Origin of the sequence: Curtobacterium sp. ISL-83 (assembly GCF_018613895.1) — a bacterium.
Classification (GTDB): Bacteria; Actinomycetota; Actinomycetes; order Actinomycetales; family Microbacteriaceae; genus Curtobacterium.
Window position 1 is genome coordinate 564330 of sequence record NZ_JAGGPH010000007.1, and the last position, 56693, is coordinate 621022.

Genomic DNA, 56693 nt, shown 5'->3' on the forward strand with positions numbered 1-56693 from the left:
GACTACCGGCTGGCACCTCGGTGGGGCTTCCGCGGCCCGGTGCGCCTCGCACCGTCCGCCAACCGCTACCCGGTCCCGGTCGATGACGTGGTCGACGCGTTCCGCGACTTCGCCGAGCGACAGCAGGATGTGCCGCTGCTCGGTGGGGCGAGCGCTGGCGCATGTCTCGCCGTGTCCGCCGCGCAAAGTCTCCGAGACAGCGGGGCCCTGCCCAAGAAGCTCCTCCTGGCGTACGGCACGTACCACGCAGCGTTGCCGCCGATCCCGGATGAGGTCCGGGCGCGTACCCGCGGGTGTACGGCCTCCTCCAGTTCAGGCCGGACACCGTCTACCGGATGAATGTGAACTACGCGGGCAGCGACGAGGTCATGTCGCAAATCGACACCTTCCCCGGCGGCGGGGATCTGGGACGGATGCCTCCGACGCTCGTGCTCGACGCGGACCGCGATGTGTTGCGGGCGTCGGGGGAAGCACTCGTCGCGGAGCTGGGTGCAGCTGGCGTCGACGTTCGCCACCAAATCGTCGGCGGGACCACACACGGGTTCCTCGACCGGCCGCGTCGAGCTGCGTTCGAGCGCGCCATCGACGCTCTGGACGCTTTCGCGTGATGCTGTCCTGAGAGGCCGGCATCCGACTCGGAATCGCCGGAGGATTCCGCTCTGCCAGCCAGGGTCTCCGACGAGACGGATATGGCAGACTTGCAGCGTGCCCGGGGTGAAGCGAACCAAGCCCGCGAGCAGCTTCGACGTCGCTGAACTCGCCGGAGTGTCACGGGCGACGGTCAGTCACGTTCTCAACGGGCGACGGGTGGACCGCTTCCCGAAGGAGACGCGTGATCGGGTGCACGACGCCGCCAAGCAGCTGGGCTATCGTCCGTCGCCAGCCGGTCGATCGCTCGTCAACGGCCGGAGCGACACGATCGTCGTGTTGGCGGCGAACACGACCTGGGGACGGAATCTCCAGGATGCCGTCGACCAGGTCACACGGGACACGGCCTACCTCGCAGCGAACGTGGTGACGCGGTTCGCAGGGGCCGACTCCCGGGCCACGATCGAGGCGGTACTCGATCTCCGGCCCTTCGCCGTGATCGATCTCGGGTTCCTGAGCGCGGAAGACCACGCGGCGCTCGCGTCCGACAACGTGATCGCTGTTCCCGACCGCACGTCGGCGGGCGGGGAGCCCGCGTTTGATGTCGACCGCACCATCGTCGGCATGCAGATCGACGCACTCACGACATCGGCACCGCGGCGACTCGCGTTCGCCGGCATCGCGGACGAACGACAGGACCCGTACGGGCCGCGGCGTTTCGCATTGCTCCGTGAGGTGTGCCTCGAGCGAGGCCTCGCGGAACCCGTCCTCACTCGCGTGCCAGCGCAACTGGACGACGCCCGGGCTGCGCTGGGCGGCCACTTCGCGGGCGGACCGGTCGGCTTCGCCTGCTACAACGACGACGTCGCCCTCACCGTCCTCGCGGCCGCCCGTGACAGCGGGCTGCGGACCCCCGACGACATCAGCGCGGTCGGTGTGGACGCCACGAACGTCGGCCAGCTGTGGTCGCCGAGGTTGACCACCATCGCGGTCGACATCCGGCGCCTGATCGGTGACGCCGTCGGGGAACTGCGGGCGATCATGGACGGGACTCCTGCGCCGTCCCGGGCGTCAGCCGCCGAGCTCGTGCAGCTCGTCCCCGGGCACTCCTCGTGACGTCCTGACGCTCGCCTAATTCAGCGGATCCCGGCCGTCACGGTCAGAGCGCTCGGGGTTTCTTCGGTGATGCGTCGGGATCGATGGCCATGCCAAGTCCCAGACGAGCGTCCTCGGCGTTCTCCCGCAACATGGGCCGCATCCAGTTGCGCTGCGCGACCGCCTGTGGCAGGTTGGTATCACGTGATACCGAGCCCGCCCGCAGCCGCTCGACAGCACGACCGACCACAACAACGGAGTTGACATGCCTGCACCCGACGAACACGCCCGGAACGCCCCGCCGGCGCTCACCGACATCCCCCTCGGCCCGGGGAGCGCCCTCGAGACCGGCGCGGAACTGATCGGCGCCGCGGTGGCGCCGGGTACCGAGGATCGCCCCCGCGTCGGGCGGGGCTACATCACGGCCCTGATCGTCGCGTTCATGGGTCTGTACGTCGCGTTCATCACCCCGATCGGCTACTCCCTGGCGATCCGCGTCGCTCAGATCGATCCCGCAGGCAAGAACGCGGCGATCGCCCTCGCGATCGCGATCCCTGGGATCATCGTGATCTTCACCAGTCCGATCGCCGGCGTCCTGAGCGACCGGACCATGTCGAAGTTCGGCCGCCGCCGCCCGTGGTTCCTCGCCGGTCTTCTCCTCGGACTGGCAGGTTCCCTCGTGGTCGGGCTCGCTCCGTCGGTCGCCGTGCTGATCGCGGGATGGTCGCTTGCCTACATCGGGTACTCGATCGCGGCGGCGATGATCTTGACCCACCTGAGCGACCTGCTGCCGGAAGGACAGCGTGGGAAGGTCGCGGGTTTGTCCGGCGCGGTGACCCAGATCGGCCCGATCATCGGCATCGTGTTCGCCGGTGCCTTCGTGAAGGTACCCGTCGCCATGTTCGGCGGGCCAGCGGTTCTGGCGCTGATCCTCGGTGCCGTGTTCGTGGCGATCATGCGCGACGAGCCGATCACCGTGCGGCCCGGAAAGGTGGACGTGAGGAGCCTCGCGAACGGCTTCTACTTCAACCCGCGCAAGTTCCCGAACCTCGGTTGGGTATGGATCAGTCGGGCGTTGATCTTCCTCGCGCTCTCGTTCTCCACGACCTACGGCATCTACCTTGTTTCCCAACGGCTGACCAGCGACCCGACCAAGGTCGCGGCCATCGTGGCCACCGCCGGTTTCATCGGACTCGTCACCGCGATCCTGGGAGCAGTGCTCAGCGGCTTCCTGTCAGACCGCCTGCACAGCCGAAAGCCCTTCCTCATCGGCAGCGCCGTCGTCCTCGCCGGCGGTCTGCTGTTGATCGCCTTCATGGACAGCCAGTTGCAGTACATCATCGGGAGCGCGGTCCTCACGTTCGCGGTCGGGGTCTACGGGGCCGTCGATCAGGCCATCCAGTTGGATGTGCTGCCGCAGGAGGAGAACCAGAACGGTCGTTTCATCACGATCATCGGGCTGGCGAGTCAGATCCCGCAGGCCGCGGGCCCCCTCGTTGCCGGGGGCATCATCGCGCTCGCGTCGGGTGAGTACACGGTCGTCTACATCATCGGAGCGATCGTCGCTGTGCTCGGGGCCGGAGCGATCGTGCCGATCTCCATCGGGCGGCGACGGGCCGAGTCGACCACCAGCATCAGGGTCGCGAACTGACGGCGTGTCCGAACGATCGCCCCGCAGCCTGCACTCGCCGCTCGTCTTCTCGAAGGAATCCCTGCATGACCACCACGCCATTCCACAAGGACTGGACGGTCCGCCCGAAAGCCAGCATCTTTGCCGAGCTGTCCGGACCGGGCGCTCCGCGCATCCCGGTCACCCTTCCGCATGACGCGATGATCGATCTGCCGCGCAACGCGTCGGACAACGAAGGTGCACGGAACGCCTACTTCCCCGGTGGCGCCGTGGAGTACACCAAGGTGTTCGACGTCCCTGAGGACTACCGGACGCGTCGGCTGTCGCTCGAGTTCCAAGGGGTCTACCGGGACGCCGTGGTCTTCGTGAACGGCGACTTCGCCGGTCAGCGCCCCTCGGGATACGCGACCTTCCGGATCCGGCTCGATCCGTTCCTCCGGTACGGCGAGTCGAACGTGGTCCGCGTCGAGAGCCGCGCTCATGACGACTCCCGGTGGTACACGGGTCTCGGCATCCACCGCGATGTGCTCCTGCACGTCGACGAATTGGTCCACCTCGCCGCGGACGGCGTGCAGATCACCACCCCCGACGTCGATCATCGTCGCGCTGTTGTCCTGGCGAGCAGCTGGGTCCTGAACGAGGGTCTGCATTCCTCGACGGTGACGGTGACGACGGAGGTCCGCGACGCTGATGATGTCATCGTGTCATCAGACACGGTGCCGGTCACCACCACACCTGGGACGGCGGAGGTGTCTCGCCAGCGGCTCTACGTCGTGGCGCCACATCTGTGGTCACCGGATTCGCCGTACCTCTACACCGCGACGACGACCGTCCGGCAGCAACACGATGTGCTCGACCAGCAGGTGACGCGGTTCGGTGTGAGGACGCTGCAGCTGGATCCGTACGAGGGCCTCCGCATCAACGGCACACCACTGAAGCTCCGAGGCGCGTGCATCCACCACGACAACGGCATCCTCGGCGCGGCGACGATCGGTCGTGCCGAAGAGCGCCGGATCGAAGTGCTGAAGGCCGCGGGATTCAACGCGATCCGGAGTAGTCACAACCCGATCAGCCAACCGATGCTGGATGCCTGTGATCGTCTCGGCATGCTCGTGATGGACGAGACGTTCGACATGTGGTCCGAGGCCAAGAACGCCTTCGACTACTCCCTCGCATTCCCGGAATGGTGGGAGCGAGATGTCGAGGCGATGGTCGCCAAGGACTTCAACCACCCGAGTGTCATCATCTACTCGATCGGGAACGAGGTCCCGGAAACGGGACGCGCCCTCGGGTCGGGCTGGGGTCGTCGTCTTGCTGAGAAGGTCCGGTCACTCGACCCGTCACGGTTCATCACGAACGGCATCAACGGTCTCGTCTCCGTGATGCCGGACGTCATCGAGATGATGAGCACCCATCAAGCAGATGCGGACCCGCAGGGGGTCAACACTCTCATGGGGAACGCCGGCGAGTTCATGAACCAGGTCAGCTCCTCACCACTGGTGACCGAGAAGACCGCGGAATCGCAGGGTGTGCTCGACATCGCAGGCATCAACTACGGCGAGGCACGGTACGAGATCGACAAGGAACTGTTCCCGCACCGAGTGATCGTCGGCACCGAGACCTTCCCCACGCGCATCGACGCGAACTGGAAGCTCGTCACCGAGAACCCTCATGTGATCGGCGACTTCACCTGGACCGGCTGGGACTACCTCGGTGAGGTCGGCATCGGGCGCGTGAGCTACCCGGAGCCTGGGCAGACCCCGGCGTTCGCCGCTCCGTTCCCGTGGCTGACGGCGTGGTGCGGTGACATCGACATCACCGGCCACCGGCGTCCCGCCTCCTACTACCGCGAGACGGTGTTCGGCCTCCGTCGCGAGCCCTACATCGCTGTCCACCGGCCCGAGTTCCACGGCCGGGCGGTGCAAGCCGGTCAATGGGCGTGGTCCGACTCGATCGCGTCCTGGACCTGGACCACACCACCCGGAGCACCAGTGACGATCGACGTCTACAGCGATGCCGATGAGGTCGAGCTGTTCGTGAACGGGACGAGCTGCGGCAGGCGATCAGCAGGACAGCCGAACGGCTTCACGGCGACGTTCGAGACGACCTACGAACCTGGCCAACTCGTCGCACGGGCCTACATCGACGGGGCCGAAGTCGGCCGCACTGTGCTCACGAGTGCACGGGGACCGTTCCGACTCTCGGCACGCGCGGACAGCGCCGTGATCACCGACGGCATGTCGGCCTTGAGCTTCATCGAGATCGAAGTGGTTGATGATCGCGGGGTCGTCGCCACCCACGAAGAGCACGTGGTCTCCGTCCAGGTCGATGGTGCCGGCATCCTCCAGGGTCTCGGGAGCGCTCGACCGGCCACAGAGGAGCGGTACGGCGACTCGCAGTGCACGACATTCGACGGACGCCTGCTCGCAGCGGTCCGCCCCACGGCTCCTGGGGAGATCACCGTCGTGGTGAGTGCTGACGGGTTCGACGACGTTTCCCTGTCGATCCACGTCGTGCCCGAACGCGTACCCCCAGTCGTGGCCGGGCACCTGACCGACCTCAACCCGCAACCGACAGACAAGGCTTCAGTATGAGCACGTTCACCGGCAAGACCGTCCTCGTGACGGGGGCAGGATCCGGAATAGGGAGAGCCACCGCGATCCGGCTGATCCACGAGGGCGCGCGGGTCATCGCGACCGACCTGGTCCCTGATCGCCTCGATGAACTGGAGACGGAACTCCTCGGCAAGAGCATCACGACCGTTGCTGGTGACGTCTCCGATGACGACACCGTCCAGGCACTCGTCGAAGCCTGCGGAGGGACGCTCGACGGACTCGCGAACGTCGCCGGGATCATGGACTCGTTCCTCCCGCTCGGCGAGGTCGACGACACCACGTGGGAGCGCGTCCTCCGGATCAACCTCACCGCGCCGATGAGGGTCACCCGTGCAGTCCTGCCGATGCTGCTCGCCAGCGGTCACGGGTCGGTCGTGAACGTCGCATCGGAGGCGGCATTCCGTGGTTCCGCCGCGGGTGCGGCGTACACCGCGTCGAAGCACGCGATCGCTGGCCTGACCAGGAGCACCGCGTTCATGTACGGCCCGCAGGGCCTGCGGGTGAACGCGGTCGCGCCGGGGGCGACGATGACGAACATGGCCGCGGATGTGCGGTCCGACCTCGGTGCCGGGCGGGTGTTCCCCTTGATGGCGGCAATCGCCATCGTACCTGCGGAAGCAGCGGCCATCGCTGCGTCCATCGTGTGGTTGCTCAGCGAGGAAGCGTCGAACGTCAACGGTGTGATCCTGCCGAGCGATGGCGGTTGGTCCGTTGTCTAGCGTCCCGCCCCTTGAGTCTCCGGGGGGAGCGGTGCCGGCACGCATCGATCGTGAAGCCGTCGTCAGTCGCCACACGATCGTCGTCCACGAGCCGAACCCGGAGCACGTCGTCTCCGTCGGCAACGGCGACTTCGCGTACACCGCGGACATCACGGGGATGCAGACGTTCGCGGCCTACCACGATCCGCTCCGCAACATGCTCTCGGGAACGACCGCCATCAACACGGCGACGATGAGCACCTGGGGATGGCACGAGATGCCCAATCCCGAGGGCTTCAGCCTTTCCGATGCCATGTCCGAGTACGCCACGCCGAGGGGCCCGGTCGCGTACCCCGACAAGTACGACATGCAAGCTGCGATGCAGGGAGCACTCCCGGACGAGCACCGTCCCGGCGCGTGGTTGCACGCCAACCCGCAACGGCTCGATCTCGGTCGCGTCGGCCTCGCCCTGCGGCGAACGCCCGGGAAGGAACCGATCACCAGCCCCGAGGGTTTGTCCGACACCACACTGACCAACGACCTGTGGCGCGGACGAGTGGAGAGCTCGTTCCACTTCGAGGGGGTTCCCGTCCACGTCCGCACCGTTGCCTCACCACACGATTCCGTTGTCGCATTCCGGATCGAGTCCGCGCTCCTGCGAGAAGGGCGACTCGCTGTTTCCCTCGCCTTCCCCTACGCCCACGACGGCTTCTTCCAAACCGACGACTGGGAACGTCCTGCGCAACACGCATCGACGCTGCAACAGGCGGCCGAGGGGACGTTCGCGATCATTCGAGAGGTCGATGCCACGACCTACCGCGTCGACGTCCGCCACTCGTCCGGACAGGTCACGGCCGGCACGGAACCGCACCGTTTCGAGATCACATCGGACCAGGCCCAGGTAGACGTCGTCATCCGGTTCTCACCGGACGACAACTCAGAGGTCCCGAGCTTCGACGAGGTTCTCCGTGACGCGGAGCAGCGGTGGTCCCGGTTCTGGAACGACGGCGCGAGCATCGACTTCACGGGCAGCAGTGACCCGAGGGCACACGAGCTCGAACGCCGGGTAGTTCTCTCGCAGTACCTCACCGCAGTCCATGGATCGGGCGTGAACCCGCCAGCGGAGACCGGGCTGCTCACGAATTCGTGGCAGGGGAAGTTCCATCTCGAGATGCACTTCTGGCATGCCGCGCACTTTGCCGCCTGGGGCAGGCCCGAGCTCCTGCGCCCGAGTCTCGACTGGTACCTATCGATCCTCGTCGAAGCCAAGGCAACAGCCCAGCGGCAGCACTACCGGGGAGCCCGCTGGCCGAAGCAGGTCGGCCCCGAGGGCCGGGAGAGCCCCGAGCCGACGGGCTCCCTCCTCGTCTGGCAGCAACCACACCTGTTGTTCCTGCTCGAGTTGACCTGGCGCGCCAGTTCTGCAGACGAGCGGACGGCGCTGGTGGAGGTGTTCGCCGATGCGGTCGACGCAACCGTGGAGTTCATGGTCGACTTCGTCGAACTCCGAGACGGAGAATTCCACCTTCCCGCACCCCTGATGCCGGCACAGGAGTTCTACGACAGCCGTACCACGGAAGATCCGACCTTCGAACTGGCGTACTGGTGGTGGGGTATCGAGATCGGTCAGCGCTGGCGCGAGCGCCGAGGACTCGATCGTGACCCGGGCACCAACCAGGTGCAGACCCATCTCGTCACGCCCCGCCGGAACGAAACGGGCTACGCGGCGGTGGGTACGACCGATGAGATCCGGCGCGACGATCACCCGTCGCTGCTCGGAGCCTTGGGGTTCGTTCCACTGACGCCGTTGATCGACACGGTGGTGATGCGGAACACGCTCGAGGACGTACTGGCCCGTTGGGATTGGGATTCCGCTTGGGGATGGGACTTCCCGCTGATGGCGATGACAGCGCACCGCCTCGGGGACAAGAACCTGGCGGTCGACGTCCTGCTTCGTCCCGAACGCAAGAACCACCACACCGTCGTGGGCCACAACCCGCAGATGGGCGCGCTCCTGCCAGCGTACCTCCCGGGAAACGGGGCCCTGCTCGCTGCCGTGTCCCTGCTCGCCGGACCATCGGACGACGGGGCACCACACAGCTTCCCGGCGGACGGCTGGGTTGTGGCGACCGAGGGCTTCGTCTCCTGGCCGGACACCTGAGGGCACCTGCGGCAGCGACCACCAGCCAGGTGGTCGCTGCCCCACCGGACACCCGGTGTCCGTAGAACATCGAAACGACCACGAAGGAACCAGGGACCCCTGATGTCAGACCAGCTCTATCGCAATGCCTCCCTCAGCGTCGCTGAGCGCGTCGAAGACCTGCTCGGTCGACTTTCGCTCGGCGAGAAGGCCGGCCAGCTCAGCCAGTTCTTCTACCTCGGCGGCCTCGGCGAGTTGCCCGCCGACTTCGACGTCGACTCGCTTCCCCCCGAACATCAGGCTTACCTCCGTCAGCCCCAGATCGTCGAAGACGCGATCGCTGCCGGTGGCGCCGGATCGGTCCTCTTCGTGACGGATCCCGAACTGGCGAACCGTCTCCAGCGGTTGGCAGTTGAGCAGTCCGAGCACGGCATCCCGCTGATCTTCGGATTCGACGTCATCCACGGTCTGCGGACCATCTTCCCCGCACCGATCGGGATGGCAGCGTCCTGGGACATGGACACGGTCTCAGCGTCGCAGGCGGTCGCGGCTCGCGAGGCGAGAGCCGTCGGCGTCCACTGGACTTTTGCGCCGATGGTCGACATCGCTCGGGACCCGCGGTGGGGCCGCATCTACGAAGGAGCTGGGGAGGACCCCTACCTCGGGTCGGCGGTCGCCGCGGCACAGGTTCGAGGCTTCCAAGGAGACTTGGGCGCGGAGAACGTCCTGGCCGGCCCGAAGCACTTCGCCGGGTACGGGGCTGCTCGCGGCGGGCGTGACTACGACGATGTCGAACTGTCCGATTCGGAACTGCACAACGTCTACTTGCCACCGTTCAAGGCCGCAATCAATGCCGGTGCCCGCAACGTGATGAGCGCTTACATGGACTTCAACGGTGTGCCGGCGAGCGGCAACTCCCGTCTGCTCACCGAGATCCTCCGCAACGAACTCGGGTTCACTGGGTTCGTCGTGTCGGACGCGAACGCCGTCAAGTCCCTGGAGACCCAGCACTTCGCCGAGTCAGCCACCGACGCGGGGGCGCGGGCGCTGTCTGCCGGTCTCGACATGGAGATGTGCACGTTCGACCCGGCGTTCGGGTCCTTGCCCGACGCCGTCGCACAGGGACTCGTCGACGAGGAATCGATCGACGCCGCAGTGCGCCGAGTGTTGTCCGCGAAGTTCGAGCTCGGTCTTTTCGAAGCTCCGTTCGTCGACGCGTCTGCGGCACCGGGTGTCCTCGCCGAGCGAGGAAGCCGGGAGCTCGCACGCGGTGCAGCGGAGCGCAGTGTCGTTCTCCTGAAGAACGACGGCATCCTGCCGCTCGGTCCCTCGACCTCCGCCACGATCGCGGTCGTCGGGCAGCTCGCGGACAGCAAGCGAGACACCCTCGGACCCTGGGTATTCGCACACCACACCGACGACACGATCACCATCCTGGAGGGGATCACTTCGCGCGTGGGGGCAGCCGCGGAGGTCTCGTTCGCACCCGGCGCCGGCATCCCCGCTCGGGAGTACCCGTCGATGTTCGACCAGTCGGATCCCACGGTGGTGAACACCCCCATCGACTACGACGACGATCGCGCGATCGAGGAAGCCGTCGCCGTCGCCGGTCGCGCAGACGTCGCGATCGTTGTCGTGGGGGAGCGGCAGAACCAGATCGGGGAGAACGCGTCCCGGTCGACGTTGGAGCTCCCGGGGCGGCAGCTCGAGCAGCTGCAGCGCATCGTCGCAACCGGTACGCCCGTCGTTGTGGTGGTGATGTCCGGGAGGCCGCTCGACCTCAGGTGGGTCGATGCGCACGCCGGGGCGATCCTCCAGGGGTGGTACCCCGGAAGCGAAGGCGGCTCCGCCGTCGCACGCGTGCTCTTCGGTGACGTCTCGCCCGGCGGACGGTTGCCCTTCACGTGGCCGAGGCACGTCGGCCATGTTCCGATGGTGTACTCGCACCTCCGTACGTTCCAGCCGGAGGCGCAGTCCAAACGGTACTGGGACGAGGAGTCCACTCCGCTCTACCCTTTCGGTCACGGGCTCAGCTACGGCTCGTTCAGGTACGAGGGGCTCCGCACCGATCGAGACGAGATCACGGTCGGAGAGTCCGTGCAAGTCACCGTCGACGTCACGAACACATCGAACCGAGCAGCCGACGAGGTCGTCCAGCTCTACATCCACCAGCGGCACGGCGCTGCGTCGCGTCCGGTGCGGGAATTGAAGGGCTTCCAGCGAATTCCCTTCGCCGTCGGGCAGACACGGACGGTGGACTTCGCGCTCGGACCGGACGAGCTCGCCTACTGGAGCGCCGCAACCGGGGGATGGGGTCAGGATGCGACGGTGCTCGACATCTGGGTGGGAGGCAGTTCGACCTGCAGCACGACCACCGTCCTGCGCATCAACTCCCTCGCGTGAGGAACGTCGCGATCGGCATCAGCAGGCCGGTCAGAATCGCACCCCGGAGACGGGTCGCTCGTTCACGCCCGTTGATCGTCGGTGCCTCGCTCGTCGCCGCGTGCTGGGCGGCGGCGGTGATCTCCGCCGTGTCGGCGGCGGGTGGAGACAGGCCAGCACGGTTCGAGCGACGGGTGGCAGCACTGGAAGCCGTCAACCCTGGGCGCAGTCGGGGGGCGGTGGTGCTCACCGGGAGTTCGTTCTTCGAGCGCTGGCTGACGTCCGAGAAGGACCTTGCACCGTTCACGGCGGTGAACATCGGCATCGGCGGAACGAAGGTCGGGGATCACCTGTTCTACTTCCATCGGATGGTCCCGCCGCTCGCCCCGACCGCGCTCGTGGCGTACATCGGCTCCAACGACCTCAACGGCATCCCGTTCATGAGCAAGAAACCGCTGCATGTCACGGCCCTCGTCCTCGAGTACGTCGAGCTCGCTCGCAGGGAGTTGCCGATGGTGCCGATCTTCATCGTCGCGATCACCGTAACGCCGAGCCGGAAACGGGTCCGCGCGGACATCGTCGAGACCAACCGGCGTTTGCGAGACGCCTCTCAGTCCGGTGCCTTCACCTTCATCGACGCAGCGCCGGCACTCCTGACACCCACAGGAGACATCGACTTGTCCCTGTTCGGGCGTGATCGATTGCACCTCAACCGTCTGGGCTACGAACGGTTCGCCCAAGCGATTCGAAGCGAACTCGTCCGCACGCTCACGGGTACTGGGTGAGCGCTGGCGGATTCCTGTCGTTCGCGGTAGCTGTAGATGAAAGTGTTTCCCGAGCGCCAATTGGAGAAACCCATGCTCCGGCATGCGCGGGCATCCCCGCCGACGAGCCAACCAATGACAAGACATGCCCGAGGCCGTCGGAGTGGGCGACCGCCGTCAGCGCGGGTGGAAGGACGGGGCGGCGTCAGCCCGCGGCGGACCCGACCTCGACCTCCAGTGCCGGGTCGGGACCGATCGCGGACCCGACGCGTGCGCTGACGGACCGCAGCGTGTCCGCGTCCGTGCCCACGGGCCTCCAGAACAGGTCCTCGAGCGCACCAGTGTGCGCACGGATGCCGGCGAGGACCGACCGCCGCCCCTCGGGCGTCATCACCACCCAGCTGCCGCGCCCGTCGGTGGGGCAGTCGGCTCGTTCGACCAGCCCGCGGGCGACCATGCGGGTGACCTGGTGACTGACGCGCGACTTCTCCCACCCGATGCCGGCGGCGATGTCACGGACGCGAAGGCGGTGGTCCGGATCGCGCTGCAGGCCGATCAGGATCTCGAACTCCGGGATCGAGATGCCGGCGCCGTCCTGCACCGCCTGGTCCAAGGCGCGATCGAGACGCCGCCAGGTGTCGTGGTACGCGTCCCACGTCGCCCAGTCGTGTTCGTCGCCCCGTTGCTCCGCCATGCGGCCCAGGGTAACCAGCGGTCGGTCCGGACGGGCCAGGATCATCCGCTCGGGTGACTCCTGGCCGGCGTGCGGCGCGCTCCGAGGTCGGGTCGACGCCGCAGCATACGATCGATCCATGCCGAGCGCGCGACTGCAGGACTGCACCGACGACGCCGTCGCCCTGGTGCGTCGGTGGTTGGCGGCGTCCGCCGGTGCGAAGCCCGACCAGGGGGCCGTCCGGCTCGCCGAGGCGCTGCGGGACGAGCGCGGCCTCGACTTCACCAGGGGGTTCGTCGACAAGGTCATTCGCCCTGCCGACCCGCGGGTGGCGGCCCGGAACCTCGAGAAGGTGAGCGAGGACGTCCCCGACTTCCTCGCCTGGTACCTGCGCGGTGCCGTGACCCTCGGCGGTGGGTTCGCGACGATGGCGCCGTGGGCCGTGATCCCCACGGCACGGAAGATCCTCCGCCGCATGACCGGGCACCTGGTCATCGACGCCACCCCGGGGAAGCTCGGGCCCGCCCTGGCGAAGGTCGGGGGCCCCGGCGTCCGGCTCAACGTGAACCTGCTCGGCGAAGCCGTCCTCGGCAGCGCCCAGAGCGACCGCCGGTTGCAGGGCACGATGGACCTGCTCGCCCGCGACGACGTCCAGCACGTGTCGATCAAGGTGAGCGCGGTCGTGCCGCAGACGTCCCTGTGGGCGTTCGACCAGACCGTCGAGCGCGTGGTGGACCGGCTCGTGCCGCTGTACCGACTCGCGCTCGCCCCGACGCTGTCCGGGCGTCCGCCGAAGTTCATCAACCTCGACGTCGAGGACCACCGTGACCTCGACGTCACCCTCGCCGTGTTCCGCGCGCTGCTCGACCGCGACGAGTTCCTCGGGCTCCCGGCCGGCATCGTGCTGCAGGCGTACCTGCCCGACGCCGCCGGGGCACTCGACGCACTGACCGACTGGGCCCGCGCACGCCGCGCCCGCGGTGGCGCACCCGTGACGGTCCGGCTCGTCAAGGGCGCGAACCTGCCGATGGAGCGCGTCGACGCGATCGTGCGCGGGTGGCCGCTCGCGACCTGGGGCAGCAAGCGGGAGACCGACTCCGCGTACCTACGACTGCTCGACGCCGCGCTCACCCCCGAGCGGACCGACGCCGTGCGGATCGGTGTCGCCGGGCACAACCTGTTCGACCTCGCCACCGCGTGGGTGCTCGCCGAGCGCCGGGGCGTCACCGGCGCGATCGACGTCGAGATGCTGCTCGGGATGGCCACCACCGACGCCGAGGCCGTCCGCGCCGACGTCGGCCAGATCGTGCTGTACACGCCCGTCGTGCAGCCGGACGAGTTCGACTCCGCGATCGCGTACCTCGCACGGCGCCTGCAGGAGACCGCGAACCCCGACAACTTCATCTCCGCGGCCTCCGAGATCGACACGGACGAGAGCGTCTTCGAGCGCGAGCACGACCGGTACCTGGCGTCGGTCGCCGCGTTGGACGAGCCGGTGCCCGCGACCCACCGCACGCAGGACCGTCGACGCCCGATCGGTGAACCCGTCCTGCGCGACGGCTTCCGGAACGCCCCCGACACCGACCCCTCGATCGCCGCCAACCGCGAGTGGGCGCTCGAGGTGCTCCGCCGCGTCCCGAGGTCGCAGCTCGGCGTCCAGACCATCCGCGGCGCCAAGGTCACGGACCGCACCCGACTCGAGCGCATCGTCGCCCGCACTGCCCAGGCGGGGGTGAACTGGGGGCGCCAGGACCCGGACGACCGCGCCGAGCTCCTCGAGCTCATCGGGCACGAGCTCGAGGCCCGGCGCGCGGATCTGATCGAGGTCATGGTGGCCGAGACGGGCAAGACCTTCGCCGACGCCGACACCGAGGTCTCCGAGGCGATCGACTCGGCCCACCTCTCCGCGGACAGCGCCAGGGCCCTCGCCGAGATCGACGGTGTCGGAGCCCGGTACGTGCCGCCGCGGCTCACCGTCGTGGTGCCGGCGTGGAGTGCTCCCGTCGCGATCCCCGCGACCGGCGTGCTGGCGGCGCTCGCCGCGGGGAGCGGCGTCGTGCTCAAGCCCGCGCCGGAGGCCCGGCGGACCGGGGCGCTCCTGGCGGACGTCCTGTGGGACGCCGGCGTGCCGCACTCCCTGCTGCAGCTCGTCGACCTCGACGCGGACCACCTGGGCCGTGAACTCGTGGCACACCCCGCGGTCGACCGGATCATCCTCACCGGCTCGACGGACACCGCCCGGTCCTTCCGGTGGTGGCGGGCCGGCCTGCCGTTGTCCGCGGACACGAGCGGCAAGAACGCGATCGTCGTCACACCGAGCGCGGACCTCGACCTGGCCGTGCAGGACATCGTCCGGTCGGCGTTCGGGAACGCCGGGCAGAAGAGCTCTGCCGCCTCGCTGGTGATCCTGGTCGGGTCGGTCGGCGAGAGCGAGCGGTTCGAGCGGCAGCTCGTCGACGCGACCCGGACGCTGCGGGTCGCCTGGCCGGACGACCCCAGCGCCCAGATGGGCCCGCTGATCGCCGCGCCGACCGGCACCCTCCGCGCCGGTCTCACCGAGCTCGGACCGGGGGAGTCGTGGCTCGTACAGCCGGCGCCGCTCGACGACTCCGGGCGCCTCTGGTCGCCGGGCATCCGCGACGGTGTGCGCCCCGGCAGCGACTTCCACCGGACCGAGTACTCCGGGCCGGTGCTCGGCATCATGCGTGCGGAGACCCTCGCGCAGGCGATCGCGATCCAGAACGGCACCGAGTACGGCCTCACCGCGGGCATCCACTCGCTCGACGCCGACGAGGTCGCCGAGTGGATCCGCCGCGTGCAGGCCGGCAACCTCTTCGTCAACCGCGGCATCACCGGTGCCGTCGTCGGACGCCAACCGTTCGGCGGCTGGAAGGGATCGGCGGTCGGCACGGGCACCAAGGTGGGCGGGCCGCTGTACGTGGCGACGCTCGGCCGCTGGGAGCCCCTGCCGCGCACCGTGCACCGCAGCATCCAGCTCAGCGGGCTGTCGGCCCGGGTCACCGCCATGATCGAGGCGGCACGCAGCGGTCTGTCCTTCGAGGAGTTCGACCAGGTGCGGTCCGGCGCGCTCAGCGACGTCGAGGCCCGCTCGGCCCGGTTCGGCCGATCCCGCGACACGGCGGGACTCGTCGTCGAGCGGAACGTCCTGCGGTACCGGCCGCAGTCCGTCATCGTGCGGCACGCCGAGGGTGCCCCGACCGGCGACCTCGTCCGCGTGCTCGTCGCGGCGACGGCCGCGCGGGCCCACCTGCTGCTCAGCACCGCGCGCCCGTTGCCCGGTCCCCTGACGCAGCTGTTCGCCTCGGCGCGGTCCCCGCTCGACGTGGTGGACCACCTCGTCGAGTCCGACGACGAGTTCCTCCGCCGTGCCGCGTCCGGCGCCGTGTTCCAGCAGGACTGGTCCTCCGGCGAGGAACCACCCCAGGACGCGATCGAGATGATGCTGTCCCAGGGGCAGGAGCACCCGGCGCACACGGCCTTCGGCGGTCCGGGCGCCCGGATCCGACTGATCGGCGGCGATCCCCTCGCGCTCGAGGAGGCGCTCGGGCTGAGCGTCGAGGTGGCGATCCACGATGCACCGGTCGTCGAGGCCGGACTCATCGAGATGCTGCCGTTCCTCCGCGAACAGACCGTCTCGATCACCGCGCACCGGTTCGGCGACCTGGACCCGGACTTCACGGAGCTCCGTGTCTGACGCCCGGACCCTGCACGCCGAGGGGCTGTTCAACGGCCGGGACCTCGGCCGACTGCCGCGTCTGACCGGGGGCAGCACGCCCACGGGCCGGGTCTTCCGGTCCGAGAACCTCGACCGCCTGACCCCCGCCGGGTGGCAGGAACTGCACGACCTCGGCATCCGGACGGTCGTCGACCTCCGCGCGCCGTCGGAACTGGAGAAGGACACGGGCCACCGGCCGGACTGGCTGACCACGGTGGTCGTCGACCACGACGGCCTCGACGCGGCACCGGCGTTCTGGGAGGCCTACTGGGAGACCGGGCTCGTCGGCACACCCCTCTACTACGGGCCGCACCTGGAGCAGTTGCCCGAGCGCACCAGCGACGCACTGCGGGCCATCGCGCGGGCCGAACCCGGGGGCGTGCTGTTCCACTGCGCCGGCGGTCGGGACCGCACCGGGATCGTCGCCCTCGCGCTCCTCACCATCGCCGGGGTGGACCCCGAGGCGATCGTCGACGACTACCTGGAGACAGTCGACAACGCCCCGGCGCTCCTCGCGTCGATCGGCGTGCCTGCCAACGAGGACAAGATCGAGGCGCTGTGCGCCGCGTACGGCACCACCGTCGCCGACGCGTTCCGCGCGGCGGTGGACGCGTTCGACATCGACGAGTTCGTCGCGCGTTCCGGACTCGACGCCTCCGACCTGGAGGCCCTGCGCACGTTCCGCGCGCGCGTCGCCTGAGCCGTGCCTCCCGTCCCGCGCCGCTGGCTGGCGAGCCGGCGGCGCGGGCCGTGTCAGTCCTCGGTGTCGCCGGCGTCCTCGTCCACGACGCCGGTCTCGTCCATGCGGTCGCGCAGGTGATCGGCCATCGCAGCGGAGCCCTCGGCGTGGTGGTCGTGGTCGACCTGCTCGATGAGGCCGCGGAGCTTCTCGTGGTTCGTGGCGTCGGTCGCGCCGTCCATGACGGGTTCGGTCTGTTCCTTGTCGCTCATGGTCGAGACGCTACGCCCCGCTCCCGTGGGGTCAGCGAGGGAGCCGGCTCCGGGCGCTGGCGGGTGCCCGGGTGGCGGGAGGCCGGCGCGGGCTCAGCGTGCTGCGCGGTAGTGCAGCTCGACCGCACCGCCGTCGAACGTGGTCGTCCCGACCAGGTCGAACACCGGTGTGGGCGCCGCGACCGGGAGCAACGGCGCGCCCGCACCGAGTGCGATCGGCATCACCGTGACGCGGAGGTCGTCGAGCAGCCCGGCGTGCTGGTACTGCGCGGCGAGGAGCCCGCCGCCGACCACCCAGACGTCCCGCTCGCCGGCGGCCCGCTCGAGTGCCGCCTGGTGGTCCGACACCGCGCCGGAGACGAAGTGGACCGCAGCTCCGTCGGGCACCGGCAACGCCCGTGAGGTGAACACCCACGTCGGCAGGTCCGGGTACGGCCACGTGTCCTCGTGCGCGAGCAGCCACTCGTACGTCGTCGAGCCCATCGCGATCGCACCCACCCCGGCGAAGAACGCGTCGTAGTGCTGCTGGAACGGCGCGAACCCGAACTGCAGCAACCAGTCGAGGTCGTCCCCCGGGGCCGCGACGAAACCGTCGAGTGAGGATGCGACGAAGTAGGTCGTGCTCATGTCCGGGGACGCTACCGACCACCCCCGACAGCCGTCAGCGGTGGTCGCCCCGGCCGACGAGTGCGATCTCGGCCACCGTCAACGCGAGCGCGATGAGGACCTGGGCGGCAGCGAAGCGCCGGAACCTGCCGCCGAACAGCGCGAACGGCACCATCGAGGCGCCGTGCGCCGCATCGACGAGGGCGCTGATGGTGTGGGCGTCACCGCTGCCCGCCCGGGTGACCAGACCGGCCTGCGTGACCTGTCGGATCCCGAGCACCCGATCGACCGCGGCGGAACGGTTCATCGGACGGCCCACGCGGGCGAGGTGCCACGCGCCGAGGGCGGCCCGAGCGAGCTCCACCGCGACGGTGGGCTGCACGCGCCCCGGAGCGCCGGGGCCGGTCATCGCCGACGTCCGGCGGCGAGGACGGCGGCACCCGTCGCACCGAGCACGGCACCGATGATGCCGTTCCCGAGGCGACGGTGCTCGACCCACCAGGTCTGCGGCGACCACTCGTGTGCGGTGTCGTCGAAGATGCCGTGCGCGCCGTGGTCGCCCGCGACGGGCTCGTACAGGTTGGTCGGCAGCATCGGCTCGGTCTTCTGCGGCGCCTGCTGTCCGTCCACCAGGGTCTTCGCCGCATACCAGTCGGCGAACCGTCCGCTGATCCGGTTGCCCAGGATCGTGTACACGGTCGACTCGCCGACCCAGGTGCGGCGTCGGGGCCGCTCGGCCGTGACGGCGATCGCCCGGGCGCCGACCTCGGGCTGGTAGATCGGTGCGACCGGCTGCGGGTGGTGCGGCAGTTTCGACTTGACCCAGTTGAACTGGATGGTGTTGAGCGCCGGCATGTCGACGCGGGACACCTGCACGTGGCTGCCCTGCTCGAGGAGCTCGGACACCACCGACTCAGTGAGCCCGACGATCGCGTGCTTCGCGCTGCAGTACGCCGCCTGCAGGGGGATGCCGCGGAAGCCGAGCGCCGAGCCGACCTGGATGACGTGGCCGCGGTCGCGGGGCACCATGCGCGACAGCGCCGCGCGGGTGCCGTTCACGAAGCCCCGGAAGTTGACGTCCAGCGCCCGTTCGAAGTCCTCCGGCGCGGTGTCCAGGAACTTCCCGAACACCCCGACCATCACGCCGTTCACCCACAGGTCGATCGGCCCGAGCTCCTGCTCGATCCGGTCAGTAGCGGCCTCGACGGCATCGCGGTCGGCCACGTCCACCGAGATCCCGAGGCCCCGTCGACCGGCGGCCTCGACCTCGGCGACGGTCGCGTCCACGCCGTCCTGTCCGCGGGCGAGCACCGCGACGTCCCACCCGCGCCCGGCGAGTTCCCGCACCGTCGCCCGCCCGAGCCCTGCCGAACCACCGGTCACCACTGCCACTCGTGTCATGGATCCCGTTGTACCGATCGGCTGCCGGGGGTCACCCAGCGGACGTCCCCCGGTGGGCGGTCGCCAGGTGGGAGCGCACGTGGATGAGGGACGGTTCCTCGTCCGCGGCCTGGGGGAGCGCCTTCAGGGCGAAGGACTCGACGACGCCGGGCCCGAACAGCACGCAGCAGGTCGAGCCGCCGAACTGGAAGTACCCGAGGTCGTCGCCCTTCGCCACGTGGACGCCCGGTTCGATGCCGTCGCCGATCACGCACGACGACACCTCGGACATCCCGATGAACACGACCGCGACGAGTCCGATGGCGGGGTCGTCGGCCTCGATCAGGATGATCACGCGCGTGGCGACGTGGGCCATGTAACCCTGTGACAGCGTCGGCTGCGCGGCGGCGGCCCCCTGGGCGTCCGCCTCGGCGTAGTACGTGCCCGGCTGCCGCCACGCGCGCACGATGCGCCCGCCGACCGGGCTGTGCCAGCGGTGGTACTCGATCGCGCTCAGGAAGGCCTGGAACACGGTGCCGTCGACGAACGCGTCGACCGACGGGTCACCGGCGAGCAATTCGTCGATCGAGTACGGTTCGGCCTTCGCCCAGAACTCGTCGCGGCGCTGGACCCGGCTCGCGATCCGGTACGGGGTCGCCTCGATCGGGCTGACGATCACGGCGTCGTCGTCCGGGTCGGCGACCGGGCGGGCACCCTCGCGGAGTCGACGGGTGAAGAAGTCGTTCCAGGACCGGAAGCCCCAGTGCTCGGCGTCCGGGTCGTGCTCGAACCGCTCCATGCCGACCTTCTGCTGCGCGCTCTCGCTCATCCACCCCGAGGGCGAGTCGTTCAGGACGTCGAGCGATGCCGGGCTCGACAGGTACTCGCACCACTCGTCGAGGATGCCGCGCAGCGCCTCGTTCACCCGCGGGTCGCGGTAGAAGGCAAATCCCGCGGGCGTCGCCTTCGTCCAGTCCAGCACGCCGTCGAGCGGGGTCATGACCATCTGCTCGTCGCTGTACTCCGGAGCGGTGCGGATCACCTCGTCGACGAGCAGGATCAGCTCGTCCAGGCTCTCGACGTGGCGGTCGGAGTACTCGCGGTTCGCGGGCACCTGCTCGACCATCTGGTTCGCCTGCATGCGCAGCAGTGGGTCCGACTCGATCAGGTCGCGGAAGGCCGCGACCGAGGGGCGCAGCGGGCGATCGGGGTCACGGCTCCCGGCGCGTTCACGGTGGCCGTGGAGCCACGCCTCGAGCTGACCCTGATCGTCGGGGAGCCACCCTGCTCGGCGGCGGACGTCCTGTTGCTTCTCACCAGTCACGCCCCGGGACGCTACTCAGCAGGGTCCTCGCGCCGTCCCAGCGTGCGCGCGCTGCGGCCGAGCGGAACCGGCCGCCGCGGACGAGGGGAGCAGCGGCCGCTCGGAGCGATGTGGATCGGATGGGGCGTGGTCATCGTCCCCGTCACGGCGTTCCGACGTGCTCGGCGTGGTCGGGTGTGATCCCGATCAACCGTGCGTCCGCGTCGACCACCGTGGCGTGGCCGACTGGTACAGCACGACGTTCCCGTCGGACTGGACCACCAGCCGCATCCCGGTCCCGTGGAACCGGCTCGTGCCCGACGCCCACAGCGGCTTCCCGGCCGCGTCCGTCACGACCAGGTTGCCGTCCGCCTGCAGGGTGACCCGGGAACCGCGGTGCCCGGAGGTGTGCGACGACCAGGCCGCCGCCCCGCTGATGTACTCGACGAGGTTGCCGTCGGCCTGCAGCACGAACTGCCGCTTGCCGCCCCGGTCCCACAGGGACTGGCCCGCGGTGAGGGTGCTCGTCGGGGTCATCGTGTCCGCTCCCGGTGCGCCGTCGTGCCACCGGACCGTCGACCCGGTGCGGACCTGGGCGTCGCCGCGGTCGGTGATGACGACGGTGTTCGTCGATCCGGTGTGACTCGTCCTGGTCGCCCAGAGCGCCGTGCCGCTGCGGTCGTACACGACGAGGTTGCCGTCCGGCTGCAGTCGGAGCGTCGACCCGGCGTGCCCGGACGTGCCGGACGCCCAGAGTGCCCGGCCGTTGCCGTACTCCACGAGGTTCCCGTCGGTCTGCATGTCGAGGCGGAACTGCTTCGACGGGGAGTGCACGGAGGTCCCGCCGGGCAACGAGACGGTGCCGGCGGTGATCGTCGTGCCGTCGGCGGAGACCCCTCCCGTCGGTGTCAGGGCAGGAGGGGGAGTGGGTGCCGCGACGGGCGTCGGCGTGGGTGTCGGCGTTGCGACCGGCGTGGGTGCGGGCGTCGGCGTTGCGACCGGCGTGGGCGTGGGGGTCGGTGTCGGTGTCGGTGTCGGCGTCGGTGCCCCCGCGGCCACCGGGCAGTCCGACGCCACCGGGAGCACCCCCGACAACGCCGTCCAGTTCGGACTCCCGAGCCCGGTCACCAGGTCGTAGCCCGGACCGGCAGCGTCCGTCCCGTTGTCGCCCGACAGGATGTCCCGGAACGCCTCGGGGTGCGCGTACAGCGCGGCGTGCACGTCGCCGATCCCGGAGGTGCACCCCCGCGCCGCGAGCGTCGTCGCCAGCTCGGCCGCGAGCACCGGGGTCGCCAGGCTGGTCCCGCCGCCCAGGACCCATCCGCCGAGTGTCGTGGAGGTGATCCCGATGCCCGTGTTCGGGTCCGCGATCGCCGCGACGTCCGGAACCAGCCGCCCGCTCCCGGGCATGCCCGTCGCCGCCTGGTACGCGGGCCGAGCGGCCGCCGACGTGCCACCGCCCGACGAGCCGAGCGAGTTGCCCCAGGCGGTCTCGGTCACCGCGGAGCCGTCCTGCTGCAAGGAGGTCCCGCCGACCCCGACGACTGCCGGTGAGGACGCCGGGTAGCTGACGCTCGTGGTCCCGTCGCACGTCGTCCCGGTGTCCCCGGACGACGCGAACATCGTCGCTCCCGCTGCGACGATCCGGTCGACACCGTCCTCGAGCACCGCGCGCACCTGGTCGGGCAACGTCGATTCGCACGTGCCCCACGACGTACTGACGGCGGTGATCCGGCGCGCGGCGACGTCGGCGGCGATGCGCGTGTAGGCGTCGTACATCCCCTGGACCGTCGAGGGGACGAAGTAGATCCGCTGTGCGGCCGCCGGCGCGAGGGCGAGGAGCGTCTCCTGGTCGAGCGCGACCTCGACGTCGCCGTGCGTCGCATCCGTCGCGGTCGCGGACGCGCCGTCGATCGGCACCTCGGTCACCGACGGCAGGGCCAGGCCGGCGGCGTCGGCGTAGGTCGACAGGTCGGAGGATTCCCACCCGGAGAACTGCACCGTGGCGATCGTCGCGCCGGCGCCGGCGGTCGGGTCGGCCGGGACGGAGTACGCCGAGGCGAGGTCGCTCACCGGACGCCCGGGCACGACACGGGGCGTCACGACGGGCCGTCGGTCGAGGCCGAGCACCGTCGAGACCGCGCCGTCGAACGCGGCGGGCATGACGGGTTGGGCCGTGGGGTGCATCGAGTCGCCGGTGCCGACGACCTGCACGCCGAACAGGGACTCGGCGGCTCCCACGGTGCCCGTCGCGGTGAGGTCCCATCCGTGCACCCGGTCCACGCTGAAGCCGGCAGCGGACAGTGCGTCGCGGACGGTCTGTCGACGGTTCGGTTCCGGGGCGGTCCGCCCGACGCGGGCTCCGCGGTCGCTGCTGCTCCCGGTGGTGGTCGTCGTCGCGATCCGCCGCAGGGTGGACCGGTCCCGGGGCGTCAGGACCACCGTGAGCGTCACGGGGGTGGTCGCGGGCGTCCGGGGGAGTGCCGAAGCCGTGCCCCCCGGCACGATGGTCCCGGGCGCCGAGGACCCGGGACCGCCCGAGGCCGGGCCGCCGTCGGACGGCACCACCCGCTGCAGGCGCGCGGTGGCGACCGTGTGGGCCTGCGCGGAACCGGGCACGGCGAGCACCGGCACGGCGACGACGGGCACCCCGACGACGGCCACGGCGACGGCGACCGTCAGGACGCGGGCGTGCACGGACCACGAGGCGGAGCGGGGGGAGGTCACCCGCCCGACCCTAGGAGCCGTGCCGACGGCGGGCCACGCCCAGACCAGGGGGTCTCCGCGCCCAGCGGACGAACGGCGACCCCGACCCGCCGCCCCCTACTGCCCCAGCCCGAACCGCGTCGTGACCCCCGGCGAGTACAGCACCGAGTCCGGCGGCAGCTCCGTGAGCGCGAACGGCAGCCCGGCCGTGCGGATCAGGTCGTCGTGCAACACGTCGAGCGTCGCCCGGTACAGCGGCCACGGCTCGTGTTCGTTCGGCCAGAAGCGGGTCTGCCCGAGACGCCGCACGTGCATGCCCCACCGTGCCGTCAGGAAGGTCTCCAGCGTGCTCGGTTCCGCGACCGGTTCCCCGACGGTCACGTCGAGCCGGGAACGCACGTGGGTCCCGTGCCGCCGCATCGCGTACGCCACCCTGCCGTCGTGCTTCCGCCGTTCGGCGACAGCCCAGCGGTACGGCAGGCCCGTGGCGACCCGTGCGGCGAGGGTGGGTGCGAGCTTCCCGGCGTCGAGCGACAGGAACACGACCCCGCGCCGCCCCTGCTCGTCGACGGAGTAGACGCGGACGTTCAGTTCGACGAAGTCGCCCACGGACCCGACGGACACCGGCGGGAACCGGGTGTCCTCGAAGCTGAACGCGATGAGGCCGACCCAGGTGGTGACCCCGTCGTCGGTCCCGTCCGGGCCGAGCGTGTCCGGGCGCACCCCGGACGGCAGCAGCGGTGCAACCGCGGACGCGTCGACGCGCCAGTGCACGAAGACCACGTCCCGCCACGCCTGCTCGATCCACGGTCGTCCGGTCAGGCCGGGGGCCACGGGCTGGAGGGCCGGGGGGACGCCCGGCAGGTCGGTCGCGGTCATCGTGTGGTCTCCTCCGGTGCGATGTGGCCCGCCACCGGCGCGTCGTCCCACCCCTGCTGCGGGGTGTCGCAGGTGCCACGGAACACGTACTGGGACGGCCGCTTCCGCTCGCTCGACGTCCAGTCGATCGCGGGGCGTCGGCGCTCGGGCGGCAGGTAGCCGATCCGGTAGACGGCCATCAACTCGAGCGAGTCGGGGACGTGCAGCAGGCCCTCGATCTGCTCCCACGCGCCCGGCGTCTCCATCGGGAACGAGACGAACTGGATGCCGAGCCCGAGTTCGGTCGTGGCGAGCCAGATGTTCTCCATGGCCGCGCCCATGCTGAACACCGAGTAGAAGCCGGACAGCTCCTCCTTCCGGTACTCGTGCCGGTCGAGCATCACGCCGAGCAGCAGCGGCGACCCGGCGACGAGCTTCCGGTTCTCCTCGCCGAGCGTGTGCGGCACCCGGAGCGTGTTCATCAGCAGTTGCCCGCGCTTCGTGAACACCTGCTTCGTGAACGGCTTGAGCGGCCCGGGGAGCTTGTCGAACAGCATCCCGTCGCGCCGGGTGTCCATCTCGGCCTGCGAGAACCGGAAGTACGGCTTGTACCGCTCGAAGAACGTGCCCTCGGCCATGGTCCTGGTCATGGAGCTGCCGCTGATCTCGGCGACGCGGTCGATCGTGGCACGTTCCTCGATCAGCACGAACCGCCACGGCTGGCTGTTCAGCTGCGACGGTGCCCGTCCCGCGAGCTCCATGAGCAGCCGCTGGTGTTCCTCGGACACGGGGTCGGGCAGGAACGGGCCGTTGGTGGTGCGGCGACGTCGGATGGCTTCGAAGAGCTCCACTGCAGTCCTCTTTGTTCGTGATCGCGGTCAGCGGCGGCTGAGCAGCGCCCCCAGGTAGGACGGTGCGGCGGCGACCGCGACTCTCCAGTGTGCTCCGGCGTGCGGGTCCGTGCGGGGGACGACGACCAGCGGCACGAGGGCGGGCAGCAGGAACAGCGCCGAGCGATCGCGGGTCCACACCGGGGTGGTGGCGGCGATGCCGGTCAGGGTGGCGGTGACGACGAAGAGGCCGTGGTGGACGACCCGGAGCTTCTTCGTCCGGATCAGGCGCACGGCCACGGCCGTGCCCCACAGGCAGTTGGTCGCGTAGGCGACGCTGGCGGCGGTGACCAGACGGCGGGCCGTCACGGACCGCCCTGGAGGCGCGCCGCGCCTCCCGTCTGCCGTCTTCCGTCCCATGCGTGGGACGCTACGCGGTCTCGCGACTGACCAGCTTGGAGAGCACGATCGCCGATCGTGTGTGGTCCACCTGCGGCGCCAACCGGACCTTGTCGAGCGCTTCCTCGAGTGCGGACAGGTCCTTCGAGCGCATGTGCACGACGGCGTCCGCGCTCCCGGTGACGGTCCCCGCGTCGATGACCTCGGGCACGGTCTCGAGCAGCGAGCGGAGTTCCTCGGGGGAGACGGTCCCGCGGCAGTAGAGCTCCACCCAGGCCTCGGTCCCACGGTCCTCGACCGCGGGGTCGACCTTGATCGTGAAGCCCTGGATGACCCCGTCGCCGACGAGCCGGTCGACCCGACGCTTCACGGCCGAGGCCGAGAGTCCGACCACCGACCCGATGTCGCCGTAGCCGGCACGGGCGTTGTCCCGGAGCTGGTCCAGGATGCGGTGATCGAGCGAATCCATTGCCCCAACCCTACGCGCGCTTCTTGCGAGGCAGGTGCGCCGGACGCAGGATTCGTGCGCCACCACAACGGGGGTCCGCCTGATCGCCCCCGACTCCTGCACCGGGAGGACGGTTCGTGCCAGACTGCCGACTGGCGTCGACCTGGTCCGCTACGACGAGTGAGCCTGCATCTCGTCGGAGCTCTTCTCCCAGTGGTGGTTCCTGGCAGGCTCGGGCCCCGGTCCCCCAGGAGGACTGATGTCGAACACCGCACCCGAATCCCTCGCCACCCCGGAACGTGTTGCCACCAAGCGGACGATCCTCATGTGCAAGCCCACCCACTACACGGTGAGCTACCGGATCAACCCGTGGATGCACCCGGAGGAGCCCACCGACACCTCGAAGGCCGTCGCGCAGTGGCAGTCGCTCGTCGACGTGTACGAGCAGCTCGGCTTCGACATCTCGTACATCGAGCCCATCGAGGGCCTGCCGGACATGGTCTACGCGGCCAACGGTGGCTTCGTGCTCGACGGCGTCGCGTACGGCGCGAAGTTCCAGTACCCGGAGCGTCAGCCCGAGGGTCCGGCCTACATGGACTGGTTCCGGAGCGCCGGCCTGACCGTCGCCGACCCGGAGGAGACCAACGAGGGCGAGGGCGACTTCCTGCTCATCGGCGACACGATCTACGCCGGCACCGGGTTCCGCTCCGACAGCACCTCGCACGAGGAACTCGCCCGCATCTACGGCCGCGAGGTCGTCACGCTCAAGCTCATCAACCCGAGCTTCTACCACCTGGACACCGCGATCGCCGTGCTCGACCCCGAGCCCGCCGTCGACGGCACCAGCAACATCGCGTACCTCGAGAGCGCCTTCGACGAGCCGTCGCTGGCGATCCTGCGCGAGCGCTTCCCGGACGCGATCATCGCGACGGAAGAGGACGCCGCGATCCTCGGCCTCAACTCGTACTCCGACGGCTACAACGTCGTGATCGCCGCCCGCGCGACGACCTTCGCCGAGCAGCTCAAGGAGAAGGGCTACAACCCGATCGGCGTCGACTTGTCCGAGCTCCTGCTCGGCGGTGGCGGCGTCAAGTGCTGCACGCTCGACCTGCACCCGGTCGGCACCGGCACGTCCGTCGCCCGCTCGCACGGGATCGCGTGATGACGGCGTCGCTCGGTTCCCGGACCGCGGCGGCGCTCGCCGTCGAGGACCGTGCCCTCGCGCACAACTACAGCCCGCTGCCGGTGGTCATCGCCTCCGGTGACGGTGCCTGGGTGACCGACGTCGACGGCAAGCGCTACCTGGACGGACTCGCGGCGTACTCGGCCGTGAACTTCGGCCACGGCAACGCCCGACTGGTGGACGCGGCCAAGGCGCAGCTCGACCGCGTCACGCTGACGTCGCGTGCGTTCGTGAACGACCAGCTCGGTCCGTTCGCCGGGGCGCTCGCCGAACTCACCGGCACCGACATGGTCCTGCCGATGAACACCGGCGCCGAGGCGGTCGAGTCCGCGATCAAGGTCTCGCGTGCCTGGGGCTACCGGGTCAAGGGCGTCCCGGCGGGGCAGGCGACGATCATCGTGGCGTCCGGGAACTTCCACGGCCGCACGACGACGATCATCTCGTTCTCGGACGACCCCGACGGGAAGAACGACTTCGGGCCGTACACGCCGGGCTTCCGGACCGTTCCCTACGGTGACGCGGCCGCCCTGCGCGAGGCGATGGACGAGACCGTCGTCGCCGTCCTGCTCGAGCCGATCCAGGGCGAGGGCGGCGTGGTCATCCCGCCGGCGTCCTACCTGCCTGCGGTGCGCGAGATCTGCGACGAGTTCGGCGCGCTGTTCGTCGCCGACGAGATCCAGTCCGGCCTCGGGCGCACGGGGCACACGCTCGCGGTGTCGCGGGTCGGGGTCCGGCCGGACCTGATCACCCTCGGCAAGGCGCTCGGCGGCGGCATCGTCCCGGTGTCCGCGGTCGTCGGGTCGCGCGACGTCCTGGGCGTCCTCCGCCCGGGCGAGCACGGCTCGACCTTCGGTGGGAACCCGCTCGCGGCCGCCGTCGGGGCCGAGGTCGTGGCGATGCTCGGCGAGGGCACGTTCCAGCAGCGTGCGCTCGACGGGGAACCGCTCCTGCGCTCGCTGCTCGACGACCTGGTCGGCTCGGGCGTGGTGTCGCACCGCGTCGCCGGACTCTGGGCCGGGATCGACATCGACCCCGCGCTCGGCACGGGGAAGGCGATCTCGAAGGACCTCGCCGACCGCGGGGTCCTCGTGAAGGACACGCACGGGTCCACGATCCGGTTCGCGCCGCCGCTCGTCGTGACCGACGACGAGCTGCGCCTGGCGATCGGCACGCTCGCCGAGGTGCTCGCCGCGCGCTGACACGGGACCGACCGTCGGACGGGAGGCGCGGGGCGGAACCGCACCGCGCCTCCCGTCCGCCCTGGCCTACGACGGGCTGAAGCGCTCCGCCAGCTCGTCCATCAGCGCGTCGAGGTGCTCGTCCACGACCTGCCGCGACGGATCCGCGTCGAACCACGCGACGATCTCACGCGCACCCTGCCGGATCGTGGTGGTCTGCGTGAACCCGGGCACGAGCGTCTTGATCTTCGTGTTGTCGAAGACCGAGGTGTTCGCCTTGTCGCCGATCAACCCGGCGCCCCATTCCGGGTCGGCCGCTGCGATCACGTCCGCGGGCACGTGCACGATCCGCAGGTCGTCGACCCCGGCCGCAGCAGCGAACTCGTGGGCGATCCGGTCCCACGAGGGAGCCTCGTCGCCGGTGATGTGGAACGCCTCGCCGATGGCCTCCGCCTGGTCGAGCAGTCCGACGAACCCGACCGCGAAGTCCCGGGCGTGCGTGATGGTCCACAGCGAGCTGCCGTCGCCCGTGATCACGATCGGCTTGCCCGCGCGCATCCGGCCGAGCACCGTCCACCCGCCCGAGAACGGCACGAGCGTCTCGTCGTAGGTGTGCGACGGACGCACGATGGTCATCGGGAAGTCGTCCTCCCGGTACGCCTTCACGAGCAGGTCCTCGCACGCGATCTTGTCCCGCGAGTACTGCCAGTACGGGTTCTTCAGCGGCGTCGACTCGGTGATCGGCAGCCGCGTCGCGGGCGTCTGGTACGCCGAGGCCGACGAGATGAACACGTACTGGTTGGTCCTGCCGGTGAACACGTCGATGTCCCGCTGGACCTGGTCCGGCGTGAACGCCACGAAGTCGATGACGACGTCCCATCGCTGGTCGCCAATCGCCGCCTCGAGCGCGTCGCGGTCCGCGACGTCGGCCTGGAGGCGCGTCACGGCATCCGGGATCGCCCGCTTGTCCGTCGTGCCCCGGTTGAGCACCGTCACGTCGAAGCCCTGGTCGACGGCTTCGCGGACACAGGACGTGCTGATGATCCCGCTCCCGCCGATGAATAACACGCTCGGACTGGCCATGGGTACTCCCTCGTTCCCGGCGGCGCACGCGCGCACCGCACTGCCCTCGATCCTGCACCTCAGGCGCTGGGCCGCGCATCCAGCACGGCCGGCAGGTTCGTCACCTCGCTCGCCCACGCCGCAGCGACCGGACTCACCCAGCCTGTAGACTCGTGTGCGAAGACCCCGGAACGATCCCTGGCCACGGCCAAATCGCCGGGGTTCCGTCGTTTCACGGCCCTTCGGCAGGAGGGGACTACCGTCACGGGTCGAGCCGCATCGGAGCGGCCACGACAGGAGTGACACGCACATGGAGTACCGCTACCTCGGCAACTCGGGCCTCAAGGTCTCCGAGATCACCTACGGCAACTGGCTGACCCACGCCTCCCAGGTCGAGAACGACGCGGCCATCGCCTGCGTCCGCGCCGCGCTCGACGTCGGCATCTCGACGTTCGACACCGCCGACGTCTACGCGAACACCGGCGCCGAGACGGTCCTCGGTGAGGCCCTCAAGGGCGAGCGCCGCCAGTCGCTCGAGATCGCCACGAAGGTCTTCGGACCGACCGGCCCGAAGGGGCACAACGACACCGGGCTGTCCCGGAAGCACATCCTCGAGTCCATCGACGGGTCGCTCGGTCGTCTGCAGACCGACTACGTCGACCTGTACCAGGCGCACCGGTTCGACCACGAGACCCCGCTCGAGGAGACGATGCAGGCGTTCGCCGACGTCGTCCGCCAGGGCAAGGTCCTGTACGTCGGCGTGTCCGAGTGGACCGCCGACCAGCTCCGTGCGGGTGCGGCACTCGCGAAGGAGCTCGGCTTCCAGCTCATCTCGAACCAGCCGCAGTACTCCGCGCTGTGGCGTGTCATCGAGGCCGAGGTCGTCCCGGCGTCGGAGGAGCTCGGCATCTCGCAGATCGTCTGGTCTCCGATCGCCCAGGGTGTCCTGACCGGCAAGTACCAGCCGGGTCAGCCGTTGCCGGAGGGCTCGCGCGCCACCGACGACAAGGGCGGCGCGAAGATGATCCAGCGCTTCATGAACGACGAGGTCCTGACCGCGGTGCAGGCGCTCAAGCCGATCGCCGACGAGCTCAGCCTGTCGATGGCCCAGCTCGCCGTCGCGTGGGTGCTGCAGAACGAGAACGTGGCGTCCGCGATCATCGGGGCCTCGCGTCCGGAGCAGGTGCAGGACAACGCCGGCGCGGCCGGTGTCTCGATCCCCGCCGAGCTGATGTCACGGATCGACGACGCCCTCGGCTCGGTCGTCGAGCGCGACTCCGCGAAGACGAACGACAGCAGCCCGAAGACCCGCGAGGCCTAGACCCGCGCGACGCCCCCGGGGGACGTCGGCGGGGTATCGCGCCACGAAACCGACGTCGAACCAGCCCGCGCGGCTGGTTCGACGTCGGGAACGTGGTTCGACGCCGTGGCGGACGTGGCGGACGTGGCGGACGTGGCGGACGTGGCGGACGTGGCGGACGTGGCCGACGCCGACGCCGGGCCGACGCCGTGGCCGCCGACGCGGCGTCCGATGGGCGCTGACGGCCCCGCCGTATGCCCCCGGGACCAGAAAAGGCCCCCTGCCGAAGCAGGGGGCCTTTCACCGGTGGCTGGACACGGCATCGATCCGTGGACCTTTCGATTTTCAGTCGAACGCTCTACCAACTGAGCTATCCAGCCGTGGCGACCCTGACGGGACTTGAACCCGCGACCTCCGCCGTGACAGGGCGGCACGCTAACCAGCTGCGCTACAGGGCCATATTTTGTTGTCTGGTGTTGCTCTGCTTGCTTGCTCACTCCGAAGAGTGACCCCAACGGGATTCGAACCCGTGCTGCCGCCGTGAAAGGGCGGTGTCCTAGGCCACTAAACGATAGGGCCGCAAGCGGTGCAGTGCGCTACCGATGGACAAGCATACGGATGCTCTGCGGGTTTCACAAATCGGGCCCGTCCACCGCGCCAAGTCCGGCGTGTCGCGGGTGCCGGCCGCGTCCAGCACCGCTTCACTCACGGTGGAGCAGAAGGCTCTGATTCGTGCTGTCGATGACCGGATGCGACCATCGTCGTCGTCTCCCGCCCCTCACAAGGGGGTGTCGGGGGTGCGACACCTGTTGTTACTGTTGCGCTTGTTAACAGTGTTACGTGCGTGAGCCATGCCGCGCTGTTACGAAATCGAGATACATGATGCCCTCCTCTTCGCTGTCACTCCGCTCCCGCCGCCGCGTCATCGCCGCCGCGGTCGCCGTCGTGCTCTCCGTGAGCGCTCTCGCGGCTGTGACGCCGAGCGGGGCCGCGCACGCCGAGAGCTACCCGAGCTGGTCGGACGTCCAGCAGGCAAAGGCCTCGGCGTCGGCCCAGCAGGCGAAGGTCACCGAGATCCAGGCCCTGATCGCGGACCTCCAGACCAAGGCCGTCGCGGCACAGAAGGCGGCGGAGGCGGCCGGCGCTGCGTACCAGACGGCGCAGACCAAGTACGACGAAGCGACGCTCACGCAGCAGACCCTGCAGGCGCAGGCGGACACCGCGAAGAAGACCGCCGCCCAGTCCGAGGCGCAGGCCGGCCAGCTCGCCGCGCAGCTCGGTCGTGCCAGTGCGAACAACGTGACCACCGACCTCCTGACGCACCCGAGCGGCTCCGGGGACCTGCTGTACGAACTCGGCGCGATGTCGAAGCTCAGCGAGCAGGCGGACGGCATCTACTCGCAGGCGTCGCAGGACCGGGGCATCGCCCAGGGTCTCGCCGACAAGGCCGACCTGGCGAAGAAGGCCCTCGGGTCGCTCGCCGCCGCAGCACAGCAGAAGATGCAGCTGGCGCAGGACTCGGCCGTCGCGGCACAGTCCGCGGTGACGGCGCAGAACGACAACCAGGCCCGGCTCGAAGCCCAGCTCACGCTCCTCACGTCGAACGCGAAGGACGTCGAGTCCAAGTACAACAAGGGCGTCCAGGTCGAGAAGGCGCGGCAGGCCGCGATCGCCGCCGCCGCGGCCAGGGCCGCCGCGAAGGCCGCCGCCACGACCCAGGGCGGCTCCGGTGGCGGTGCCCCGAACTCCTCCGGGTGGGTCCGGCCGGCCGGTGGCTACCAGACGAGCCCCTTCGGCTACCGCATCGACCCGTACACGCACGCCCACGCGCTGCACGCCGGCGTCGACCTCGCTCCGGCCTGCTACGCGCCGATCTACGCGGCGCACGACGGCACGGTGACCTTCGCGGCGAACGGCGGCGGCTACGGCAACGAGGTCGTGCTCGACAACGGCGGCGGGATCTCCACCGCGTACGGGCACGTCGTCGACGGCGGCATCCTCGTGTCCGTCGGCCAGCACGTCTCCGCCGGGCAGCAGATCGCGAAGATCGGGTCGACCGGCTGGTCGACCGGATGCCACCTCCACTTCGAGACCCGGATCAACGGCGCCGCCGTCGATCCCGTCCCCTTCATGGCAGCGCGGGGGATCTCGGTATGAGTTCAAGCGCCGTCGAGAGGCCCTGACCACGTCATGAAGCAGTCTGCTCGCACCCTCACCTGCGGAACCGCGCTCGTCGCCGTCCTGGGCATCGGCCTCTCGGTCGCGATCGCCATGCCGGCGCAAGCGTCCCCCGCGGCGCCGAGCTGGAACGACGTCCGCGCGGCGAAGTCGCACGCGGCCGATGCGCAGCAGACCGTCGACGAACTCACCAAGCGGCTCGGCACGCTGCAGGACAGCGCCGACGCGGCCGCGATCGCCGAGCAGCAGGCCGGACAGACGTACTCACTCGCCGCGTCGCAGCAGCAGGAGGCGCAGGCGACCCTCGACGACCTCACCGCGCAGGCGAAGCGCGCCAAGACCCGGGCCCGCGCATCGGCCCAGCAGGTCGCCGGTCTGGTCGTCGAACTCTCCCGCACCGGCGGCGGTGACCTGTCGACGACGATGCTCATCGACGCGAAGAGCTCCAAGGACCTGCTCTACCGGGTCGGCACGATGTCGCACCTGTCCGAGCGCTCCGCGACCGTCCTCGCCCGGGCCCAGAACGACCAGAACACGGTGGACTCGATCACCGCGCAGCAGTCCGCGGCGACGAAGGCGCTGACGAAGGCGACGGACCAGACGAAGTCCGCGCTCGACCACGCGAACGGCATCGCCGCCGACGCGCAAGCCCGCGTCCAGCAGGAGCAGGCCCAGCAGGACCAGGTGCTGCAGCAGCTCGCGTTCCTCAAGGGCACGAGCGTCGCCACGGAGAGCGCCTACTGGAGCGCGCAGCGTGCCAAGCAGGTGGAGGCGCAGCTCGCGGCCCAGGCAGCGAGCGGCAGCGGCGCGAGCAGCACCGGTGGGAGCGGCAGCGGCGGGAGCGGCAGCCACTCCGGCACGTCGACCGCGCCGAGCGGGAGCACCAAGCCGAGCGGCAACGGCTCGGGCAGCAACACGCCCAGCACCCCGAACCAGCCCGTCACGCCGAACCAGCCCGTCACCCCGAACCAGCCCAGCACGCCGAACCAGCCCGTCACCCCGGCCAAGCCGAGCACGCCGAGCGTCCCGTCCCGACCGGCACCCCCTGCCCCGTCGAAGCCGGCACCGCCGGCACCGACGCCGCCCGCTCCCACGGCACCGAGCACCCCGTCCGTCGCGGCCGGCGCCATCGCGTTCGCCCGCGCCCAGATCGGTGACGCCTACGTCTTCGGCGGTGCTGGCCCGAACCAGTGGGACTGCTCCGGCCTCGTGATGATGGCCTACGGATCGCAGGGGATCGCCACCGGCGGTCACAACGTGGTGTGGCAGTACGAGCACTTCCAGTCGATCGGGCGGCTCGTCCCGCTGTCGCAGCGCCAGCCCGGCGACATCCTGTTCTACTCGTCGAACGGCGCGGCCAGTGGTGGCTACCACGACTCCATCTACACCGGCGGCGGGATGATGGTCGAGGCTGCGAACCCCCAGCGCGGCGTGCTCGAACGGGCGATCTGGACCCCGAGCCAGCTCCTGCCGTACGTCGCTCGTCCGAGCGGCTCGCTGTAGTCCCGAACACCTCGGTACGACAACGGCCACCCCAGTACGACAACGGCCGTCCCCAGTACGACAACGGCGCCCGCCCTCCGTCAGGAGTGCGGGCGCCGTTCGCGGCAGTGTCAGCGTCAGTGCCCAGCAGGCACGTACGCAGCCTGGCCGGCCGTGACGATGGCCTCGGCCTCGGCGGCGTCGCCCCAGCCCTCGGCCTTGACCCACTTGTTCGGCTCGAGGTCCTTGTAGCGCTCGAAGAAGTGCGCGATCTCGGCCTTCGTCTGCTCGTCGACGTCCGAGATGTCCTGGATGTGGGTCCAGCGGGGGTCCTTCGCGGGGACGACGAGGACCTTCGCGTCGACGCCGGCCTCGTCGCTCATCTTGAACACGCCGACGGGACGGACCTTGACGCCCACGCCCGGGAAGGTCGGGTACTCGAGCAGCAGCAGCGCGTCCACGGGGTCACCGTCGTCGGCCAGCGTGTTCTCGAAGAACCCGTAGTCGGTCGGGTAGACGAACGACGTGAACAGCACGCGGTCGAGGTAGACGCGACCGGTCTCGTGGTCCACCTCGTACTTGTTGCGGCTGCCCTTGGGGATCTCGACGACGACGTCGTACGCGGCCATGTCTGCACTCCTGGTTGGTCGATCGGGCTGTCGGGGATTCCGAGAGCGCGGCTAACGTTACCGGGTGAACTCTCCGCGTCCCCGGCTGGATCCCGCCGTCGCCGAGACCCGACGATCGGTCCGCGACCTGCTCGCCCGCGCGCTCCTGGAGGGCGTGCTCGCCGAGGGCGACCTCGTCCTCGTGGCGCTGAGCGGCGGGCCCGATTCGCTCGCGCTCGCGGCCGCGACCGCCTTCGAGGCGCCGAAGGGCGGCCTGCGGGCCGGCGCGGTGGTCGTCGACCACGCTCTCCAGGCGGGCTCCGAGGCGGTGGCGACCCGTGCCTCCCGGCAGGCCGCCGAACTCGGACTCGCACCGGTGACGGTCCGTCGGGTCGCCGTCGGTTCCGACGGTGGTCCGGAAGGCGCCGCACGGGAGGCCCGGCACGCGTCGATCGCGCTCGTCGCGTCCGACACGGGGTCACCCCTGGTGCTGTTCGGGCACACCCTGGACGACCAGGCCGAGACGGTCCTGCTCGGGCTGCTCCGGGGGAGCGGACCGGACAGCCTGTCCGGGATGTCCCCCCTGGTGCGACGGTCGGCGGGTCCCGCGTACGGGCGGCCGTTCCTCGGCGTCCGGCGGCACACGACCCGCCAGGCGTGCGTCGCCGCGGGGATCGCCCCGTGGCACGACCCGCAGAACGACGACCCGGCGTACGCCAGGGTGCGCGTGCGCCACACGCTGCTGCCGGTGCTCGAACGCGAGCTCGGGGTCGGCGTCCCCGAAGCGCTCGCGCGGACGGCCGACCAGCTGCGCGAGGACTCGGCGGCACTCGACCACTTCGCCGAGGAACTGGCCGAGGACGTCGCCGAGCACTCCGAGGCCGGCATCTCCCTGTCCGTCCCCGCGCTCGCGGCGAACCCGCCCGCGCTCCGGCAGCGGCTCGTGCGCCTGGCCGTCGAGAGCGAGTTCGGTGTGACACTGTCCCGCGTGCAGACGCTCGAGGTGTGCCGGCTCGTCACGGACTGGAGCGGGCAGGGGCCCATCGACCTGCCGGGTGTCCGGGCATCGCGGGACGGCGACCGGGTGGCGTTCACCGCGGCGTCCTGACGGTTACCCTGGACCGGTGGAACTCTCCGACGTCCAGGCCGACCTGTCCGAAGTGCTCTTCACCCCCGAGCAGATCGACGACAAGCTCGCCGAACTCGCCGCGGCGGTCGACGCCGACTACGCGGGCCGCGACCCCTTGCTCGTCGGTGTCCTGAAGGGTGCCGTCATGGTCATGGCGGACTTCTCCCGGCACCTGAAGATGCAGGCGCGGATGGACTGGATGGCGGTGTCGTCGTACGGCTCGGGCACGAAGTCGTCCGGTGTGGTGCGGATCCTGAAGGACCTCGACACCGACCTGCACGGGCGTGACGTGCTCATCGTCGAGGACATCATCGACTCCGGTCTGACCCTGTCGTGGTTGAAGCAGAACCTGGCGTCCCGGGGGGCGGCGAGCGTCGAGATCGTCGCGCTCCTGCGCAAGCCGGAAGCCGCCAAGGTCGAGGTCGACGTCCGCTACGTCGGCTTCGACATCCCGGACGCCTTCGTGGTGGGGTACGGCCTCGACTACGACGAGCGCTACCGGAACCTGCGCGGCGTGGGCGTCCTGGCCCCGCACGTCTACTCGTAGGGCGCTCGGCCGGCGCGGGACGGACGCGGAGTTCGCCCGCAGAGGACACCCATTCTCGCCACAGAATCGCGGCCGTATGCTGATCAGCACGCAACTTCGGCAGAGAAAGGTGTCGGGCTCCCTGCCCGGATCACATGGACTTCAAGCGCATCCTCCGCGGGCCGTACCTCTACGTGCTCATCGCGCTGGTGGGGATCTTCGTCGGGTGGCAGTTCATCGCCGCCACCGGCACCCAGCAGATCAGCACCCAGAAGGGCCTCGAGCAGCTCCGGGACGACAAGGTCTCCGCGGTCGTGGTCAACTCCACCGAGCAGCGCGTCGACCTCACCCTGAAGGACGGCAACGCCCACGAGCAGTTCTACTACGCGACGCCGCGTGGTGAAGAGGTCGTCAAGGCCGTCAGCGACGCCAAGCTGCCCGACGGGTGGAACGACACCGTCCAGCAGTCGAACTGGTTCCTGTCGCTCCTCGGCATCATCCTGCCGTTCCTGATCATCGGTGGCCTGTTCTGGTTCCTGATGTCGAGCGCCCAGGGCGGCGGCTCGAAGGTCATGCAGTTCGGCAAGTCCCGCGCGAAGATGAACAACAAGGAGAACCCGCAGGTCTCCTTCACGGACGTCGCCGGCGCTGACGAGGCGATCGAGGAGCTCCAGGAGATCAAGGAGTTCCTGAAGGAGCCGGCGAAGTTCCAGGCCGTCGGCGCCAAGATCCCGAAGGGCGTGTTGCTGTACGGCCCTCCCGGAACCGGCAAGACCCTGCTCGCACGCGCCGTGGCCGGCGAAGCGGGAGTGCCGTTCTACTCGATCTCCGGTTCGGACTTCGTCGAGATGTTCGTCGGTGTCGGTGCGAGCCGCGTCCGTGACCTCTTCGAGCAGGCCAAGGCGAACTCGCCGGCCATCGTGTTCATCGACGAGATCGACGCCGTCGGTCGGCACCGCGGCGCCGGCATCGGTGGCGGCAACGACGAGCGCGAGCAAACGCTCAACCAGCTCCTCGTCGAGATGGACGGCTTCGACGGCAAGACGAACGTCATCCTCATCGCGGCGACCAACCGCCCCGACGTGCTCGACCCCGCACTGCTCCGCCCGGGCCGCTTCGACCGCCAGATCGGCGTCGACGCGCCGGGCCTGCAGGGCCGCAAGCAGATCCTCGAGGTGCACGCGAAGGGCAAGCCGCTCGCCGCGAGCGTCGACCTCGAGCTCCTCGCCCGGAAGACCCCCGGGTTCACCGGTGCCGACCTGGCGAACGTGCTGAACGAGGCCGCGCTCCTGACGGCCCGCTCGAACGCGCAGCTCATCGACAACCGTGCCCTGGACGAAGCAGTCGACCGCGTGATGGCCGGCCCGCAGCGTCGTACGCGCATCATGTCCGACCAGGAACGCCTGATCACGGCCTACCACGAGGGCGGCCACGCCCTGGCGGCGGCAGCGATGCGGCACACGGACCCCGTCACGAAGATCACGATCCTTCCGCGTGGCCGTGCCCTCGGGTACACGATGGTGCTCCCGCTCGAGGACAAGTACTCCGTCACCCGCAACGAGCTGCTCGACCAGCTCGCGTACGCCATGGGTGGTCGCGTGGCCGAGGAGATCGTCTTCCACGACCCGACCACGGGCGCGTCGAACGACATCGAGAAGGCCACGGGCACCGCGCGCAAGATGGTGACCGAGTACGGCATGAGCCAGGCCGTCGGTTCCGTGAAGCTCGGCTCCGGGTCCACCGAGCCGTTCGTCGGTCGCGACATGAGCGGTGGCACTGGACGCGACTACTCGGAGAACATCGCCGAGACGGTCGACGCCGAGACCCGCGCCCTGCTCGAGGCCGCGCACGACGAGGCCTACCAGGTGCTCAACGCGAACCGCGACATCCTGGACCGCCTGGCCGGAGAGCTGCTCGAGAAGGAGACGCTGGACGCTCCCGAGCTCGTCGAGATCTTCAAGGACGTCCGGAAGCTGCCCGAGCGCCCGCAGTGGCTCTCGAGCGACAAGCGGCCCGTGTCGAACCTCCCCGCGATCGAGGTCCCCGGCAAGGCGGCCTCCACCGCGGCGGACGCCAGCGATGCCGAGTCGCCGTCGAAGACCCGGCGCCGTCCGTTCGGCAACCCGGGTATCGCCCCCGCGTAGGCCGGCATGACGGACCTGCCGACGAGACGATCACGTCGGCTCGCCGAGGTGAGCCGCGCACGAGAAGAAGCCTCGCAGCCGGCGACGGTCGCGATCGACCTCCGAGCACCCGCCCCGGTGCCGGAGATCGTGACCGGCCGTCGTCGAGACCGCTCCACGGCGGACCGGACGCGGGTGATGGGGATCCTCAACGTCACCCCCGACTCGTTCAGTGACGGTGGGCTGCACCACGCGTACGACGCCGCGGTGCAGCACGCTCGCGACCTGGTGGCCGCCGGCGCCGACCTGGTCGACGTCGGTGGTGAATCGACACGACCGGGTGCCGAGCGCGTCCCGGTGCCCGTCGAGCAGGAACGTGTCCTGCCGGTCGTGCAGCAGCTCGTCGCCGAGGGCATCCCGGTCAGCGTCGACACGATGAACGCCTCGACCGCCGAACGCGCGGTGGAGTTCGGCGCCGCGATCGTCAACGACGTCTCCGGCGGCCTGGCGGACCCGGACATGGCGCGTGTGATCGCGTCGACGGGCGCCGGCTTCGTCGTGATGCACTGGCGCGGCCACAGCGACCGGATGTTCCGGAACGCCGAGTACCGGCACGCGGTGGAAGAAGTGCGGCGCGAGGTCGAACTCCGCGTCGCCGAGCTCATCGTCCTCGGCGTCCGGCAGGAGCAGGTCGTCATCGACCCGGGCCTCGGGTTCGCCAAGCACGGGGTGCAGAACTGGGAGATCCTCGCCGGGTACGAGCGCTTCGCCTCGATCGGCCTGCCGGTCCTGGTGGCCGCGTCCCGCAAACGGTTCCTCGACGGTGTCGGCAGCCCTGCCGGCGCCCCACCGGCGGAGCGCGACCTCGCGACCGCCGCCATCAGCCTGCTCGCCGCCGAACGCGGTGCGTGGGGCGTCCGCGTGCACGACCCGGCTCCCACCCGGGCCGTGCTGGACGTCTGGGATGCCTGGAGGGCAGCTCGATCGTGAACGACACCATCCGCCTCACCGGGGTCCGCGCGCGCGGTCACCACGGCGTCTTCGACCACGAGCGCGCCGACGGCCAGGACTTCGTCGTCGACCTCGCCGTCGAGGTCGATGCCCGCAAGTCCTCGGGCACCGACGACCTCGACGACACCGTGCACTACGGCGTGCTGGCCGAGCAGGTCGTCGCCGAGATCGAACGCGACCCCGTGGACCTCATCGAGACGCTCGCGGAACGCATCGCCGCAGCCGTCCTGACGCACCGGGCGGCGCTCGCGACCGAGGTCACGGTGCACAAGCCGCAGGCCCCGATCACCGTCCCGTTCACCGACGTCTCGATCACCATCCGTCGGTCCCGCGGCGGCACGGTCGCCTCCGACGAGGAAGAAGAGTGAGCCGCGCCGTCGTCGCCCTCGGCGCGAACCTCGGGGACCGGGGGAGCACGCTCCGCCAGGCGGCTGCCGCGATCGCCGAACTGCCGGGGGTCCGCCCCGTGGCGTCCAGCCACGAGGTCGAATCGGTCGCGGTCACGCTGGACGGGCGGGACACCACGAAGCCGCGGTACCGGAACGCCGTGGTCATCGTCGACACCGAGCTGACCGGCCCGGAACTCCTCGACGCCCTGCACGGCATCGAGGACGCCCACGGCCGCACGCGCGAGGTCCGCTGGGGCGACCGGACGCTCGACCTCGACATCGTGGCCATCGACGACGACCGGTTCGACTCCGAGGCCCTGACGGTCCCGCACCCGCGCGCCGGCGAGCGGGCGTTCGTGCTCGCGCCGTGGCTCGACGCCGACCCGGACGCCGTGCTGCCCGGTGCCGGACCGGTGGCCGACCTACTGGCCGCGGTCGGGGACGACACCGAGCGCGTCGACGAGCCGCGCCTGTTCGCGGAGCTGGGCGGTGCCTCCAGGCCGGAGCAGCCGGAGCAGCCGGAGCAGCCGGAGCAGCCGGGGCCGCAGGTGCAGTCGTGAAGCCGACCAGGGCCTCCACCCTGATCAGCATCATCGTGGTCGCCGCGGTGGGCGCCTTCGCGCTCGACGCCGTGCTCGCCTCGCGCGGCGCTCCGACGCTGCTGCTCTCGGTGCCGCTGGGACTGACCCTCGCGTTCATCGGGGTCGCCGTCGTGCTGATGGCCCGCCCCGTCCGCCGTCACGCTCGCGACGGTTCCGGCCGGACGCGCCGCGTCGACCCGCTCTACGCCACGCGGGTGGTCGTGCTCGCTAAAGCGTCGAGCATCGCGGGTTCGCTGTTCGGCGGCTTCGCCGTCGGACTGGTCGCGTACCTCCTGTCCCGAGCGGTGGTGCCTTCGCTAGGCTCGACCCTGCCGAACGCCGTGGCGATCGGGGGTGGTCTCGTGCTGACCGTGTGCGCGCTCGTCGCCGAGCGGATGTGCATCGCACCTCCGGACGACGACGACCAGGACGACCCCCGGAACCCTCCGACGCCGGCGAACTGACCGCAGACCGCAGGAGGCCACCGATGCCGCTCGACCGACTCGACGAGCCGGACCTCCGTCTGCACGGCGTCACCTGGACCCGGGTGTCGGCGAAGCTGGTCTGGACCGAACTCGTCACGACCGTCGTCATCGGGGTCGTCGTCACCGCCGGATGCGTCCTGCTCGCATCCGTCACCGGTGGCTTCAGCAGGCCGAGCGGCGTGGTCTGGAGCCTCATCGCGATCGCGGTCGGCATCACGGCGCTCGTCACCGCCATCCTGACGCCCCGCCGGGTCCGCGCGATCGGGTACGCCCTCCGCGACGACGACCTCGTGCTCCGCCGTGGCCTGATGTGGCAGCGCTTCACCGCCGTGCCCTACGGCCGGATGCAGCTCGTCGACGTCAACCGCGGTCCCCTCGACCGACTGCTCGGGTTGAGCGAGCTGAAGTTCGTGACGGCCGCGGCCTCGACGAACGTCCGGATCCCGGGGATCCCGGCGGCACACGCCGACGACCTGCGCGACCGACTCGTCGAACTCGCCGAGTCCCGGCGCGCCGGGCTCTAGGGCTCCGCCGTGACGTTCCGACCGGGTTCCGTGCCCCCACCGCCCCGTCTGCACGGGAACGCGGCAGCGGCGGCACCGCTCACCGACGGCGAGTGGCACCGGCTGCACCCGCTGACCCCGCTCCTCAAGGGCGGCATCTTCCTGATCGTGGTCCTCGGCTACCTGCTCAACAGCCTGCGTGACCAGGTGGTCGCGTTCCTGATCCCCGGCAGCGGCCCCCAGGAGGACGGCGACCCCGTCCGCTTCGTCTGGGAGCACGGCGTGCTCGGGTGGGTCCTGCTCGGCATCGTGGTGCTGCTCCTCGTCCTCATCGGCCTGTTCTGGTTGTCGTGGCGGATGCACGAGTTCCGGGTGACCGGCGAGATCGTCGAGGTCCGGTCCGGCGTGGTGTTCCGCAACCACCGGAAGGCACGGCTCGACCGGATCCAGGGCATCAACATCTCCCGCCCGCTCGTCCCGCGCCTGCTCGGCACGGCGAAGCTCGAGATCGCGCAGGCCGGCAACGACGCCAACGTGCAGCTGGCGTACCTCGGGGCACGGGCCGCGGACGACCTGCGACAGCGCATCCTGGTCCTCGCCTCCGGCGCCAAGGACGACGGCGGTGCAGCCGGGCCGGGGCGCGCGTCGAACGGACGGCTGATCGACCGCGTCGACGAGGTCTTCGGGCCCGAACTCGACCCGAGCGTCATCAGCGCCACGCGGATCGTGCGCGTGCACCCCGGCCGCCTGATCGCGTCGATGGTGCTGTCCGGCACGACCCTCGTCCTCCTCGCGGTCGTCGCGGCGATGGTCGTCAGCGTGGCGCTGACCGGCGCGTACGGGGTCCTGTTCGGACTGTTCCCCGCCGTGATCGGTGTCGGCAGCTACTACGTCCGGAAGTTCTCGCGGTCGCTGCAGTACACGATCGCCGAGACCCGGGACGGCATCCGCATCGGTTTCGGCCTGGTGTCGACGTCGAACGAGACGTTGCCGCCGGGGCGGATCCACGCCGTGAGCGTCGCGCAGCCGCTCATGTGGCGGCCGTTCGGCTGGTGGGACGTCCGGATCAACCGGGCCACCAACGCGGGGAACGGTGCGTCGAAGGACCAGCGCACCTCGTCGATCGTGCTGCCGGTCGGCACCGCGGCCGACGTGCGACAGGTCCTCGACATCATCCTGCCCGGCCTGGTCGGGACCGCGGTCGTCGGTCCGTCCGCCTCGCAGGAGCAGCTCCGGCAGGGATCGGCGGAGGCAGTGGACGTCGTCGACGACAGCCTCACCACGACCAGGGGCCGCGGCGGGTTCACCTCGTCGCCGACCCGGGGTGCGTGGCTCCGCCCGCTGGCGTTCCGCCGCAACGGGTACCGTTTCGTCCCCGGAGCAGTCCTCCTGCGCCTGGGTGCCGTCTGGCGCTCGCTCGTGATCGTGCCGCTGCCGCGCGTGCAGAGCGTGAAGGTCGAGCAGGGACCGCTCGAGCGTGTGCTGCGGCTGGCGTCGGTGCACGTGCACACGGTGTCCGGCCCGGTCTCCGCCCGCATCGGTGCGCTCGACGCCGTCGACGCCCAACACTTCTGGTCGGACGTCACACGCCGTGCCGTCGAGGCGGCTGCCGCCGACACCTCCCACCGATGGCGCGAACGGGAGGCCCGACTGCCGTCCGGCACGTCGGCCGCGGTCGCGCAGGCGGTGCCGCAGGTCCCGCCGACGGTCCCGGCGTCCGGCCCGCCCGCCGCCCGGCCAATCGTCTCCGCCGGGTGGGGCGACGTGCCGTCCCCCGAGGTGACGCGGTGAGGGCCGGACGGCTCGGCGTCGGCATCATCGGTGCCGGACGCGTCGGCCCCGTCCTCGGTGCCGCCCTGGCGAACGCGGAGCACGCGATCGTCGGGGTGACCGCCGTGTCCGACGCCAGCCGTGACCGTGCCGATGTGATGCTGCCGGGAGCGCCGGTCCTGCCGACGCCCGAGCTCGTCGAGCGGAGCGAACTCGTGCTGCTCGCCGTGCCGGACGACCAGCTGGCGGGGCTCGTGCAGGGGCTGGCGGACGCGGGGCTCTGGCAGCCCGGGCAGCTCGTCGTGCACACCAGCCCTGACCACGGCGTCGCGATCCTGGCGCCCGCCACGGCGGCCGGCGCGATCCCGCTCGCGATCCACCCGGCGATGGCGTTCACCGGCACGAGCGTGGACCTGGCACGGCTCCGCGAGGCCTGGTGTGCCGTCACCGCCCCCGCACCCGTGCTGCCGATCGCCCAGGCGCTCGCCGTCGAGATGGGGGCGGAGCCGTTCGTCGTCGCCGAGCAGGACCGGCCGGCGTACGCCGACGCCGTCCGGGCAGCGGTGAGCTTCTCGACCGCGATCGTCGACCAGTCCGCGGGGACGCTCTCCGGCATCGGTGTGGAGCACCCCGGCCGGGTGCTCGGTGCGCTCGTCCGGTCCGCCGTCGACAACGCCCTCGCCGCCGCCGACGGTCCGTCGGCGCTGTAGCGAGCGGGGCTCCTCCGCGTGGGGGAGGTCAGTGGCCGAGGTGCGGCGTGCAGCGCACGCCGACGCCCACCGTCGTCTGCGCTGGTCGCGCGCGTGGGCGGGATCGACAACGGCCGCAATGACATCGTGAACCGATGACAGAGCGGTCGTGTCTCGCGCGGCGCCGAGAGGTACAAGGCCGAGGCTGGCAGTACACATCACCCCCGCCCATCTCGCCACCACCATCCTGCGTCCGCGTGCACATCCCGCCGCCAGTCCGCGTGCAAATCGAGCACCCCTCCGGCCGCCTAGACATCCCATGCCCTTCATGTGCAGGGCGTCGCCAAAACTCCGTACGCGGACTTCGTCCGCGGCACTCGTCCTGGCTCGGCACTGGGCAGGAGCAGTGCCGTCGCCAGCGCCCGCACTGTGACCCCGCCCGCCTCACCCGGGCGATGGCGTCAGCGTGCGGTCCGGTCCGGACACGTCCGACCTGACCGACATCGTGGTGAGAGGGCTCCTCGTTCCGGGCGCCAGCCGAGCGACGGGTAGCATCGACGCATCCCCACGACCCCTACGGAGCCGCACCAGCAATGACCGACGAGACCACCGCCGACGCACTGTCCGCCGAGGAGACCAGCGAGCAGCGACAGGTCCGGCTCGACAAGCGGGCGAAGCTCCTGGAGTCGGGCGTCGACGCGTACCCGGCCGGGCTGCCGATCACGACGACCATCCCGGCGGTCCGTGCGCAGTACGAGCACCTGGAGACCGGCGAGGAGACCCAGGACGTCGTCGGCATCGCCGGCCGCATCGTGTTCTCGCGCAACACCGGCAAGCTCTGCTTCGCGACGCTGCAGTCAGGCGACGGGTCGCGCATCCAGGCGATGGTGTCCCTGGCCGAGGTCGGCGACGACTCGCTGGCCCGCTGGAAGGAGTTCGTCGACCTCGGCGACCACGTGTTCGTGCACGGGCGCGTCATCTCATCCCGCCGCGGGGAGCTCTCGGTGATGGTGGACGACTGGGCGATGGCGGCGAAGGCGATCCTGCCGTTGCCGAACCTGCACAACGAACTCAACGAGGAGACCCGGGTCCGTCAGCGGTACCTCGACCTCATCGTCCGCGAGGGCGCGCGCGCGAACGTCCGTGCCCGTGCCGCGGTGATGACCTCGCTGCGGCAGACGTTCGCGGCGCACGAGTACCTCGAGGTCGAGACGCCGATGCTGCAGACCCAGCACGGCGGCGCCTCGGCACGACCGTTCGTGACGCACTCGAACGCCTTCGACACCGAGCTCTACCTGCGCATCGCGCCCGAGCTCTTCCTGAAGCGCGCGGTCGTCGGCGGCATCGACCGTGTGTTCGAGGTCAACCGGAACTTCCGCAACGAGGGCGCCGACTCGACGCACTCGCCCGAGTTCGCGATGCTCGAGGCCTACCAGGCGTACGGCGACTACGAGCAGATGGCCGACCTGACGCAGGAGCTCGTGCAGAACGCCGCGCGCGCGGTCACCGGCGGTGCACTCGAGGTGACGCTCACCGACGGGTCCTCGTACGACCTCGGCGGCGAGTGGCCGCGCATCGACATGTACGGCTCGCTGTCGGAGGCGGCCGGGCGGGAGATCACGCCGGCGACGCCGCTGTCCGAGCTGCAGGAGCTGGCCGCCGCCGAGGGCGTCGAGGTCGCGCACGCCACCCACGGCAAGTACGTCGAGGAGCTCTGGGAGCACTTCGTCATCGACTCGCTCGACCGCCCGACGTTCGTGATGAACTTCCCGGTCGACACGTCACCGCTCACCCGCGAGCACCGGACCCGTCCGGGGATCGTGGAGAAGTGGGACCTCTACGTCCGCGGGTTCGAGCTCGCGACCGCGTACTCGGAGCTCGTCGACCCGGTGGTCCAGCGCGAGCGCTTCGTCGACCAGGCCCGCCTGGCTGCCGGCGGCGACCCCGAGGCCATGCGCGTCGACGAGGAGTTCCTGCGGGCGCTCGAGCACGCGATGCCGCCGTCGGGCGGCATGGGCATGGGCATCGACCGGCTGCTGATGGCGATCACGGGGCTCGGGATCCGCGAGACGATCCTGTTCCCGCTCGTCAAGTAACGGGGGCGTCGGACGCGGATCGCGCCCATGGTTCCGCGAGGTACCATGCTCGGGTGCCGCATGGAGTCGTGACCGGGATCATCTTCGCACTGACGCCGACCGTCGTGGTCGGCCTCGTGTTCTGGTTCGTGATGCGCGCCATCATCCGAGCCGACCGCTCCGAGCGTGCCGCGTACGCCAAGGTCGAGGCCGAGGAACGTGCCCGCTTCGAGCGCGAGCACGGCATCTCGGCGCCCGCACCGGCTTCCGCCGAGTAGGACCGGCGGCTCGCCCCGTCTTCCTGCCCGCCGGCAGATCGACACACGGGGTTCACCTGCCCGCCGCCTCGGGCGGCGACGATCGTCGGCATGGCAATCCTGCATGTGTTCACCGGCCGCAGTCTCGTCGGTGACATCGAGAGTGAGTACGACGAGTTCGACCGGGACACCGACGTCGAGGTCGTCAAGCAGCGGGACGGGCGGCTCGAACCGTCCTGGTGACCCCCATCCGTTCCTCCTTCGGGGTACGTCGACCAGATCGCCACGATCTGGATCGCCGTACCCTTTTCTCGTGTCCGATCGGCGCGGCACGGCGGGGTACAGGTTCGGAAACACCGGAGAAACATCGATGGAAGCCCGGAAAACAGGCGACTTCCCCTTGATCGCGGCGTTCGTGCAGGGCCAGACTGACGACGAGGCGTACCCCGTGGGGGACGGTTCCGGGGGTGCAGTACGAAAGGTCCCTGGGAATCGATCCCCGGGGTTTGTGGGGTACACCTCATGACCGCTTTACTCGTGAACACCCCCCACCGAGGTCAACACCAGCGAACGCAAGGGAGTCATCATGACGATCGCAACGGCAGGACCCAGCACGACCACCGCACGCCGCACCAAGAAGACGGCTGCCCCCAAGACCACACTCTCGAACTCCGAGACCACCACGCTCGACACCGAGGTCGAAGCCGATGAGCAGCTCGCCGGCGTCCGTGGTGCATCCGTCGACCAGGTCGGCGACTACCTCCGTCACATCGGTCGTCTGTCGCTCCTGACCGCCGAGGAAGAAGCGGACATCGCCCGCCGCATCGAGGTCGGTCTGTTCGCCGAGGAGAAGCTCGCGAGCGAGCCGGGCCTCGACAAGACCCTGCAGCGCGAGCTGCGCTGGTTGATCCGCGACGGTGAGCGCGCCAAGGAGCGCATGATCACGTCGAACCTGCGCCTGGTCGTGAGCATCGCCAAGCGGTACTCGCAGCGCGGCCTGCCGTTCATGGACGTCATCCAGGAGGGCAACCTCGGCCTGGTCCGTGCGGTCGAGAAGTTCGACTTCACGCAGGGCTACAAGTTCTCGACCTACGCCACCTGGTGGATCCGCCAGGCGATCTCGCGTGGTCTCGCCGACAAGGCCCGCACCATCCGCATCCCGGTGCACACCGTCGAACTGATCAACAAGATCTCGCGCACCGAGCGCGACCTGACCGTCGACCTCGGCCGTGCGCCGATGCCGGAAGAGGTCGCAGCCGAGCTGAGCATGAGCGTCGAGGAACTCGTCGACCTCAAGGGCCGCTCGCACGAGCCGGTGTCGATCCACACCGTCGTCGGTGACTCCGACGACAGCGAACTCGGCGACTTCATCGAGGACGAGGACGCTGCGTCCCCGAACGAGCTCACCGAGACCACGCTGCTGCACCGCGACATCCGCTCGATCGTCTCGGAGCTCCCGAGCGACGAGGCCAACGTGATCCGCATGCGCTACGGCCTGGACGACGACAAGCCGATGACGCTCGACGAGATCTCGAAGATCGTGCACACGACCCGTCAGGCCGTCAGCCGGGTGGAGTCCCGCGCGAAGCTGCGCCTGTTCGCCAAGGCCGTGTCGCAGGACATGCAGCTGTACCTGACCGACTGAGTCAGACGACTTCGGCCGATGCGTGAGCGTCGGCTCGGGGAACCGGTCGACCTGTGGGAAGGCGACCCGGTGGGGTGATGGGACGGCCCGTCCAGGCAGCAGCCTGGGCGGGCCATTCACGTGCCCGGAGCCGGGGCCGAAGCCGAAGCCGGAGCCGAAGCCGGAGCCGGAGCCGGAGCCGGGCTGTGTCAGACCTGCGCCGGAGCAACCGCTCCCGCCGCTGCCGTCGCGCCGGAACGGGGACCCCCGGACCGCACCAGCCCGACCGAGCGCACCGCGATCGTGCCCACCAGCGCGGTGGCCGCCGCGACCACGACCCACGCGGCGACGACGCCGAGCGCACCGGCACCGCCGGCGGTCAGCACGCGGACGGCGTAGGTCGCGCTCGCGGCCGCGGTGAACGTCATCGCCCAGAAGCCGATCGCGAAGCCGGTCCGCAGGTACCGGTGCACCAGGAACACGTGGGGCAGCACGAACGCCACCATCGTCCCGACGAGCAGTGTGTGCACGATCGACGGGCCGCCGCCGGTGATCACCCACCAGGCGTTGCCGGCGACCGCGGGCGGCGCGGACAGGATCGCGATCGTCGGGAACAGCGGCGCCGGCAGCGCAGGACCGGTGGTCAGGCGACCGAGCAGCACCGCCGTGACGAGCACCCAGAACAGCACACCCGCCGCGAAGAACCCGCTCGCGACCACGGGTTGGCCGATCGCGCCGAGGGACTGCGCCGCGAGCAGGGAGCCCGCCACCGTCGGCAGGAGGTAGCCGCCGTGCAGGGTCCCCGGCTCCCGCGGCACGGTGAGGAGCGAGCTGAGGAACCAGGCGCCGAACGCCGCCGAGAGCGTGACCATCGTCCACACCCCGATCGTGCCGAGCACGGGCAGTGCGGCGGCGACGTGTGCGCTGAGGAGCGCACCGATCGCGGGCACGAGCGCAGCGAACGGACCGAACACCGGGTGTCGGAGGTCCGCGCCGATCGCACGGAGGCCACCGGCGCGACGGAGGTAGCGGACGATCGTGCCGATCCAGAGCAGGGCGGCGATCACCCAGAGCGCCTCGCCGATGACGGGCGGTGCTCCGAGGTCCGTGCCGGCAGCGGTCCAGGTCCCGGCGATCCCCGCCGTGCCGAACGCGATGCCGAACGTGTTCAGGGCCAGTCGCGGCCGGGCCGGCGCGACGGGTGCGGCCGGTGCGACCAGAGTGGTGTGCTCCATGGTGTTCCTCCTCGGGCTCATGCCCAGGAGAAGCAAACCACCTAGGGTGGTTATTCCTCGAGGTCGCGGCCGAGCTTCTGGCGCAGCTCGCTCGGGATGAGCTCGATGAGCTGGTCCGGGCGCAACGGCAGGTCGAGCAGGCTCAGCTTCACGCGGCCGGTCCGTCCGTGCCGCTCGGCGTCGAGCCGCACCACGCTGCCCGCGTCCTTCCGCAGCCGGATGTCGATCTGCGCCCCGGTCGCCACCTCGCCGACCACCAGGCCGTCCACCTCGAGCGCAGCGCTCCTGGTGCCCTCGGCGATGTCGAACCGGTAGCGCTCGCGGGCAGCCAGCACCACCGACCGGTCGATCCCGGCCATCGGCGCGACCGGCGTCACGACGGAGCCGGACAGCGCGGGGGAGAGCACGGGCCCACCCGCGGCGTAGTTGTACGCGGTGGACCCCGCGGGCGTCGACGCGACGATGGCGTCCGCCCGGTAGTAGCCGTACCCGAGCCCGCCGACGCTGAGGTCCGCCGAGACCTGACCGGCCCCCGGGCGCCGCACGATCGTCAGGTCGTTGAACGCCAGGTACTCCGTCCGTGCACCGCCCCACGACAGCCGTGCTTCGAGGGCGTGGTGCGGCTCGAGCTGGTACTCGCCGGCCGACAGCCGTTCCAACACGCTCTCGAGCTCCGGCGGTTCGATCTCCACCAGGAACCCGACGTTGCCGTAGTTCACGCCGAGCACCGGGACCGGACGCTTCGCCACGAGCCGCATCGCGCCGAGCATCGTGCCGTCACCGCCGAGGGCCACCACGAGGTCGACGCGGTCGGTGAAGTCGTCGTCGTCGACCACGTCCACGACGTTGCCGAGTCGCTGGGCGTCCGCTCGTCGGGCGATGAGCTCGCCACGACCGGACGAGTTCCACCGCTGCAGGGTCGTGACGGACTCCTGCACGTTCTTAGTCGGGTGCACGACGAGGCCGACGACGGGCTGATCCATGCCTGGATGGTACCCAGCGCGTCCGAACACCCGGTTGCCGCGAGTTCGTATGCAATATACTGAATGAATGCCCGCCGCACCGCTCGCCGTCGCCCTGCCCTCCCTCCGCTCCGGCCGCGAGATCACGCTGCTCGCCGAACAGGAATCGCGCGAGAGCGGGTACGGGTTCCTCGACGCCGAACACCTGCTCGTGGCCGCCGTCGTCCTCTGCAGCGGGATCCCCCGGCTGCGTGAGGTCCTGGTCGCGCACGGGGTGACACCTGCCGCGGTGCGACCGGCTGTCTCCGCCTTCGTCGGCGCAGGCGCAGGCGCAGGAATGAGGGCAGGAGCGGGAACGGGCGCGGGCGCAGGTCCCGGTGCCGCGGACCCCGAGCAGCGCGAACCCGTCGCCTGCTCGCCGGCCGCGGCGCGCGTGCTCGCCCGAGCCGCGCAGCTCGTCGGGCCGGGGGACCGTCTCCGCCCGGACCACGTGCTCCTCGCCGTCCTCGACGGCGTGGACGACCCGCTCATGGGGTCGGCGCACGACGTCCTCGAGACCGTGGGCGTGGACGTGCGCCGGCTCCGCCAGGCACTCCGGCGCGCGGGCCGCCGTCTCGGTCCGGTCGCCTGACCGCTCCGGGTGACGGGGGCCGTGGATCCGGCCCACCACCGGACGGGAGGCACGGTGCGCGACCCGCACCGCGCCTCCCGTCCGTCGTCTCCACACCATGGTGCGCGCCGGACGCAACGAGGTCACGCCCACGGCGAACAGGGGCAGCCCGCGGGGGGAGCGCTGGTTAGTCTCGATGTACGCGACCGGTTTCACACGATTCCGGTGCAGTTGTCGGCTCCGATTCCACAAGGGGCCAAGGGAGAGACATGTTCGAGAGATTCACCGACCGGGCCCGTCGTGTTGTCGTCCTCGCTCAAGAAGAAGCGAAGATGCTCAACCACAACTACATCGGCACCGAGCACATCCTCCTCGGCCTCATCCACGAGGGCGAGGGCGTCGCCGCCAAGGCGCTGGAGTCGCTCGGCATCTCGCTCGACGCCGTGCGCGAGCAGGTCCAGGACATCATCGGCCAGGGCCAGCAGCAGCCGACCGGGCACATCCCGTTCACGCCGCGCGCCAAGAAGGTGCTCGAGCTGTCCCTGCGCGAAGCGCTGCAGCTCGGCCACAACTACATCGGCACGGAGCACATCCTGCTCGGCCTGATCCGCGAGGGCGAGGGTGTCGCAGCCCAGGTCCTCGTGAAGCTCGGCGCCGACCTGAACCGCGTCCGCCAGCAGGTCATCCAGCTCCTGTCCGGGTACCAGGGCAAGGAAGCGGTCGCCGTCGGCGGCGAGACGCAGCAGAACGGCCAGCAGCAGGGTTCGCAGGTCCTCGACCAGTTCGGTCGGAACCTCACCCAGGCGGCCCGTGACGGCAAGCTCGACCCGGTCATCGGGCGCGAGAAGGAGATGGAGCGGGTCATGCAGATCCTCTCCCGCCGTTCCAAGAACAACCCCGTCCTGATCGGTGAGCCCGGCGTCGGCAAGACCGCCGTCGTCGAGGGCCTCGCCCAGGCGATCGTCAAGGGCGACGTGCCCGAGACGCTGAAGGACAAGCAGCTCTACTCGCTCGACCTCGGGTCGCTCATCGCCGGGTCCCGCTACCGCGGTGACTTCGAGGAGCGCCTGAAGAAGGTCACGAAGGAGATCCGCACCCGCGGCGACATCATCGTCTTCATCGATGAGATCCACACCCTCGTGGGTGCCGGTGCCGCCGAGGGTGCGATCGACGCGGCCTCGATCCTCAAGCCGCTCCTCGCCCGCGGCGAGCTGCAGACGATCGGTGCGACCACGCTCGACGAGTACCGCAAGCACTTCGAGAAGGACGCCGCACTCGAGCGTCGCTTCCAGTCGGTGCAGGTCAACGAGCCGTCGCTGCCGCACACCATCAACATCCTCAAGGGCCTCCGCGACAAGTACGAGGCGTTCCACAAGGTGTCCATCACCGACGGTGCGATCGTCTCCGCGGCGAACCTGGCCGACCGCTACGTGCAGGACCGCTTCCTGCCCGACAAGGCGATCGACCTGATCGACGAGGCCGGCGCCCGCCTGCGTCTGTCGATCCTGTCCGCGCCGCCGGAGCTCCGCGAGTTCGACGAGAAGATCTCGACGGTCCGTGGGTCGAAGGAAGCCGCGATCGAGGAGCAGGACTTCGAGAAGGCCGCGAGCCTGCGCGACGAGGAGAAGAAGCTCCTCGGCGAGCGTCTCCGCCTCGAGAAGCAGTGGCGTGCCGGTGACGTCGCCGCGTCCGGCACCGTCGACGAGGGCATCATCGCGGAGGTCCTGGCGCAGGCCACGGGCATCCCGGTGTTCAAGCTCACGGAAGAGGAGACCTCGCGCCTCGTCTTCATGGAGAAGGCGCTGCACCAGCGGGTCATCGGTCAGGAAGAGGCCATCTCGGCTCTGTCGAAGACGATCCGCCGCACTCGCGCCGGCCTGAAGGACCCGAACCGCCCCTCGGGCTCGTTCATCTTCGCCGGCCCCACGGGCGTCGGGAAGACCGAGCTCGCCAAGGCGCTCGCGGAGTTCCTATTCGACGACGAGGGCGCACTGATCTCCCTCGACATGTCGGAGTTCGGCGAGAAGCACACCGTCTCGCGCCTGTTCGGTGCCCCTCCCGGGTTCGTCGGGTTCGAGGAGGGCGGCCAGCTCACCGAGAAGGTGCGCCGCAAGCCGTTCTCCGTGGTCCTGTTCGACGAGATCGAGAAGGCCCACCCGGACATCTTCAACTCGCTGCTGCAGGTGCTCGAAGAGGGCCGCCTGACCGATGGTCAGGGCCGCGTGGTCGACTTCAAGAACACCGTCATCATCATGACCACGAACCTCGGTTCGCAGGGCATCGCCGGTGGCCCGGTCGGCTTCCAGGTCGAGGGTGACTCCTCGGTCGGGTACGACCGGATGCGCTCGAAGGTGAACGAGGAGCTGAAGAAGCACTTCAAGCCCGAGTTCCTGAACCGCGTCGACGACACGATCGTGTTCCCGCAGCTGTCGCAGTCCGAACTGCTGCAGATCGTGGACCTGTTCGTGAAGCGCCTGGCGGACCGCCTGCTCGACCGCGACATGACCATCGAGCTGTCGCTGTCGGCCAAGGAGCAGCTCATCAAGGTCGGGTTCGACCCGGCACTCGGTGCTCGCCCGCTCCGTCGCGCGATGCAGCACGAGGTCGAGGACCAGCTGTCCGAGCACATCCTGCAGGGTGAGCTCACGGCGGGCGACCACGTGAAGGTCGACTTCACCGGGGGCAAGTTCACCTTCGAGACCGGGCGTCAGCCGGGTCGCGAAGAGGTCCTCGCCGGGGCTGCCGCGGTCGAGACCGCGGACGCGCCGCAGGGCGAGATCGAGTCCTAGGACCCGACCAGACGACAGACGGGAGGCCCGGTACCAGCTGGTACCGGGCCTCCCGTCTGTCTGTGGTCACGTCGTGGACGTGACCCGCTGATCCGTGATCAGGCCTGGACGTCGCCGCGCCAGCCCGGCTCGGTGGGGGCGTTCTCGACGCGCTCCTTGAAGTTCTGCAGGTCCTTCTTGACGGCGTGACCGCCGACGCCGACCGCGGAACCGAGCTTCTCGAGGATGCCGGAGGGCTGCCAGTCGATCTGCACGGTGACGCGCGTCTCGGTGTCACCGAGCTTGTGGAACGTCACGACACCGGCGTGGTCGGTCTCGCCGTCCTTGACGGTCCAGGCGACGCGCTCGTCCGGGTGCTGCTCGCTGATGACGGCGCGGAAGTCGCGCTCCTGCCCGGCGACCTTGACGGTCCAGTCGAGGGTCTTGTCGTCGATCTGGACGATCTTCTCGACCTCGTCGAGGAAGAGCGGGAACTCCTCGAAGCGGGTCCACTGGTCGTAGGCGGCGCGGACGGGGACGCTGACGTCGACGGTCTCGATGATCTGGGGCATGGTGCTCCTTCGTTCGTCGTTCACGGTGTGCTCTGGTGACGGTAGGCCGACCGCGCTGGGTGGGCTCCCGGGGCGTGTCCCCCGTGCCCGCGAGCGGTCAGCCGCCGAGGCCCGCGACCAGGTTGATGACGCTCGCGATGACGACCGTGCCGAAGAAGAACGACAGCAGTGCGTGCCGGAGCGTCGCCACGCGCACCTCGCTCGACCTGATCGTCGTGTCGGACACCTGGTACGTCATGCCGACCGTCACCGCGAAGTAGGCGAAGTCCGAGTAGCGGGGCGGCTCCGGCTGGTTGAAGTCGATGCCACCCGGGGTCCCGCTGTAGTAGTACTCGGCGTACCGCAGTGTGTAGAGCGTCTGCACGAGGAGCCACGACAGGAACACGCTCACGACACCCAGCGCGGCCGCCAGGTCCTGCGCGGGTCCGTGCAGGCCACGAGCGCCCGAGAGGACCACGAGCAGGGCGACCACGCTCGCGATCGCGGCGCCGACGAGGAGCAGGTCGGTCACGGTGCGGCGCGGGTCCTCGCGCGCGGCGCTCCGGGCCGTGCGCTCCGCGTCGAAGCGGAGGAGGGGCCAGGCCGTCACGACGTAGGTCGCGCAGGCGGCCGCCCACCCGATCGACGGCGCCCACTGCGGGCCGACGACGACGGCGGCGGCGATGCCGACGAGCACGCCGATGATGACCATCAGGAGCAGGCGGGTGCGGTACCGACGGGATCGGTGCGCGGAGGGGGTGACGTCCACCTGGCCAGCATGGTCTGCGCCAGCGGCGGGCGTCCGGGGAAGGCCGCTCCCGTGGCTGAGGGTGCGGGCAGGTGGGTGGCGGGTCGGCGTGGTCGCGGGTGGAGTGGTCGCGGGTCGGGGCGTGTGGTCGCTGGGTCGCGGCCCGGCGTGGGCCGTAGGCTGGGGCGGATGACTGCACACGGGAAGCACGCGTTCCACGAACGGGACGAGCACGGGATCCTCGTGCGCCCGGCACTGGCGTCCGACGTCCCGCACATCCAGCGGCTCATCTCGCCCTACGTCGACCGGCGCATCCTGCTCGGCAAGGAGAACGTCGCCCTGTACGGCTCGATCCAGCAGTTCCGGATCGCCGAGGGGCCGGACGGTGTCCCCATCGGGTGTGGAGCCCTCGCCGTGTTCTGGGACGACATCGCCGAGGTCCGCACGCTCGCGCTCGACGCCGACTGGATCCACAAGCGCGTCGGACACCGCATGCTCGAGGCGCTCGAGCACGACGCTCGCGAGCTCGGCGTCGCACGGATCTTCTGCCTGACGTTCGAGGTCGAGTTCTTCGCGAAGCACGGGTACCTGGAGATCGGCGAGCGGGTGGTCTCACCCGACGTCTACGCCGAACTCGTGCGGTCGTCGGACGAAGGGGTCGCGGAGTTCCTCGACCTCGCGCGGGTCAAGCCGAACACGCTCGGCAACACCCGCATGCTGAAGATCCTCTGACGGGTTCGCGCGACGTCGGCGTCGCGTTCCGGCTGGTTGCGCGTGGGCACTTACCCTGTGCGCATGTCGTCGATCCGCCACCCCGTCGGGCCCGAGGAGCCGCGCGTCTACTGGCGCCGCCGCGCTGCCGTGATCGGGGTGCTGCTGCTCATCGTCGTGGTGGTCGTGCTCATCGTCGTGGGACGGGGGAACGGAGCGACCTCGGCGGCTGAACGGTCGGCGTCCGCCAGCGCGCGGCCCGCGGTGTCAGCAGGGGCGCCCGGGTCCGGGTCGGCTGGAGCCGGGTCGGCCGGGGCCGTGACCGGTGCTGGGGCGGGCACTGCTGCCTCCGCATCGGCGGCTCCCTCGGCGGGTGCCACGACGGCCGCCGGTGCCGGGTCGGCCACGAGCGGCGACGGGAGCACCTGCACGAAGGACCAGATCGACCTGGTGCCCGTGCTGGACAAGACGCGCTACGGACCGACCGAGGACCCGAAGGTCGCGATGTCCATCAAGAACACCGGGACGAGTGCCTGCCACATGGACCTCGGGTCGTCGCAGCAGGTCCTGACGATCAGCTCCGGCCAGGAGCAGTACTGGTCGTCGAAGGACTGCCAGACCGGTGGGACGCACCAGGACGTCACGATCAAGGCCGGGCAGACGCTGACCACGCCGGCGATCGCCTGGGACCGGACGCGCTCGTCGACGTCGACGTGCGAGTCGTCACGGCCGGCGGTGACGGGAGGCGGTGCGAGCTACCACCTGCAGGTGGCGGTGGGGAGCATCTCGTCGAAGGCGTCGGCGCAGTTCATCCTGGGCTGATGAAGGAGCCGCTGGGCTGACGGAGGAGCCGCGCTCATCCGGCCGGCCGGTGTCCGTGCTTGGGGCTCTGCCGGGGTCTGTGCTTGTGCTTGTGCGTGTGCGTGTGCGTGTGCGTGTGCCAGTGCCCGTGCCGGCGGATCGACGCGTCATCGCGGACCCCGCTCGGCTTCATGTCCCGGGACATGCAAAACGGGCCCGCCGTCCCGGAGGACGACGGACCCGTTCAGCTCAGCTGATGTGATCAGCCGATGACGACGATGTTCTCCGCCTGCGGGCCCTTACGGCCCTCAGTGATGTCGAACTCGACCTTCTGGTTCTCCTCGAGCGACTT

53 protein-coding genes and 3 tRNA genes (2 of these 56 cut by a window edge) are annotated in these 56693 nt (G+C 70.2%); 34 read left to right on the plus strand and 22 right to left on the minus strand.

Going from position 1 to position 56693, the window contains the following annotated elements; all coding sequences use genetic code 11:
- The 8 genes from J7E22_RS18405 to J7E22_RS07245 all read left to right on the plus strand — a co-directional run.
- A protein-coding gene (locus J7E22_RS18405; RefSeq protein ID WP_214980226.1) for an alpha/beta hydrolase fold domain-containing protein crosses the window boundary here: on the plus strand, window positions 1–339 show its 3' portion. 216 nt of this gene lie to the left of the window's left edge; only the last 339 of its 555 coding nucleotides appear in the window; its start codon lies beyond the left edge, outside the window; it ends in the stop codon at window positions 337–339.
- Window positions 294–608 carry an alpha/beta hydrolase gene (locus tag J7E22_RS18140; RefSeq protein WP_214980228.1) on the plus strand — a complete coding sequence of 105 codons (315 nt, stop codon included), beginning with the start codon at window positions 294–296 and terminating at the stop codon, window positions 606–608. Before J7E22_RS18405 ends, J7E22_RS18140 begins: the two co-directional genes overlap by 46 nt.
- Before the next feature lie 106 nt (window positions 609–714).
- Window positions 715–1704: a LacI family DNA-binding transcriptional regulator gene (locus J7E22_RS07220; RefSeq protein WP_214980230.1), complete on the plus strand. Its 990-nt coding sequence runs from the start codon at window positions 715–717 to the stop codon at window positions 1702–1704.
- Window positions 1705–1948: 244 nt separating this feature from the next.
- Window positions 1949–3334 carry an MFS transporter gene (locus J7E22_RS07225; protein ID WP_214980232.1) on the plus strand — a complete coding sequence of 462 codons (1386 nt, stop codon included), beginning with the start codon at window positions 1949–1951 and terminating at the stop codon, window positions 3332–3334.
- Window positions 3335–3399: 65 nt separating this feature from the next.
- On the plus strand, window positions 3400–5907 hold the full coding sequence (locus J7E22_RS07230; protein ID WP_214980234.1) for a glycoside hydrolase family 2 TIM barrel-domain containing protein: 2508 nt from the start codon (window positions 3400–3402) through the stop codon (window positions 5905–5907).
- Window positions 5904–6647, plus strand: a complete 744-nt coding sequence (locus J7E22_RS07235) for an SDR family NAD(P)-dependent oxidoreductase (protein ID WP_214980236.1) — start codon at window positions 5904–5906, stop codon at window positions 6645–6647. The genes J7E22_RS07230 and J7E22_RS07235 overlap by 4 nt, the downstream gene beginning before the upstream one ends.
- A 31-nt stretch (window positions 6648–6678) precedes the next feature.
- The gene (locus J7E22_RS07240) at window positions 6679–8787 is read left to right on the plus strand and encodes a hypothetical protein (RefSeq protein ID WP_214980238.1); all 2109 of its coding nucleotides are present in this window, start codon (window positions 6679–6681) and stop codon (window positions 8785–8787) included.
- Between the two features lie 102 nt (window positions 8788–8889).
- Window positions 8890–11169: a glycoside hydrolase family 3 N-terminal domain-containing protein gene (locus tag J7E22_RS07245; protein WP_214980240.1), complete on the plus strand. Its 2280-nt coding sequence runs from the start codon at window positions 8890–8892 to the stop codon at window positions 11167–11169.
- Here the strand turns inward: J7E22_RS07245 and J7E22_RS18145 are convergent.
- The gene (locus J7E22_RS18145; protein WP_214980243.1) at window positions 11153–11398 is read right to left on the minus strand and encodes a hypothetical protein; all 246 of its coding nucleotides are present in this window, start codon (window positions 11396–11398) and stop codon (window positions 11153–11155) included. The genes J7E22_RS07245 and J7E22_RS18145 overlap by 17 nt on opposite strands.
- Here J7E22_RS18145 and J7E22_RS18150 point away from each other — a divergent pair.
- On the plus strand, window positions 11391–11933 hold the full coding sequence (locus J7E22_RS18150) for a GDSL-type esterase/lipase family protein (RefSeq protein WP_214980245.1): 543 nt from the start codon (window positions 11391–11393) through the stop codon (window positions 11931–11933). The genes J7E22_RS18145 and J7E22_RS18150 overlap by 8 nt on opposite strands.
- A gap of 184 nt (window positions 11934–12117) precedes the next feature.
- On the opposite strand, the gene J7E22_RS07260 is transcribed toward J7E22_RS18150, so the two are convergent.
- On the minus strand, window positions 12118–12606 hold the full coding sequence (locus J7E22_RS07260) for a MarR family winged helix-turn-helix transcriptional regulator (protein ID WP_214980247.1): 489 nt from the start codon (window positions 12604–12606) through the stop codon (window positions 12118–12120).
- A 118-nt stretch (window positions 12607–12724) separates the two neighbouring features.
- Here J7E22_RS07260 and J7E22_RS07265 point away from each other — a divergent pair, with 118 nt between their 5' ends.
- Window positions 12725–16300, plus strand: coding sequence for a bifunctional proline dehydrogenase/L-glutamate gamma-semialdehyde dehydrogenase (locus J7E22_RS07265; protein ID WP_214980249.1), 3576 nt, complete (start codon window positions 12725–12727; stop codon window positions 16298–16300).
- Entirely contained in the window at window positions 16293–17021 is a 729-nt protein-coding gene (locus J7E22_RS07270; protein ID WP_214980251.1) for a tyrosine-protein phosphatase, read from the plus strand. The genes J7E22_RS07265 and J7E22_RS07270 overlap by 8 nt, the downstream gene beginning before the upstream one ends.
- Before the next feature lie 53 nt (window positions 17022–17074).
- Here the strand turns inward: J7E22_RS07270 and J7E22_RS07275 are convergent, their stop codons facing one another.
- From J7E22_RS07275 to J7E22_RS07320, 10 genes are all read right to left on the minus strand, one after another.
- Complete coding sequence (locus tag J7E22_RS07275; protein WP_214980253.1) at window positions 17075–17272, minus strand: hypothetical protein; 198 nt, start codon at window positions 17270–17272, stop codon at window positions 17075–17077.
- A gap of 93 nt (window positions 17273–17365) precedes the next feature.
- Window positions 17366–17899, minus strand: coding sequence for a dihydrofolate reductase family protein (locus J7E22_RS07280; RefSeq protein WP_214980255.1), 534 nt, complete (start codon window positions 17897–17899; stop codon window positions 17366–17368).
- A 34-nt stretch (window positions 17900–17933) separates the two neighbouring features.
- The gene (locus J7E22_RS07285; protein ID WP_214980256.1) at window positions 17934–18287 is read right to left on the minus strand and encodes a hypothetical protein; all 354 of its coding nucleotides are present in this window, start codon (window positions 18285–18287) and stop codon (window positions 17934–17936) included.
- Complete coding sequence (locus J7E22_RS07290; protein ID WP_214980258.1) at window positions 18284–19279, minus strand: SDR family oxidoreductase; 996 nt, start codon at window positions 19277–19279, stop codon at window positions 18284–18286. The genes J7E22_RS07285 and J7E22_RS07290 overlap by 4 nt, the downstream gene beginning before the upstream one ends.
- Window positions 19280–19310: 31 nt before the next feature.
- The gene (locus tag J7E22_RS07295) at window positions 19311–20582 is read right to left on the minus strand and encodes a phosphatidylserine decarboxylase family protein (RefSeq protein ID WP_214980260.1); all 1272 of its coding nucleotides are present in this window, start codon (window positions 20580–20582) and stop codon (window positions 19311–19313) included.
- 186 nt (window positions 20583–20768) lie between these two features.
- Complete coding sequence (locus tag J7E22_RS07300) at window positions 20769–23288, minus strand: protease pro-enzyme activation domain-containing protein (RefSeq protein ID WP_214980262.1); 2520 nt, start codon at window positions 23286–23288, stop codon at window positions 20769–20771.
- Between the two features lie 96 nt (window positions 23289–23384).
- Window positions 23385–24146: a YqjF family protein gene (locus tag J7E22_RS07305; protein WP_214980264.1), complete on the minus strand. Its 762-nt coding sequence runs from the start codon at window positions 24144–24146 to the stop codon at window positions 23385–23387.
- Window positions 24143–24976, minus strand: coding sequence for a nitroreductase family protein (locus J7E22_RS07310; protein ID WP_214980266.1), 834 nt, complete (start codon window positions 24974–24976; stop codon window positions 24143–24145). Before J7E22_RS07310 ends, J7E22_RS07305 begins: the two co-directional genes overlap by 4 nt.
- A 27-nt stretch (window positions 24977–25003) precedes the next feature.
- Window positions 25004–25375 carry a hypothetical protein gene (locus tag J7E22_RS07315; protein WP_214980268.1) on the minus strand — a complete coding sequence of 124 codons (372 nt, stop codon included), beginning with the start codon at window positions 25373–25375 and terminating at the stop codon, window positions 25004–25006.
- A 10-nt stretch (window positions 25376–25385) separates the two neighbouring features.
- Window positions 25386–25823, minus strand: a complete 438-nt coding sequence (locus tag J7E22_RS07320) for an Lrp/AsnC family transcriptional regulator (protein ID WP_214980270.1) — start codon at window positions 25821–25823, stop codon at window positions 25386–25388.
- Window positions 25824–26061: 238 nt separating this feature from the next.
- Between J7E22_RS07320 and ddaH the strand changes: the two genes are divergently transcribed.
- Together ddaH and rocD are read left to right on the plus strand one after the other, a co-directional pair.
- Window positions 26062–26964: a dimethylargininase gene (gene ddaH / locus J7E22_RS07325; RefSeq protein WP_214980272.1), complete on the plus strand. Its 903-nt coding sequence runs from the start codon at window positions 26062–26064 to the stop codon at window positions 26962–26964.
- Window positions 26964–28184, plus strand: coding sequence for an ornithine--oxo-acid transaminase (gene rocD, locus J7E22_RS07330; RefSeq protein WP_214980274.1), 1221 nt, complete (start codon window positions 26964–26966; stop codon window positions 28182–28184). Before ddaH ends, rocD begins: the two co-directional genes overlap by 1 nt.
- A 66-nt stretch (window positions 28185–28250) precedes the next feature.
- Here the strand turns inward: rocD and J7E22_RS07335 are convergent, their stop codons facing one another.
- Window positions 28251–29246, minus strand: coding sequence for an SDR family oxidoreductase (locus J7E22_RS07335; RefSeq protein ID WP_214980275.1), 996 nt, complete (start codon window positions 29244–29246; stop codon window positions 28251–28253).
- Between the two features lie 289 nt (window positions 29247–29535).
- Here J7E22_RS07335 and J7E22_RS07340 point away from each other — a divergent pair, with 289 nt between their 5' ends.
- Entirely contained in the window at window positions 29536–30546 is a 1011-nt protein-coding gene (locus J7E22_RS07340; RefSeq protein WP_214980277.1) for an aldo/keto reductase family protein, read from the plus strand.
- A gap of 286 nt (window positions 30547–30832) precedes the next feature.
- Here the strand turns inward: J7E22_RS07340 and J7E22_RS07345 are convergent.
- The 3 genes from J7E22_RS07345 to J7E22_RS07355 form a co-directional block, all read right to left on the minus strand.
- Window positions 30833–30905: transfer RNA gene (locus J7E22_RS07345), tRNA-Phe, on the minus strand.
- A gap of 1 nt (window position 30906) precedes the next feature.
- A tRNA-Asp gene (locus tag J7E22_RS07350) sits at window positions 30907–30983 on the minus strand.
- A 48-nt stretch (window positions 30984–31031) separates the two neighbouring features.
- A tRNA-Glu gene (locus J7E22_RS07355) sits at window positions 31032–31104 on the minus strand.
- 300 nt (window positions 31105–31404) lie between these two features.
- Between J7E22_RS07355 and J7E22_RS07360 the strand changes: the two genes are divergently transcribed.
- The gene (locus tag J7E22_RS07360) at window positions 31405–32682 is read left to right on the plus strand and encodes a M23 family metallopeptidase (protein WP_214980279.1); all 1278 of its coding nucleotides are present in this window, start codon (window positions 31405–31407) and stop codon (window positions 32680–32682) included.
- 33 nt (window positions 32683–32715) lie between these two features.
- Window positions 32716–34206: an NlpC/P60 family protein gene (locus J7E22_RS07365; protein WP_214980281.1), complete on the plus strand. Its 1491-nt coding sequence runs from the start codon at window positions 32716–32718 to the stop codon at window positions 34204–34206.
- A 116-nt stretch (window positions 34207–34322) separates the two neighbouring features.
- Here the strand turns inward: J7E22_RS07365 and J7E22_RS07370 are convergent, their stop codons facing one another.
- Window positions 34323–34814, minus strand: coding sequence for an inorganic diphosphatase (locus J7E22_RS07370; protein ID WP_214980283.1), 492 nt, complete (start codon window positions 34812–34814; stop codon window positions 34323–34325).
- A gap of 64 nt (window positions 34815–34878) precedes the next feature.
- On the opposite strand from J7E22_RS07370, the gene tilS reads away from it, so the two are divergent.
- The 14 genes from tilS to J7E22_RS07435 all read left to right on the plus strand — a co-directional run bounded on the left by tilS (window position 34879) and on the right by J7E22_RS07435 (window position 47976).
- Window positions 34879–35901 (plus strand): tRNA lysidine(34) synthetase TilS, encoded by a 1023-nt coding sequence (tilS, locus tag J7E22_RS07375; RefSeq protein ID WP_214980285.1) that lies wholly within the window; start codon window positions 34879–34881, stop codon window positions 35899–35901.
- Between the two features lie 16 nt (window positions 35902–35917).
- Entirely contained in the window at window positions 35918–36469 is a 552-nt protein-coding gene (hpt, locus tag J7E22_RS07380; protein WP_214980287.1) for a hypoxanthine phosphoribosyltransferase, read from the plus strand.
- A 134-nt stretch (window positions 36470–36603) separates the two neighbouring features.
- Window positions 36604–38592: an ATP-dependent zinc metalloprotease FtsH gene (gene ftsH / locus J7E22_RS07385; RefSeq protein WP_214980289.1), complete on the plus strand. Its 1989-nt coding sequence runs from the start codon at window positions 36604–36606 to the stop codon at window positions 38590–38592.
- Window positions 38593–38598: 6 nt separating this feature from the next.
- Window positions 38599–39561 (plus strand): dihydropteroate synthase, encoded by a 963-nt coding sequence (gene folP / locus J7E22_RS07390; RefSeq protein WP_214980291.1) that lies wholly within the window; start codon window positions 38599–38601, stop codon window positions 39559–39561.
- Complete coding sequence (gene folB / locus J7E22_RS07395) at window positions 39558–39950, plus strand: dihydroneopterin aldolase (protein WP_214980292.1); 393 nt, start codon at window positions 39558–39560, stop codon at window positions 39948–39950. The genes folP and folB overlap by 4 nt, the downstream gene beginning before the upstream one ends.
- Window positions 39947–40531, plus strand: a complete 585-nt coding sequence (folK, locus tag J7E22_RS07400) for a 2-amino-4-hydroxy-6-hydroxymethyldihydropteridine diphosphokinase (protein ID WP_214980293.1) — start codon at window positions 39947–39949, stop codon at window positions 40529–40531. Before folB ends, folK begins: the two co-directional genes overlap by 4 nt.
- Window positions 40528–41016 (plus strand): DUF3180 domain-containing protein, encoded by a 489-nt coding sequence (locus tag J7E22_RS07405; RefSeq protein ID WP_214980294.1) that lies wholly within the window; start codon window positions 40528–40530, stop codon window positions 41014–41016. The genes folK and J7E22_RS07405 overlap by 4 nt, the downstream gene beginning before the upstream one ends.
- A 23-nt stretch (window positions 41017–41039) precedes the next feature.
- Window positions 41040–41561 (plus strand): PH domain-containing protein, encoded by a 522-nt coding sequence (locus J7E22_RS07410; RefSeq protein WP_214980295.1) that lies wholly within the window; start codon window positions 41040–41042, stop codon window positions 41559–41561.
- A gap of 9 nt (window positions 41562–41570) precedes the next feature.
- Entirely contained in the window at window positions 41571–43331 is a 1761-nt protein-coding gene (locus tag J7E22_RS07415; RefSeq protein ID WP_214980296.1) for a PH domain-containing protein, read from the plus strand.
- A complete protein-coding gene (locus tag J7E22_RS07420; RefSeq protein ID WP_308159173.1) occupies window positions 43328–44020 on the plus strand; it encodes a DUF2520 domain-containing protein in 693 nt (230 codons plus the stop codon). Before J7E22_RS07415 ends, J7E22_RS07420 begins: the two co-directional genes overlap by 4 nt.
- A gap of 572 nt (window positions 44021–44592) precedes the next feature.
- A complete protein-coding gene (lysS, locus tag J7E22_RS07425) occupies window positions 44593–46095 on the plus strand; it encodes a lysine--tRNA ligase (RefSeq protein WP_214980299.1) in 1503 nt (500 codons plus the stop codon).
- 53 nt (window positions 46096–46148) lie between these two features.
- Window positions 46149–46352, plus strand: coding sequence for a hypothetical protein (locus tag J7E22_RS07430; protein WP_214980301.1), 204 nt, complete (start codon window positions 46149–46151; stop codon window positions 46350–46352).
- 90 nt (window positions 46353–46442) lie between these two features.
- Window positions 46443–46574: a hypothetical protein gene (locus J7E22_RS17880; protein ID WP_285439846.1), complete on the plus strand. Its 132-nt coding sequence runs from the start codon at window positions 46443–46445 to the stop codon at window positions 46572–46574.
- A gap of 343 nt (window positions 46575–46917) precedes the next feature.
- Window positions 46918–47976 (plus strand): sigma-70 family RNA polymerase sigma factor, encoded by a 1059-nt coding sequence (locus J7E22_RS07435; protein ID WP_214980303.1) that lies wholly within the window; start codon window positions 46918–46920, stop codon window positions 47974–47976.
- A gap of 188 nt (window positions 47977–48164) precedes the next feature.
- On the opposite strand, the gene J7E22_RS07440 is transcribed toward J7E22_RS07435, so the two are convergent.
- Window positions 48165–49190: a hypothetical protein gene (locus tag J7E22_RS07440; protein ID WP_214980305.1), complete on the minus strand. Its 1026-nt coding sequence runs from the start codon at window positions 49188–49190 to the stop codon at window positions 48165–48167.
- Window positions 49191–49240: 50 nt separating this feature from the next.
- Entirely contained in the window at window positions 49241–50173 is a 933-nt protein-coding gene (locus tag J7E22_RS07445; protein WP_214980307.1) for an NAD(+)/NADH kinase, read from the minus strand.
- A gap of 67 nt (window positions 50174–50240) precedes the next feature.
- Between J7E22_RS07445 and J7E22_RS07450 the strand changes: the two genes are divergently transcribed.
- Together J7E22_RS07450 and J7E22_RS07455 are read left to right on the plus strand one after the other, a co-directional pair.
- Window positions 50241–50783: a Clp protease N-terminal domain-containing protein gene (locus tag J7E22_RS07450; RefSeq protein WP_214980309.1), complete on the plus strand. Its 543-nt coding sequence runs from the start codon at window positions 50241–50243 to the stop codon at window positions 50781–50783.
- A 248-nt stretch (window positions 50784–51031) separates the two neighbouring features.
- Window positions 51032–53551 carry an ATP-dependent Clp protease ATP-binding subunit gene (locus J7E22_RS07455; RefSeq protein WP_214980310.1) on the plus strand — a complete coding sequence of 840 codons (2520 nt, stop codon included), beginning with the start codon at window positions 51032–51034 and terminating at the stop codon, window positions 53549–53551.
- A 98-nt stretch (window positions 53552–53649) separates the two neighbouring features.
- On the opposite strand, the gene J7E22_RS07460 is transcribed toward J7E22_RS07455, so the two are convergent.
- Together J7E22_RS07460 and J7E22_RS07465 are read right to left on the minus strand one after the other, a co-directional pair.
- Window positions 53650–54102: an SRPBCC family protein gene (locus J7E22_RS07460; protein ID WP_214980312.1), complete on the minus strand. Its 453-nt coding sequence runs from the start codon at window positions 54100–54102 to the stop codon at window positions 53650–53652.
- Between the two features lie 97 nt (window positions 54103–54199).
- Window positions 54200–54850 carry a DUF1345 domain-containing protein gene (locus J7E22_RS07465; RefSeq protein ID WP_308159174.1) on the minus strand — a complete coding sequence of 217 codons (651 nt, stop codon included), beginning with the start codon at window positions 54848–54850 and terminating at the stop codon, window positions 54200–54202.
- A gap of 168 nt (window positions 54851–55018) precedes the next feature.
- On the opposite strand from J7E22_RS07465, the gene J7E22_RS07470 reads away from it, so the two are divergent.
- Entirely contained in the window at window positions 55019–55561 is a 543-nt protein-coding gene (locus J7E22_RS07470) for an amino-acid N-acetyltransferase (RefSeq protein ID WP_214980314.1), read from the plus strand.
- Window positions 55562–55624: 63 nt separating this feature from the next.
- On the plus strand, window positions 55625–56362 hold the full coding sequence (locus J7E22_RS07475) for a hypothetical protein (protein WP_214980316.1): 738 nt from the start codon (window positions 55625–55627) through the stop codon (window positions 56360–56362).
- Between the two features lie 241 nt (window positions 56363–56603).
- On the opposite strand, the gene J7E22_RS07480 is transcribed toward J7E22_RS07475, so the two are convergent.
- Window positions 56604–56693: the 3' end of a cold-shock protein gene (locus tag J7E22_RS07480; RefSeq protein WP_214980318.1), read on the minus strand. It continues 117 nt past the right edge of the window; only the last 90 of its 207 coding nucleotides appear in the window; its start codon lies off the right edge, out of view; the stop codon is at window positions 56604–56606.

What these genes read in the sequence shown, in the direction of transcription:
- J7E22_RS07365 (WP_214980281.1), top strand. Translation starts at nt 32,716, where the DNA reads ATGAAGCAGTCTGCTCGCACCCTCACCTGCGGAACCGCGCTCGTCGCC.
- J7E22_RS07475 (WP_214980316.1), top strand. Translation starts at nt 55,625, where the DNA reads ATGTCGTCGATCCGCCACCCCGTCGGGCCCGAGGAGCCGCGCGTCTAC.
- J7E22_RS07455 (WP_214980310.1), top strand. Translation starts at nt 51,032, where the DNA reads ATGTTCGAGAGATTCACCGACCGGGCCCGTCGTGTTGTCGTCCTCGCT.
- J7E22_RS07230 (WP_214980234.1), top strand. Translation starts at nt 3,400, where the DNA reads ATGACCACCACGCCATTCCACAAGGACTGGACGGTCCGCCCGAAAGCC.
- lysS (WP_214980299.1), top strand. Translation starts at nt 44,593, where the DNA reads ATGACCGACGAGACCACCGCCGACGCACTGTCCGCCGAGGAGACCAGC.
- J7E22_RS07360 (WP_214980279.1), top strand. Translation starts at nt 31,405, where the DNA reads ATGATGCCCTCCTCTTCGCTGTCACTCCGCTCCCGCCGCCGCGTCATC.
- ftsH (WP_214980289.1), top strand. Translation starts at nt 36,604, where the DNA reads ATGGACTTCAAGCGCATCCTCCGCGGGCCGTACCTCTACGTGCTCATC.
- J7E22_RS07470 (WP_214980314.1), top strand. Translation starts at nt 55,019, where the DNA reads ATGACTGCACACGGGAAGCACGCGTTCCACGAACGGGACGAGCACGGG.
- J7E22_RS07260 (WP_214980247.1), bottom strand. Translation starts at nt 12,606, where the DNA reads ATGGCGGAGCAACGGGGCGACGAACACGACTGGGCGACGTGGGACGCG.
- J7E22_RS07305 (WP_214980264.1), bottom strand. Translation starts at nt 24,146, where the DNA reads ATGACCGCGACCGACCTGCCGGGCGTCCCCCCGGCCCTCCAGCCCGTG.
- J7E22_RS07245 (WP_214980240.1), top strand. Translation starts at nt 8,890, where the DNA reads ATGTCAGACCAGCTCTATCGCAATGCCTCCCTCAGCGTCGCTGAGCGC.
- J7E22_RS07265 (WP_214980249.1), top strand. Translation starts at nt 12,725, where the DNA reads ATGCCGAGCGCGCGACTGCAGGACTGCACCGACGACGCCGTCGCCCTG.
- J7E22_RS07440 (WP_214980305.1), bottom strand. Translation starts at nt 49,190, where the DNA reads ATGGAGCACACCACTCTGGTCGCACCGGCCGCACCCGTCGCGCCGGCC.
- ddaH (WP_214980272.1), top strand. Translation starts at nt 26,062, where the DNA reads ATGTCGAACACCGCACCCGAATCCCTCGCCACCCCGGAACGTGTTGCC.
- J7E22_RS07280 (WP_214980255.1), bottom strand. Translation starts at nt 17,899, where the DNA reads ATGAGCACGACCTACTTCGTCGCATCCTCACTCGACGGTTTCGTCGCG.
- J7E22_RS07225 (WP_214980232.1), top strand. Translation starts at nt 1,949, where the DNA reads ATGCCTGCACCCGACGAACACGCCCGGAACGCCCCGCCGGCGCTCACC.
- J7E22_RS07340 (WP_214980277.1), top strand. Translation starts at nt 29,536, where the DNA reads ATGGAGTACCGCTACCTCGGCAACTCGGGCCTCAAGGTCTCCGAGATC.
- J7E22_RS07290 (WP_214980258.1), bottom strand. Translation starts at nt 19,279, where the DNA reads ATGACACGAGTGGCAGTGGTGACCGGTGGTTCGGCAGGGCTCGGGCGG.
- J7E22_RS17880 (WP_285439846.1), top strand. Translation starts at nt 46,443, where the DNA reads ATGGCAATCCTGCATGTGTTCACCGGCCGCAGTCTCGTCGGTGACATC.
- J7E22_RS07410 (WP_214980295.1), top strand. Translation starts at nt 41,040, where the DNA reads ATGCCGCTCGACCGACTCGACGAGCCGGACCTCCGTCTGCACGGCGTC.
- folP (WP_214980291.1), top strand. Translation starts at nt 38,599, where the DNA reads ATGACGGACCTGCCGACGAGACGATCACGTCGGCTCGCCGAGGTGAGC.
- J7E22_RS07315 (WP_214980268.1), bottom strand. Translation starts at nt 25,375, where the DNA reads ATGGGACGGAAGACGGCAGACGGGAGGCGCGGCGCGCCTCCAGGGCGG.
- J7E22_RS07235 (WP_214980236.1), top strand. Translation starts at nt 5,904, where the DNA reads ATGAGCACGTTCACCGGCAAGACCGTCCTCGTGACGGGGGCAGGATCC.
- J7E22_RS07450 (WP_214980309.1), top strand. Translation starts at nt 50,241, where the DNA reads ATGCCCGCCGCACCGCTCGCCGTCGCCCTGCCCTCCCTCCGCTCCGGC.
- J7E22_RS07435 (WP_214980303.1), top strand. Translation starts at nt 46,918, where the DNA reads ATGACGATCGCAACGGCAGGACCCAGCACGACCACCGCACGCCGCACC.
- J7E22_RS07445 (WP_214980307.1), bottom strand. Translation starts at nt 50,173, where the DNA reads ATGGATCAGCCCGTCGTCGGCCTCGTCGTGCACCCGACTAAGAACGTG.
- rocD (WP_214980274.1), top strand. Translation starts at nt 26,964, where the DNA reads ATGACGGCGTCGCTCGGTTCCCGGACCGCGGCGGCGCTCGCCGTCGAG.
- J7E22_RS07320 (WP_214980270.1), bottom strand. Translation starts at nt 25,823, where the DNA reads ATGGATTCGCTCGATCACCGCATCCTGGACCAGCTCCGGGACAACGCC.
- J7E22_RS07460 (WP_214980312.1), bottom strand. Translation starts at nt 54,102, where the DNA reads ATGCCCCAGATCATCGAGACCGTCGACGTCAGCGTCCCCGTCCGCGCC.
- J7E22_RS07335 (WP_214980275.1), bottom strand. Translation starts at nt 29,246, where the DNA reads ATGGCCAGTCCGAGCGTGTTATTCATCGGCGGGAGCGGGATCATCAGC.
- J7E22_RS07275 (WP_214980253.1), bottom strand. Translation starts at nt 17,272, where the DNA reads ATGAGCGACAAGGAACAGACCGAACCCGTCATGGACGGCGCGACCGAC.
- J7E22_RS07370 (WP_214980283.1), bottom strand. Translation starts at nt 34,814, where the DNA reads ATGGCCGCGTACGACGTCGTCGTCGAGATCCCCAAGGGCAGCCGCAAC.
- J7E22_RS07285 (WP_214980256.1), bottom strand. Translation starts at nt 18,287, where the DNA reads ATGACCGGCCCCGGCGCTCCGGGGCGCGTGCAGCCCACCGTCGCGGTG.